At 48.3% G+C, this 57,671-nt stretch carries 52 protein-coding genes; 37 read left to right on the top strand and 15 right to left on the bottom strand.

The window, feature by feature from the left end; genetic code table 11:
* Window positions 1–3: 3 nt before the first annotated feature.
* The 7 genes from G8770_RS14315 (at window position 4) to G8770_RS14285 (ending at window position 9,447) form a co-directional block, all read left to right on the top strand.
* Window positions 4–1,149 carry an acyl-CoA dehydrogenase family protein gene (locus tag G8770_RS14315; RefSeq protein WP_167188032.1) on the top strand — a complete coding sequence of 382 codons (1,146 nt, stop codon included), beginning with the start codon at window positions 4–6 and terminating at the stop codon, window positions 1,147–1,149.
* A gap of 48 nt (window positions 1,150–1,197) precedes the next feature.
* Entirely contained in the window at window positions 1,198–2,238 is a 1,041-nt protein-coding gene (locus G8770_RS14310; protein WP_167188029.1) for an acyl-CoA dehydrogenase family protein, read from the top strand.
* The gene (locus G8770_RS14305) at window positions 2,235–3,035 is read left to right on the top strand and encodes a crotonase/enoyl-CoA hydratase family protein (RefSeq protein WP_167188027.1); all 801 of its coding nucleotides are present in this window, start codon (window positions 2,235–2,237) and stop codon (window positions 3,033–3,035) included. Before G8770_RS14310 ends, G8770_RS14305 begins: the two co-directional genes overlap by 4 nt.
* A gap of 33 nt (window positions 3,036–3,068) precedes the next feature.
* Window positions 3,069–4,193 (top strand): acyl-CoA dehydrogenase family protein, encoded by a 1,125-nt coding sequence (locus G8770_RS14300; RefSeq protein ID WP_167188024.1) that lies wholly within the window; start codon window positions 3,069–3,071, stop codon window positions 4,191–4,193.
* Between the two features lie 319 nt (window positions 4,194–4,512).
* A complete protein-coding gene (locus tag G8770_RS14295; RefSeq protein ID WP_167188021.1) occupies window positions 4,513–6,738 on the top strand; it encodes a TonB-dependent receptor in 2,226 nt (741 codons plus the stop codon).
* Window positions 6,739–7,148: 410 nt separating this feature from the next.
* Window positions 7,149–7,745 (top strand): TetR/AcrR family transcriptional regulator, encoded by a 597-nt coding sequence (locus tag G8770_RS14290; RefSeq protein ID WP_208022273.1) that lies wholly within the window; start codon window positions 7,149–7,151, stop codon window positions 7,743–7,745.
* A gap of 124 nt (window positions 7,746–7,869) precedes the next feature.
* Window positions 7,870–9,447 (top strand): phytoene desaturase family protein, encoded by a 1,578-nt coding sequence (locus G8770_RS14285; RefSeq protein ID WP_167188019.1) that lies wholly within the window; start codon window positions 7,870–7,872, stop codon window positions 9,445–9,447.
* On the opposite strand, the gene G8770_RS14280 is transcribed toward G8770_RS14285, so the two are convergent.
* Window positions 9,428–10,075, bottom strand: a complete 648-nt coding sequence (locus G8770_RS14280; protein ID WP_167188017.1) for a TetR/AcrR family transcriptional regulator — start codon at window positions 10,073–10,075, stop codon at window positions 9,428–9,430. The two genes, G8770_RS14285 and G8770_RS14280, sit on opposite strands and share 20 nt — an antisense overlap.
* A 285-nt stretch (window positions 10,076–10,360) precedes the next feature.
* Here G8770_RS14280 and G8770_RS14275 point away from each other — a divergent pair, with 285 nt between their 5' ends.
* From G8770_RS14275 to G8770_RS14250, 6 genes are all read left to right on the top strand, one after another.
* A complete protein-coding gene (locus G8770_RS14275; protein WP_167188015.1) occupies window positions 10,361–11,647 on the top strand; it encodes a cytochrome P450 in 1,287 nt (428 codons plus the stop codon).
* Window positions 11,648–11,750: 103 nt separating this feature from the next.
* The gene (locus G8770_RS14270; RefSeq protein ID WP_167188013.1) at window positions 11,751–12,782 is read left to right on the top strand and encodes a hypothetical protein; all 1,032 of its coding nucleotides are present in this window, start codon (window positions 11,751–11,753) and stop codon (window positions 12,780–12,782) included.
* Between the two features lie 46 nt (window positions 12,783–12,828).
* A complete protein-coding gene (locus G8770_RS14265; RefSeq protein WP_167188011.1) occupies window positions 12,829–13,197 on the top strand; it encodes a nuclear transport factor 2 family protein in 369 nt (122 codons plus the stop codon).
* A gap of 16 nt (window positions 13,198–13,213) precedes the next feature.
* A complete protein-coding gene (locus G8770_RS14260) occupies window positions 13,214–13,720 on the top strand; it encodes a carboxymuconolactone decarboxylase family protein (RefSeq protein ID WP_167188009.1) in 507 nt (168 codons plus the stop codon).
* Window positions 13,721–13,792: 72 nt separating this feature from the next.
* Window positions 13,793–15,001, top strand: a complete 1,209-nt coding sequence (locus G8770_RS14255; RefSeq protein ID WP_167188007.1) for an MFS transporter — start codon at window positions 13,793–13,795, stop codon at window positions 14,999–15,001.
* Between the two features lie 49 nt (window positions 15,002–15,050).
* A complete protein-coding gene (locus tag G8770_RS14250) occupies window positions 15,051–16,325 on the top strand; it encodes a cytochrome P450 (RefSeq protein WP_167188005.1) in 1,275 nt (424 codons plus the stop codon).
* A 68-nt stretch (window positions 16,326–16,393) separates the two neighbouring features.
* Here the strand turns inward: G8770_RS14250 and G8770_RS14245 are convergent, their stop codons facing one another.
* From G8770_RS14245 to G8770_RS14230, 4 genes are all read right to left on the bottom strand, one after another.
* Entirely contained in the window at window positions 16,394–17,323 is a 930-nt protein-coding gene (locus G8770_RS14245; RefSeq protein ID WP_167188003.1) for a LysR family transcriptional regulator, read from the bottom strand.
* A gap of 90 nt (window positions 17,324–17,413) precedes the next feature.
* Entirely contained in the window at window positions 17,414–18,349 is a 936-nt protein-coding gene (locus G8770_RS14240) for a VOC family protein (RefSeq protein WP_167188001.1), read from the bottom strand.
* Window positions 18,350–18,401: 52 nt separating this feature from the next.
* Window positions 18,402–19,157 carry an SDR family NAD(P)-dependent oxidoreductase gene (locus tag G8770_RS14235; protein WP_167187999.1) on the bottom strand — a complete coding sequence of 252 codons (756 nt, stop codon included), beginning with the start codon at window positions 19,155–19,157 and terminating at the stop codon, window positions 18,402–18,404.
* Window positions 19,158–19,239: 82 nt separating this feature from the next.
* On the bottom strand, window positions 19,240–19,473 hold the full coding sequence (locus G8770_RS14230) for a ferredoxin (RefSeq protein ID WP_243760512.1): 234 nt from the start codon (window positions 19,471–19,473) through the stop codon (window positions 19,240–19,242).
* Window positions 19,474–19,820: 347 nt separating this feature from the next.
* On the opposite strand from G8770_RS14230, the gene G8770_RS14225 reads away from it, so the two are divergent.
* Both G8770_RS14225 and G8770_RS14220 read left to right on the top strand, forming a co-directional pair.
* Window positions 19,821–20,108 carry a hypothetical protein gene (locus G8770_RS14225; RefSeq protein WP_167187997.1) on the top strand — a complete coding sequence of 96 codons (288 nt, stop codon included), beginning with the start codon at window positions 19,821–19,823 and terminating at the stop codon, window positions 20,106–20,108.
* A gap of 13 nt (window positions 20,109–20,121) precedes the next feature.
* Window positions 20,122–20,403 carry a TonB-dependent receptor gene (locus G8770_RS14220; protein ID WP_167187995.1) on the top strand — a complete coding sequence of 94 codons (282 nt, stop codon included), beginning with the start codon at window positions 20,122–20,124 and terminating at the stop codon, window positions 20,401–20,403.
* A 300-nt stretch (window positions 20,404–20,703) separates the two neighbouring features.
* Here G8770_RS14220 and G8770_RS14215 read toward each other — a convergent pair whose 3' ends face one another.
* Genes G8770_RS14215 through G8770_RS14205 form a run of 3 tightly spaced genes read right to left on the bottom strand, consistent with a single transcriptional unit; the run spans window position 20,704 to window position 23,167 of the window.
* Window positions 20,704–21,549 carry an SDR family NAD(P)-dependent oxidoreductase gene (locus G8770_RS14215; protein ID WP_208022272.1) on the bottom strand — a complete coding sequence of 282 codons (846 nt, stop codon included), beginning with the start codon at window positions 21,547–21,549 and terminating at the stop codon, window positions 20,704–20,706.
* A 30-nt stretch (window positions 21,550–21,579) separates the two neighbouring features.
* Window positions 21,580–22,770, bottom strand: a complete 1,191-nt coding sequence (locus G8770_RS14210) for a thiolase family protein (protein ID WP_167187993.1) — start codon at window positions 22,768–22,770, stop codon at window positions 21,580–21,582.
* A complete protein-coding gene (locus tag G8770_RS14205) occupies window positions 22,763–23,167 on the bottom strand; it encodes a Zn-ribbon domain-containing OB-fold protein (protein WP_167187991.1) in 405 nt (134 codons plus the stop codon). The genes G8770_RS14210 and G8770_RS14205 overlap by 8 nt, the downstream gene beginning before the upstream one ends.
* A 210-nt stretch (window positions 23,168–23,377) precedes the next feature.
* Between G8770_RS14205 and G8770_RS14200 the strand changes: the two genes are divergently transcribed.
* The 3 genes from G8770_RS14200 to G8770_RS14190 are packed head-to-tail and all read left to right on the top strand — an operon-like array spanning window position 23,378 to window position 26,472.
* Window positions 23,378–24,364: a fumarylacetoacetate hydrolase family protein gene (locus tag G8770_RS14200; protein ID WP_167187990.1), complete on the top strand. Its 987-nt coding sequence runs from the start codon at window positions 23,378–23,380 to the stop codon at window positions 24,362–24,364.
* A gap of 56 nt (window positions 24,365–24,420) precedes the next feature.
* On the top strand, window positions 24,421–25,875 hold the full coding sequence (locus tag G8770_RS14195; protein ID WP_243760510.1) for an aromatic ring-hydroxylating dioxygenase subunit alpha: 1,455 nt from the start codon (window positions 24,421–24,423) through the stop codon (window positions 25,873–25,875).
* A 39-nt stretch (window positions 25,876–25,914) separates the two neighbouring features.
* Window positions 25,915–26,472 carry a 3-phenylpropionate/cinnamic acid dioxygenase subunit beta gene (locus G8770_RS14190; RefSeq protein WP_167187987.1) on the top strand — a complete coding sequence of 186 codons (558 nt, stop codon included), beginning with the start codon at window positions 25,915–25,917 and terminating at the stop codon, window positions 26,470–26,472.
* A gap of 38 nt (window positions 26,473–26,510) precedes the next feature.
* Here G8770_RS14190 and G8770_RS14185 read toward each other — a convergent pair whose 3' ends face one another.
* Window positions 26,511–27,254 carry a DUF2889 domain-containing protein gene (locus G8770_RS14185; protein ID WP_167187984.1) on the bottom strand — a complete coding sequence of 248 codons (744 nt, stop codon included), beginning with the start codon at window positions 27,252–27,254 and terminating at the stop codon, window positions 26,511–26,513.
* A 79-nt stretch (window positions 27,255–27,333) separates the two neighbouring features.
* On the opposite strand from G8770_RS14185, the gene G8770_RS14180 reads away from it, so the two are divergent.
* The 8 genes from G8770_RS14180 (at window position 27,334) to G8770_RS14145 (ending at window position 35,220) form a co-directional block, all read left to right on the top strand.
* Window positions 27,334–28,131 (top strand): SDR family NAD(P)-dependent oxidoreductase, encoded by a 798-nt coding sequence (locus tag G8770_RS14180; protein WP_167187981.1) that lies wholly within the window; start codon window positions 27,334–27,336, stop codon window positions 28,129–28,131.
* A 267-nt stretch (window positions 28,132–28,398) separates the two neighbouring features.
* Entirely contained in the window at window positions 28,399–29,490 is a 1,092-nt protein-coding gene (locus G8770_RS14175) for an amidohydrolase family protein (RefSeq protein WP_167187978.1), read from the top strand.
* Window positions 29,491–29,492: 2 nt separating this feature from the next.
* On the top strand, window positions 29,493–30,368 hold the full coding sequence (locus G8770_RS14170) for a fumarylacetoacetate hydrolase family protein (RefSeq protein WP_167187975.1): 876 nt from the start codon (window positions 29,493–29,495) through the stop codon (window positions 30,366–30,368).
* Between the two features lie 17 nt (window positions 30,369–30,385).
* Window positions 30,386–31,291 (top strand): 3-hydroxyacyl-CoA dehydrogenase, encoded by a 906-nt coding sequence (locus G8770_RS14165; RefSeq protein WP_167187972.1) that lies wholly within the window; start codon window positions 30,386–30,388, stop codon window positions 31,289–31,291.
* Window positions 31,288–32,460 (top strand): acetyl-CoA C-acyltransferase, encoded by a 1,173-nt coding sequence (locus G8770_RS14160; RefSeq protein ID WP_167187969.1) that lies wholly within the window; start codon window positions 31,288–31,290, stop codon window positions 32,458–32,460. Before G8770_RS14165 ends, G8770_RS14160 begins: the two co-directional genes overlap by 4 nt.
* Window positions 32,461–32,525: 65 nt before the next feature.
* The gene (locus G8770_RS14155) at window positions 32,526–33,356 is read left to right on the top strand and encodes an SDR family oxidoreductase (protein ID WP_167187966.1); all 831 of its coding nucleotides are present in this window, start codon (window positions 32,526–32,528) and stop codon (window positions 33,354–33,356) included.
* 96 nt (window positions 33,357–33,452) lie between these two features.
* The gene (locus G8770_RS14150) at window positions 33,453–34,415 is read left to right on the top strand and encodes a VOC family protein (protein ID WP_167187964.1); all 963 of its coding nucleotides are present in this window, start codon (window positions 33,453–33,455) and stop codon (window positions 34,413–34,415) included.
* Window position 34,416: 1 nt separating this feature from the next.
* Window positions 34,417–35,220, top strand: coding sequence for an enoyl-CoA hydratase/isomerase family protein (locus G8770_RS14145; protein WP_341771152.1), 804 nt, complete (start codon window positions 34,417–34,419; stop codon window positions 35,218–35,220).
* Window positions 35,221–35,337: 117 nt separating this feature from the next.
* Here the strand turns inward: G8770_RS14145 and G8770_RS14140 are convergent, their stop codons facing one another.
* Both G8770_RS14140 and G8770_RS14135 read right to left on the bottom strand, forming a co-directional pair.
* Entirely contained in the window at window positions 35,338–36,168 is an 831-nt protein-coding gene (locus G8770_RS14140; RefSeq protein WP_167187961.1) for an SDR family NAD(P)-dependent oxidoreductase, read from the bottom strand.
* A 120-nt stretch (window positions 36,169–36,288) separates the two neighbouring features.
* On the bottom strand, window positions 36,289–36,606 hold the full coding sequence (locus G8770_RS14135) for a 2Fe-2S iron-sulfur cluster-binding protein (RefSeq protein WP_167187959.1): 318 nt from the start codon (window positions 36,604–36,606) through the stop codon (window positions 36,289–36,291).
* A gap of 298 nt (window positions 36,607–36,904) precedes the next feature.
* On the opposite strand from G8770_RS14135, the gene G8770_RS14130 reads away from it, so the two are divergent.
* The 8 genes from G8770_RS14130 (at window position 36,905) to G8770_RS14095 (ending at window position 48,384) form a co-directional block, all read left to right on the top strand.
* Window positions 36,905–38,572: an ATP-dependent acyl-CoA ligase gene (locus G8770_RS14130; RefSeq protein ID WP_167187957.1), complete on the top strand. Its 1,668-nt coding sequence runs from the start codon at window positions 36,905–36,907 to the stop codon at window positions 38,570–38,572.
* A gap of 79 nt (window positions 38,573–38,651) precedes the next feature.
* The gene (locus G8770_RS14125) at window positions 38,652–39,710 is read left to right on the top strand and encodes a Rieske 2Fe-2S domain-containing protein (RefSeq protein ID WP_167187955.1); all 1,059 of its coding nucleotides are present in this window, start codon (window positions 38,652–38,654) and stop codon (window positions 39,708–39,710) included.
* Window positions 39,707–40,756 carry an oxygenase gene (locus tag G8770_RS14120; protein WP_167187953.1) on the top strand — a complete coding sequence of 350 codons (1,050 nt, stop codon included), beginning with the start codon at window positions 39,707–39,709 and terminating at the stop codon, window positions 40,754–40,756. The genes G8770_RS14125 and G8770_RS14120 overlap by 4 nt, the downstream gene beginning before the upstream one ends.
* A gap of 370 nt (window positions 40,757–41,126) precedes the next feature.
* Complete coding sequence (locus tag G8770_RS14115) at window positions 41,127–42,497, top strand: spinster family MFS transporter (RefSeq protein ID WP_208022271.1); 1,371 nt, start codon at window positions 41,127–41,129, stop codon at window positions 42,495–42,497.
* Window positions 42,498–42,748: 251 nt separating this feature from the next.
* Complete coding sequence (locus tag G8770_RS14110) at window positions 42,749–46,309, top strand: indolepyruvate ferredoxin oxidoreductase family protein (RefSeq protein ID WP_167187951.1); 3,561 nt, start codon at window positions 42,749–42,751, stop codon at window positions 46,307–46,309.
* A gap of 116 nt (window positions 46,310–46,425) precedes the next feature.
* Window positions 46,426–46,971 carry a GTP cyclohydrolase I FolE gene (gene folE, locus G8770_RS14105; protein WP_208022270.1) on the top strand — a complete coding sequence of 182 codons (546 nt, stop codon included), beginning with the start codon at window positions 46,426–46,428 and terminating at the stop codon, window positions 46,969–46,971.
* Between the two features lie 65 nt (window positions 46,972–47,036).
* Complete coding sequence (locus G8770_RS14100; protein WP_167187949.1) at window positions 47,037–47,726, top strand: SDR family NAD(P)-dependent oxidoreductase; 690 nt, start codon at window positions 47,037–47,039, stop codon at window positions 47,724–47,726.
* Window positions 47,727–47,958: 232 nt separating this feature from the next.
* Window positions 47,959–48,384 carry a group II truncated hemoglobin gene (locus tag G8770_RS14095; RefSeq protein WP_167187947.1) on the top strand — a complete coding sequence of 142 codons (426 nt, stop codon included), beginning with the start codon at window positions 47,959–47,961 and terminating at the stop codon, window positions 48,382–48,384.
* A 76-nt stretch (window positions 48,385–48,460) separates the two neighbouring features.
* On the opposite strand, the gene G8770_RS14090 is transcribed toward G8770_RS14095, so the two are convergent.
* On the bottom strand, window positions 48,461–49,573 hold the full coding sequence (locus tag G8770_RS14090) for an NAD(P)H-dependent amine dehydrogenase family protein (protein WP_208022269.1): 1,113 nt from the start codon (window positions 49,571–49,573) through the stop codon (window positions 48,461–48,463).
* A 414-nt stretch (window positions 49,574–49,987) separates the two neighbouring features.
* Between G8770_RS14090 and G8770_RS14085 the strand changes: the two genes are divergently transcribed.
* Both G8770_RS14085 and G8770_RS14080 read left to right on the top strand, forming a co-directional pair.
* Complete coding sequence (locus G8770_RS14085; protein ID WP_167187945.1) at window positions 49,988–51,682, top strand: FAD-dependent oxidoreductase; 1,695 nt, start codon at window positions 49,988–49,990, stop codon at window positions 51,680–51,682.
* 104 nt (window positions 51,683–51,786) lie between these two features.
* Entirely contained in the window at window positions 51,787–53,076 is a 1,290-nt protein-coding gene (locus tag G8770_RS14080; RefSeq protein ID WP_167187943.1) for an MFS transporter, read from the top strand.
* Between the two features lie 51 nt (window positions 53,077–53,127).
* Here the strand turns inward: G8770_RS14080 and G8770_RS14075 are convergent, their stop codons facing one another.
* The 3 genes from G8770_RS14075 to G8770_RS14065 all read right to left on the bottom strand — a co-directional run bounded on the left by G8770_RS14075 (window position 53,128) and on the right by G8770_RS14065 (window position 55,581).
* On the bottom strand, window positions 53,128–53,478 hold the full coding sequence (locus G8770_RS14075) for a nuclear transport factor 2 family protein (protein ID WP_167187941.1): 351 nt from the start codon (window positions 53,476–53,478) through the stop codon (window positions 53,128–53,130).
* A 50-nt stretch (window positions 53,479–53,528) separates the two neighbouring features.
* On the bottom strand, window positions 53,529–54,221 hold the full coding sequence (locus G8770_RS14070) for a TetR/AcrR family transcriptional regulator (RefSeq protein ID WP_167187940.1): 693 nt from the start codon (window positions 54,219–54,221) through the stop codon (window positions 53,529–53,531).
* 94 nt (window positions 54,222–54,315) lie between these two features.
* Complete coding sequence (locus G8770_RS14065) at window positions 54,316–55,581, bottom strand: acyl-CoA dehydrogenase family protein (RefSeq protein WP_167187938.1); 1,266 nt, start codon at window positions 55,579–55,581, stop codon at window positions 54,316–54,318.
* Window positions 55,582–56,346: 765 nt separating this feature from the next.
* Here G8770_RS14065 and G8770_RS14060 point away from each other — a divergent pair.
* A complete protein-coding gene (locus G8770_RS14060; protein WP_167187936.1) occupies window positions 56,347–57,423 on the top strand; it encodes a lipocalin family protein in 1,077 nt (358 codons plus the stop codon).
* Window positions 57,424–57,671 lie beyond the last annotated feature (248 nt).

The following is a 57,671-nucleotide window of genomic DNA, read 5'->3' as shown; positions in this document are numbered from 1 at the left end:
TAAATGTCCATAAACGAATTTAGTTATTGTCGAGTTCCCCCTGCAGCCGAGAGGTTGCGGTCAGAGGTTCGAGCTTTTCTTAAAGAAGAATTAAAACACTGCTCAGCACTTGTGCGAGCGGATTCATGGATGGGCTTCGACGCTAAATTTAGCCAAAAGCTTGGTGCGCGAGGCTGGATTGGCATGGCTCTGCCGAAAAAGTACGGTGGTTCTGATGCCGATGCATTTTCTCGATATGTGGTTATTGAAGAGTTGCTTGCAGCGGGTGCTCCGGTGTCTGCGCACTGGTTTGCGGATCGCCAAAGTGGCCCTTTGATCTTGCGCTATGGAACAGAAGAGCAGAAAGAGTCCTATCTCCCTGCAATATGTCGCGGTGAAAGTTATTTTTGCATCGGCATGAGTGAACCAAATTCAGGGTCTGACTTGGCATCGATACGTTCCAACGCCAAAAAAGTTGGTGACAAGTGGGTGTTAAATGGACAAAAGGTTTGGACCACCAATGCGCACCATTCACATTATATGATTGCTTTGGTTAGAACCAGTGAGTCTGAAAGTCGCCATGGCGGAATGTCTCAGTTCATCATCGATCTTTCGTTACCTGGTGTTGAGGTTCGCCCTATTAAAGATCTAACCGGGGCGGAGCACTTTAATGAAGTATTCTTTGATAATGTTGAGTTGCCTGACGAGGCCCTAGCGGGATCTGAGGGTCAAGGTTGGCATCAGGTTACCGCTGAGCTGGCCTTTGAGCGCAGTGGCCCAGAACGTTTCCTGAGCTCAATGGCGTTATTGAAAGTCATGATTGATGAAGTCGGTCAATATCCCGACGCTTATCAAGCGAAGGAAATAGGCCGGCTGACTGCTCGTCTGCTTACATTACGAAATATGTCTTTGTCGGTAACGAGACAGCTCAATGCTGGAGCCAACCCTGCCTGGTCTGCATCGTGTGTTAAAGATTTTGGTGTGGGCTTTGAACAAGAAATACCAGAAATTGCTCAGTCGATACTGGAAACCTTACCCTCTACCCAGGGTGGTAACGACTACAGCAAAGTTCTGGCTTATTTGACACAACAAGCCCCCTCTTTTTCGTTACGCGGTGGAACCAGAGAGATTTTGCGCGGAATTATAGCTCGTGGTCTTGGCCTGCGCTGAGTGCTTGTAGCTTTATATGAAGAAAGATAAACAAGGCTGGTTTTACGCATGAAAGAAATCTTCGAATCGACGTTGGAAAAATTGCTTGCTGATCAGGTGACATTGGATTTGGTGAAAGCTAGCGAAGAGCAGGGCTGGATGGAGCCTCTGTGGGACTTATTGCAATCGTCAGGATTTAGTTTGGCGGCAGCTCCAGAAGAGTCTGGCGGTACAGGACTTGGGTGGGAGGAGCTGAATGGTGTCATTGAGTTGTGTGGCCGATTTTGCTTACCTTTACCCTTACCTGAGTCAATTCTTTCGAATTGGCTCCTGGGGGCCTGCGGGCTGCAAGGTTTGAATTGTGCAGTGTCTTTTGCTGCTGAGAATAGTTTACAGTGGGACGGCAAGCTCCTTTCAGGTAGCGTACGGCAGGTGCCTTGGGGACGTTATGTGGATAAGCTGGTCACCGTCGTAGGCTCCGAATCCCCTGTTGTTGTTGTTCTTGAGCCAAATTCCGCGGCATCCAGTTCATTATCTACTAACTTAGCTGGTGAATCCCGTGATGATTTTATCTTCGAGAATTATTTACCGATAGATAGCAGCGCACTGCCATCTAATCTTGACAGTCAAGTTCTTCTGAAAGGCGGAGCTATGCTCCGGTCGGCCCAGATAATCGGTGCTTTAGAAGAGCTGCTAAGAGTTTCGGCAGAATACGGAAATGAGCGGGTGCAATTCGGGAAGCCAATTACAAAATTTCAGGTTGTCCAACACCAACTGGCTGTAGTTGCTGAGAATGTGGCGGCCGCGAGAGTTTCAGTTCAGGCCGCTTTTGAAGAGTCTGGCTCTGCATTCCCGACATTACAGTTGATGGCGGCCAAGATATGTACATCCGATGCCGCCAGTGTTGGAGCTTCAACTGCTCATGCTGTGCATGGTGCTATTGGTTTTACCCAAGAATATAGCTTGCACCCATTGACCCGTAGGCTATGGTCCTGGCGCAGTGAATATGGTTCAGCGACATACTGGTCAAAGCTTCTCGGGAAATCAATATGCGAGATGGGCTCAGAAGCGCTTTGGCCCACAATTACTTCAGGGGACCTTAACGTATGAGTCCATTTCTAATGCAAGAGCGTGACGGCGCAATTCTAAAGGTTACGTTGAACGATCCTGATACTCGGAATGCGCTTACCGATACTGAACAATTTGAAGAACTTGTTGCACTTAGCAATGAATTACGAACGGATTACTCCGTTAAAGTTGTGATTCTCACCGGGGCCGGAGCATCTTTCTGTGCTGGGGGTAACATTAAGGATATGGCTTCTCGCAGCGGCATATTTGGTGGTAGTCCCTATGAATTGCGTGAGAGCTATCGCAATGGCATCCAGCGAATTCCCACGGCTCTTTACAATCTGGATGTGCCAATTATCGCGGCAATCAATGGTCACGCGATTGGAGCTGGTCTTGATCTTACGTGTATGTGTGATATCCGTATTGCGTCACAAAAGGCAAAATTTGCCGAGAGCTTTGTTAAGCTGGGTATCGTTCCTGGAGATGGTGGTGCCTGGTTACTACCTCGAGTTATTGGCATGCCGAAAGCGAGCATCATGGCATTGACCGGTGACATGATTGACGCAGAGAAAGCACTGGAATGGGGGCTGGTAACAGAAGTGGTTCCAGAAGTTGAGCTGCAACAAACCGCATATGATCTTGCTCAGCGAATAGCTTCAAACCCTGCCCACTCCTTACGCTTAACGAAACGTCTATTGCGAGAAGGCCAGCACATGCGTCTGGATTCATTGCTGGAAATGTCGGCCGCGTATCAGTCGATAGCACATCATACAGAAGATCACTCAGAGGCGGTGTCAGCTTTTCTGCAGAAACGCAAGCCGGCCTACAATAACAAATAAGTCAGATATCACTGAATTAGCATTGGAGGATTTATGAGAAAAGTTTTCCGAGATGACCACGAAATGTTTCGTGATCAAGCCCGTCGCTTCATAAGTCGAGAAATCACCCCATATCTTGATGAATGGGAAAAAAACGGCATAGTTCCAAAAGAAGTTTGGCTTAAAGCCGGATCTGCTGGGCTTCTCTGTAGCAGTATCTCTGAAGAATACGGTGGTCCGGGTGGAGATTATGGCCATTCCGCAGTCATGATTGAAGAGCTCGCCAGAGTCAATGCCACCGCGGTAGGTTTTACCACACATTCGGAAATTGTCGCCAACTACATTGTGGCGTACGGGAGTGAGGAGCAGAAAAAGAAATGGCTTCCAGGCATGGTGTCTGGCGAAATTATTGGCGTTCTCGGTTTGAGCGAGCCGAGTATCGGCAGCGATTTGCGATCCATGCGTACCCAGTTCCGCCGCGAGGGTGAAGAGTATATTATTTCTGGTCAGAAAACATTCATAACAAATGGTGGTAATGCCGATTTGGTTGTGACGGGTGGTAAGCTGGACCCATCCGATAAAAAGTTGACATTAATATGTGTGGAAACCGATAGGCCAGGATTTGCGAAAGGCAAATTACTGGACAAAATTGGTCTTAAAGGGCAGGACACGGCAGAACTATTCTTTGATGAAGTACGTGTGCCTGTCAATAACCGGCTGGGCGAGGAAGGTGAGGGTTTTGGTTATCTCGGTCACCAGCTAGCCTGGGAACGACTAATTATTGCGATACGTGCTGCGCAGTCGATTGAGTCCATGATGGAAGAAACCATAGATTATGTAAAAGAGCGTCAAATTTTTGGACAAACGGTATTCGATTTTCAAAATACCAAATTCAAATTGGCTGAAGCTAAATCCCAATTGGCCATGTTGCGTGCGTTTGTTGACTCATGCCTGGAGAAAGTGATGGCGGGGCAGTTAAGTTCTGACGAAGCGGCCATGGCTAAGCTGGTGGGGTCTGAAATGCAGGGTAAGTTGCTTGATGAATTTGTCCAACTTCATGGTGGTTATGGTTTTATGAGCGAGTATCGTGTCAGTCGTGCCTGGGTTGATGCGCGAGTTGCAAGGATATATGGCGGCACGTCTGAGATTATGAAACACATAATTTCTAAAACACTTTAATGATTATTTACCGATATTTTTGGAAATAACGGCAGTTTTTTATTGAAAAATAATGAAATAAATTCGAGATGACATGTGCAGTATAAGTACTAATTCAGGATTATTAATACTGTACATGTTTGTATATTGATAGATTAATATTTCTAACTTTTTTAAAAGTTAAGCGTGTAATTATAAAATAACCATTAATTTTACATCTATAAGTTGAATTTAAAATGACTACGATTTTCCATTTTAACTCGAGTAAAACAACTTAAAAGCGAAATGATAAATCATAGTGTAAATTCAATTTCCTAAATAATAATAGTTGGAGAGCCTAATGATGCAGCCTATCTCAAGATCAACAAAAAGCCGTGTTAAACCAATAGCTTCTGCCATTGCGGCAGTTACGTTGACTATGCCGATGTATTCAACAGCAGCTATACTCGAAGAAATTATCGTGACGGCACAAAAGCGTGAGCAAAGCTTACAAGATGTCCCTATTTCGGTAATGGCTGTATCAGGTGATCAATTAACTGCATTAAACCGAAATGAAGTTTCAGAATTGTCGAAATCAGTCGCAGGTTTTACAGTCCAAGCTGGCAGTGGCGATTCAGAAAGAGCTGTACAAATACGTGGCGTTGGAACATCAACATTTAGTAAAGGTGTTGAACAATCCGTTGGTACGGTTATAGATGGCGTGGTTGCCAGTGGTTTGGTGGCTAGTTTCTTGGACTTTAGTGACGTTGATCGTGTTGAAGTCTTGCGTGGTCCACAAGGCATGCTGTTTGGAAAAAATGCATCTGCAGGTTTGTTGAATGTTGTCACTTCAATGCCTTCAAATGAGTTAACTTATGGATTTTTGGCTAGCTTTGCAGAAGAAAATGAACAAAAATATTCAGCCTATGTATCAGGTAGTTTGGCTGATACTGTAAAAGGCCGAATTTCTCTATACGAAAACAAGCGTGATGGTATTGTTGAAAATGTAAATCCTGATGTGTCCGGTGATTACAATGATCGAAACGAATGGGGGGCAAATGCTAAATTACTTCTTGAACCAACCGATAAATTAAGTGTATTGCTGAATTACAGGCACAATGAGCGTGATTACAGCTGTTGTTATCGTCCTGCTATTGAAGTTGTGGGTCCGTTTGCTTCAGTGATTCCTTCAGGTAAAGAAAATACAAAGATTAATGAGACCGGTACAGGATCTCCGAACACTGCCGATGTTGATGTTTATATCGCCGAAGTCAATTATGACATTGGTGAAAACACATTGACATCCATTACCTCTTTTACAGATACACAGACTTATTCAAACATTACGGCAACTGGGCTGCCCGTAGCAGTGCTTGCTGATAATTCAGCCTATGATGATGTTAATCAAATAACACAGGAGCTTCGCTGGACTACATCGTCACAAGAAACGGTAAGCTATGTTGCTGGATTGTATTTTTATAAAAACAAGTTGGAAAGGTCTCAAAATCAACTCTTTACCCCTTTGGTTACCGGACTGAGTACCACTTCAGGTTTTAGTGCCGACTCTGCGGTTGAGAGTAAAAGCGTGGCACTATTTGGGCAGGCAACATGGAATATCAGTGATATTACGCGCTTATCACTTGGATTACGGTATAACGACGAAGAGGTTACCCTGAATCAATCGGTTACCAATCTAGTAGGCTCTGCAAGTTTCCCAAACCCAGAAAGATCTACAACGGTAGATGATCAGTCAGTCTCATGGCGCATCATCGGTGAGCATAATTTTACTCCGGATAGTATGGTGTATGCTTCCGTTGCCAGAGGTTATAAGGGGCCAGGTGCCAATACACTGCCTTCTGGTTATACTTCAGCAGAACCAATTGTTGCGCCTGAAATCCCAACTAACTACGAACTGGGTTTGAAGTCCGAGTGGATGGATGGTGCGTTACGTCTTAATGCCAACGTATTTTATACCGAGTTTGAAGACTTTCAGGCTTCATTAAGTGATAACCAACTACCGCCGCAGTTTTATTTGGCTAACGCAGGTAGTTTGGAAACACAGGGCTTGGAAATCGAGCTTGCATTTCAGGCCACGGATAATTTCTTTCTGAGTGCAAATTTGGCTACGATTGATGCTACCTTTAAGTCATTTGACGGGGCAGAATGTTACCCTGGCCAAACTGCTGCACAAGGCTGTGTAGGAGGACAACAAGATCTGTCTGGTAAAGACATGCCGTTCAGCCCAGACCTTGCCGTTAATTTGTTTGCTCGTTATGACATTGCCCTGCAGAGCTTGCCATTTAATGCATACCTACAGGGGGCATATCATTGGCAAGATGAAGTTCAATACAATACCAATAATGACCCCAAAACTATTCAGGACTCCTATGGTTTGGCTGACTTAGCTCTTGGTGTGGAGTCAAAAGATGGAATGTATTCATTGCAGCTATTTGTTAAAAACGCGTTTGATACGTTCTATGAGTCTGGGTACTCGACCCAGGGATCAGATTTCGGGGTGTTGTTAGCTCATAATGTTGAGTATGACTATAAGCGTCGTGTGGGTATCAAGCTTCAAATGGACTTCTAGAAAACTAAAATTTTAAGTTTTTGGGCCTCGGGAACTATTGGTTTTCGAGGCCTTTTTTATTTCAATACGAGGATAAAGTAATAAAAACCCTTTCCAAAATCCAAACAGACACAAGGTCTTTGTTATTTGTGCTATTCAGCTCAGAGTTGACGGAATTTGCAGCTTGTAAGACATTGACGCACAGATTAATTGGCGACAAAGCTTATTCCTGTAAGTATCAGTGTCTGGGCTGTGTGAGAAAAGGTGATTTAGGCGTCATAAAAACGCCTGTAATGGTCCAATTACAGTACTTATTTATACAATAATATGATACCTGTTCATAACCTTTTGATGAAAACTGAGGTTCTGGTATAGTGGGAATTCAATTTTGGCCATCATTTAGGAGCAAATTTGCGGTGACTGGAGCAACTTTGATCACTACACCTGTCAGACGTCGTAATAAACGCTCGGAACATACAATACAGACAATTTTGGCAGCTGCCGAGGTCGTGATTCTGGAGTCGGGAGTTGAGCGCGTCTCGATCTTGGATGTCTGTAATCAGGCTGGTATTTCTCGCGGTACATTCTATCGTTATTTCTCATCACAGGATGAGTTACTAGAGGCCTTCTCAAGGCATAAGCGCGATCGCTTTCATGAGTCTTTGTTTGAGGCGCTGGATCCCTACAAAGATCCAGATGATCGCTTTGATGCGTTGATTCGCTATATGGATAACTACCTCCAGGTTGGACAGGCTCGCAAGCTGTTAATGGTCGCACCTGATTACGCCATCGGATGGCTTCATCGTATTTTTCACGACTCGGTGTCTCGATTTCAAAATGAATTGGCTATTGTCTTTGATGCATGGGACGAACGTGCGAACATTAAAATTGACCGTGAACTGGTTTGTGAGCTGCTGATTCGCTATATCCTGAGCGAGCAGCTGGTGCCATCCACGAAACAGGCTCGGAAGGCTCTGCCCAGTCGAATCCGCCGACTGCTAATGGCGCTGGTTAAATCCAGAGATTAGGTCTTGTAAAAGTTCATAAATGGTCTGTTTTACCATAGGTAAAACCTCTCTGCAGCGACTGTTCTCCAAACGTGTTTAAATTCTGATTCACATTATCTTAATAATAATTATCAGGACCAGTAACATGTCATCAGTTTCTGAATACGATGTCGCTGTCGTTGGCGGCGGACATAATGGATTGACAGCTGCTTGTTATCTGGCGAAAGCCGGCAAGAAGGTCGTTGTTATCGAAGCACTTGATAGCGTAGGTGGTATGTGTGTTTCAGGCCCCTTGATTGAAGAAGCTCCCAACCACACAATCCACCCATGTTCACTTGATCTAATGTCGTTGCGAGTACACCCTCTGGTACCGGACGAGCTGGATCTCCACAGTCTTGGTTTTCGTCAGGAAGAACTTAGTCCAGGTTATGTTTATTGCCACCCCGATGGTAATTCGTTAGTGATTTTCCGCGACCCAGAAGATACCGCTCGTGAAATCGCTCGCTATTCACAGCATGACGCCGATGAGTTTCTTAAGCTGATGAAAGTTATTTATGCTTTCATCGATATGGCTGTGCCCATGATGAGGGTTGATCCTTCCCAGCTAAATTTTGGAGCGAAGCTCAACGCACTGAAAACACTGATAAAAAACTTCCGTATCAAACCAGAGATCATGGCGTTGATTGGTAGTCCAGCTTATACCTCTATCATGGAGCGGTTTGAGCACCCAATAGTACAGTCTGCACTTTGCTGTTTGTTAGGGGCCGCGGGCCCAATCACCAATGAAGCTACAGGTGTTTATTTTGCATTACTGGGCTTTCTGCATAAGTACGGGGTTGGTCGTGCCATTGGTGGCATGCAAACTATTTCTGATGCGCTTTCTGCCAGGCTTCAGCAGCTGGGTGGTGAAGTTATCCTCAATGCACCTGTTGCAGAAATCGTCTCCAGCAACAGACAAGTTTCAGCTGTTCGTTTAAAGGATGGCAGAGTTATTCAGGTTAAGGCCGTGGTGGCATCAATTCACCCCAAACAGGCATTGGAAATGGTCACTGAAGGTGAGCTGGATCGAACCACACTGACGCGGGTGGCGATGGCTCCTGCAAATGCTCATGGAGGTTCCCCCATTAAGGTGGACTTGGCTTTGAATGACCAGGTCAATTATCGTCGAATTGAATCAATGCGACCAGATGGTTTGAGTTTGCGTAAGTGTGTTTTGCTAATAGGGACTACTGAGGCGGTTCTGGATAACTTTAAATGCGCTGCGCGCGGTGAAGTATCCAAAATGCCTTATTTGTGGATGTGTGTGCCTTCTGCGGCAGACCCAGGGCAGGCTCCCATTGGTCAGGATGTAGCCTATCTTTACCCGGTTGCCATGCCTGTGGACCATAATGAAGGTTGGGATAATGTGCGTGACCAGGTGGGACAACAGGTTATTGACTGGGCTGCAGAGTACATGGGAGGGCTGAAGGATTTTGAAATTGGTCGTCAAATGGAAGTTGCCCGGGACTGGGAGGCTCGCCTGAATGTCCACAATGGTTGTGTCGTGCATATTGATACCAGCACTACTCGGTCATCGGGTATGCGGCCGGCTGCGGGTTTAGGCGGTGACACTTTACCAGTTGCGGGGCTGTTTTTGGGAGGGGCTGGAACACACCCTGGCGGTGGCGTGAATGGTATGCCAGGGCGTATAGCGGCGGGTAGGGTCAAGCGATATCTACGTTGACCTTGTTGGTAATGGCGGCAAGTATCATGTCTTCAGTATGCTTACGCCAGATATTCATATTGTTGGATTGGCGGGTATCTAACCCGCCTAATGTCTCGATAACGTAGCGGTTGGTGAATGCACCGGACACCATTAGCGAGGCTGTTGTGAATACCAAGTCGGGATTCAGGTCGGTGGTGAATTCGCCACTGGCTATACCTCGTTCAATAATACTGCGCATTTTTTTCGTTAAGACTGGCCCCAGGTCCACAAAACGGTTTCTTGGCGTTGTGTGACTATCGTGAAAACGAATACCTTCGGTGGCCAGCGAGGCCAACTCTGGATCGTCCTGATAAAGGTCAAACATGTGGGATAGCATTAAGCGTAATGCTTCGGTTGGACGGATATGATCCAGCTCTAATCCTGTTAGAGCTGTCATGGCATCATCAGACGATTCATCAAGTACACAAGCAAATAGTTGTTCCTTGCTTTGATAATAGTGGTAAACCAGCTGTTTGGTCACACCGGCACGTTCAGCAATTTTTTGCACGTTAGTTTTATCCAACCCGTGTTCGGAAAACTCTCGTCGGGCGGCTTTGATTATTTGGCGGATTGTGGCTGCTTTACCATTGTTACGCGATTTATTCATACTGATACAACTCATCATAGTTATTGTTTTAGGCTAATACTTACCAGCCCCGTGGTTAGACAGGAGGTCAAACTCTAAACCAGCACAAACCAGGGACTTTCTTTACACTGAGACCTATTCAGTGACTTTGAGTCAGCTCCGGAGTCGGTTCGGTCCGAACAAGAGCTGAGCAAAGTCCAGTCTAGTACTTGAACGATTTGTTCAACAGATAGCGACTGACCGGATATCTGTAAAGATTGTTCTCAAACTTTCAAAGTTCATAATATAAAAGTATAGGTAAAAAGCATGTCCGAATCCAACGTTAAAGATATGAAGCTGGAAACAGCTTATTCAGCAGTTTCAGACTTGTATAAAGGCACGGGCATTGATATCCATGAGGCTTGCCAAAAAATGCGTGAAAAATCACCAATTTTCGAGGGGGATTTCATACGCCAGTTTGGGGTTCCCACAAATGCGGACGTCTCTGACCAAAGCGCCACCAGGAACTTTGCGCTGTTTCGTTATCAGGATGTGATGACGGTATTGCGAGATGCAGGTACCTATACTAGCGGATTCATTGCCAAAGGTTTTGGTAAGGCGTTTGACGGTGGCCTGACTGTCTTAGCGATGGATGGAGAAGAACATAAAAGCGTACGCCAACTGCTGCAACCTGCCTTTATGCCAGCCACGGTTAATAAATGGTGCGATCGGATGGACGACATCATTCGCAATCATTATTTGGCACCTATGGTGCCGCAAAAAAAAGCCAACTTGATGGAGTTTGGCCTGAGCTTCCCAATCCGTATCATGTATGCGCTGATGGGCTTTCCGGAGGATGATCCAGAAAAATTCCGTAGCTACGCCGCATGGTCCCTGGCCATGGTTGGTGCTAACCAGCTTGATCCCAGTAAAGCCGATGACGCCATGAAAACTGGTATGGAAGCTGGCAAGGCACTTTATGATTCAATCATGGAGATTGTCGTGGCACGCCGTGAAGCAGGTAGCGAGGGCGAAGATCTGATCGGCCGTTTACTGCGCTGTGAACATGAAGGGCGCACCCTTAATGATCATGAAGTAGTGACGTTCTGTCGCATGTTGTTGCCAGCAGCCGGTGAAACAACTACTCGTACTCTGAGTGTGGTACTGACATTAATGTTTACTATTCCAGGCTTGTTGGACCGAGTGCGTAACGACCGTTCACTAGTGCCGAAAATGATTGATGAATCTATTCGTTTTGAGCCTATCGCTACTTTCAAAGTGCGTGAAGTGGCAAAAGATGTTGAGTTTTATGGCGTTAAAATACCCAAGGGTTCATTTATTCAATGCATGGTGACTTCAGCCAATCGCGATGAAGATGTTTTTGAGAATCCGGATGAATTCGACCTTGATCGTCGTCAGAAACCTTCTTTCGGATTTGGCTTCGGTCCGCACATGTGTATAGGTCAATTTGTCGCGAAGCTGGAACTCAATAATGCGATCAATGCGATTTTGGATCTGTTTCCTAACATTCGCCTCGACCCTGAAATGCCAGTACCACACATTCAGGGTGCTCAGTTGCGTGAAGCCCATGAAGTCCATGTAATCTGGGATTAATGTTACGTTAAGTACGGAAAACCGCTAGTGCCTGTTGCAGTAGCGGTTAATGCTTCAGTATTGAATTCATCTGTTCGTTAAAATAATAAATCAGGATATGGTTATGCCTACTTTTACAGAAATACCCAGTCGGGGAGACTTTAAGTTTCAAACATTGGTTGCTCCTCAAAAAGTCAGTGGTGAAAAAATTGCTGACATGCGTGATCACTACGGTCTGAAGTTTACCAAGCATATGCCCTTTGGGACTTTGCGAGACGATGAAGGGCACATGTATTCATTGGCGCGGGCGCTCAATTCTCCTGGAAGTACACCAAACCCTACCAAGTTTTTATTTCTCTCTACTCGTGTTGATGGTGAAACTTTACGCTTTGATTCTGACAATATGGAGCCCAGAGCGACGACCATGTTTCCCGAGAGCTGGATGGATGGTGATGCCGTACACTGGTCAAGCCTGGACGGCGAAGAAGGTCAGCCTTGGGACCTTTCTGCATCTGGAGACTCATTTACCTGGCGTGAAGAAGGCTTGTTGGACTTGACGGGTAGCTTGCTGGGCAACGGAACGCAATTCTATATCCCAGGCGAAGAGTGGGGAACTTTTTATGTGTCGCAGCTCTATGACGTTTGTGGGTCATTAAACGGGCGCCCTGTTAAAGGTGTCATATGTCTGGATCAGGTCTGGCTTCCAGAAGGTGGAGCTATTCACTATTCCAAAGACATCGTCGTCGAAAATAAGATGCATGTTCTTTGGTGGACTTTTGCCACTGTTTACAAAGACGGTAGCTGGGATATTGGCTCCTTTATGTTGGGCCATGACAATTTAGGGTACGGCATTTTCCAAAATAGTGAAGGTGAGCTTTATTGCACCACAGATATTGAAGGTGAAGCCGTCCACAAACCCGGTAGTTATTTTCTGGAAAAAGCCCACATTATTCTGGATGGTAAAGAGACTTGGGAATTTTTATCTGACCCCCGTGGAGATATGGTCGATTTTGTAGGAGGATTCCCCATCACTGCTCAACAAGAGGGGCGCTGGCGTAAAGTTGGCGACACTCGGGAGCCGGATCACTGGATTGCTTGGGGTGAGTCGGATCGCCGCAATGGCAGTGCTCGAAATGTTCGCGGAGCAGACCTTTAAGACTGCTTAAAGCAGATTATCATACTACTCAAAAGGGGTATGTCAGATGACCAACACTGACCAGACAAGCATAGAGCATTTTATGCATACACAGGTTCATTGCTGGAACAGCGGAGATAAAGATGGTTTTTTTGCCGCCTATAAAAGTATCGCGCCAGAAGTGTTGACGATTGAATATGTGGGAACACCTTCGGGCGATGGCTGGACAATATTGGACGGCATGTGGGCCCAACAACAACCTAAAATTACCATTGAAGAAGTAGCTTTGATTGTGGTGGGGAAAGAGGCTGTTGCGCACAATCGCAATAATATAAAAGGTACTAATATGGCAATTGAAACCATAGAGCATTATCGTTTTGACGCTGATGGTTCTGTGCATGTACGTTATTTTATTAAACAGCCTTCGCAATCCTGATTAATAGCATACAAATATGCCCAGAATTACTCCCGTTAATATCGAAGATTTACCTTTAGCTTTAGGAGCCGGGATTGCCCATGCCCGGAACTCTGGTGTATTGAGTACCCCGGTGCCTGTGCAGGTATGGGCACATCGCCCCCCCTTGGCTCAGGCGTGGCTGGCAACCCTACAAACATTTCATGACCACGCCTTGTTGTCGGAGCGTGAGCGGGAATTAATACGCCTCAAAATAGCCTCTGTGACCCAGTGTCAAGCGTGCCAACTGGCACGCAAGTCTGAGACTATAAGCGAGGAAGACATTGCCTGTCTGTCAACGGATGATGCACGATTTACAACACGAGAAAGCGCTGCGTTAGACTTTGCTGGCAAGTTTGCAGGGGATTATATGGCTATTGATGATGTGAGTTACATTCAGCTTCAGAATCATTTTTCTACGGCTGAAATTGTAGAGTTGAATATGTATTGTGCCTTGATGTTGGCTGGAGGGCGTATGACCTATGTTCAGGAGGCCTATGAATAAGAATCAGTGCAGGCGCAAGGGTTCGTGTCATTTCGTTAATTGTGATTTTTCGCAAACTGGTTATTCATAGTGATGTCTGATTCAAAGGTGTCACGCCATTTGGCTGTTACCATGTTGGCCTTGGTGAGTTGCCAGTTGGGGCTACATGCTTGTATGTCGGGAATGCGAGTAGGTATCCCACTGCTGGCGCTAAGCGAAAACTACTCCAAATTGAGCCTGGGTTTTGTCGTTGCCAGCTTCGCCATCCTACCTGCGATACTTGCACTCAAATTTGGTCGAATGACAGACCGCCTTGGTTATCATCTGCCTTCTTTTCTTTCCGCTACAATGGCTCTGACAGGGACTTTGTTATTGGTTTTATCCCAAGATTTATGGGCTATGATCATAGCCGCTTCTTTCTGTGGAGCCGGTTCCGGTTTCGGCATGATCGCGATTCAGCGTACGGCCAGTCGTCTGACATCTTCAAGTGCCGAGCGAGTCCGTGTTTTCAGTTGGGTGGCGTTGGCACCGGCTTTGGGAGGGTTGCTGGGTCCGCTATTAGCCGGGAGTATTATAGATCACTGGGGATTTAGGGCTGCATTTCTGTCGCTGGCTGCATTTCCCGTGATGTCGATCTTATGTGCAGCATTTGTCCCCCGTGAAGCAATAGCTCATCCCATCAAGGGCACAAAAACGGTACCTGAATCGTCGCTTGAATTACTGCGTGACTTACCGTTGCGACGAATATTGCTGATTAACTTGGTTGTTGTAGCAAGTTGGGATGCCCATGGCTTTGCTTTACCAATATTGGGGCACGAGCGCCACTTTAGTGCTACTGCTATTGGGGCTGTATTTGCAGCTTATTCCAGCGCGACATTACTGGTTCGGTTGATTTTACCCTTTGTTAGTCAATATTTGCCTAAACGTTATTTACTGATCGGATCATTAAGCATAGTGGGAGGGATATTTTCGTTATACCCGTTCTTGCCATCAGTGTGGATGTTGATGATTGGCGCGGCTATTTTTGGTTGTGTGCTGGGTGTGGTGACTCCTATTATCATGACATTTTTGCATGAAAGTGCGCCGCCACACCGACAGGGAGAAGTGCTGGCTTTGCGCTCGATGCTGAATCAAACATCCTTGACTGTGCTGCCTCTTTTGTACGGCGTCGTTGGCGGTCTCAGTGGGGCTGCTACGATGTTTTGGGTAATGTCAGCAGCTTTGTTTATGGCGGCATGGCAGTCTCGTTACTTTAGTTATCAAGTGGCTGAACCTCAACATAAAACGGCGTCGGTCAACTGAGTGGTTCGCTATTATATTGCGATAAAAAATAATCTTTGGAGCTATAATCATGAAAGAAGAAAGCAATAAGAACCTGGAATCAGCATTCGCTGATGTTGCAGGGCACTACAGTGGTAGTGATGTCGATTTGTATGATATTTATAAGACCATGCGTAAATCCTCTCCTATTATTGAAGAAGATTTTATGAGTAAGTTAGGCGTTCCTAATATTGCAGGGCATGATGCAAGCCGGAAAACATTTACCGTTTTCAATTATAAAGATGTCCTGACTGTCATGCGCGATGCGGAATGTTTTACCAGTGGTTTTATTGCTGAAGGATTGGGTGCGTTTTTTGATGGCTTAATTTTGACTGGGATGGATGGAGAGCAACATAAAAAAATGCGGGCCTTGTTGCAGCCGATTTTTATGCCCAAAGTCGTTAATTCCTGGCGTAATACCAAAATGGATCCGATTGTCAGGAAGGAGTTTTTGGAGCCATTGATCCGCAATAAAAAAGCAGACCTGATGGATTTTGGTTTGTATTTTCCTATTCGTTTGATATATGCGTTGATTGGATTTCCTGATAATGAGCCTGAAAAAATCAGACAGTATGCAGCCTGGGCATTGGCGATATTAGCTGGCCCACAGATAAATCCTGACAAGGCCCACGAAGCAAGAGTGGCAGCAATGAAAGCTGCAGAATCCTTGTACCACGCAGTAAAAGAGGGTGTTGTTAAAGTACGTTCTGAAGGTGGAAAAGGAAACGATCTGATTAGTCGGTTAATCCATGCCGAATTTGAAGGGCGGTCACTTGATGATCACGAAATTGCGACGTTTGTTCGCTCTTTATTACCTGCGGCTGCTGAGACAACAACTCGTACATTTGGCAGCTTAATGGTGCTATTACTGGAGCGGCCGGAATTGTTAAAACGGGTTCGTGATGACCGTTCCCTTGTGAGTGCGGCCATTGACGAAACTGTTCGTTACGAGCCAGTTGCGACCTTCAAAGTTCGCCAAGCCTCTCGTGACGTGGAATTGTCCGGAGTTAATATTCCCTGCGGGGCTATGGTTCAGTGTATTGTGTCTTCGGCCAACCGGGATGAAGCTGCTTTTGAAAATGCAGATCAGTTTGATATTGACCGAAAGTCCAAACCGTCTTTCGGATTTGGCTTTGGATCGCATATGTGTATTGGCCAGTTTATCGCCAAAACCGAACTCTCTGTTGCTTTGAATGCTGTGCTGGATCTATTCCCGAATATTCGTTTTGACCCTGAGCAACCCAAGCCAGTGATTAAAGGCGCGCAGTTGCGTGGGCCTCATACTTTACCTGTAGTGTGGGATTGATTTTTAATTGATGATAAGAACACATAAGTGTAATGGTTACATAGCTTGTGTGTTCAAGTCATTCAAGTTTATGCAGGATTACCATCTTGCTGGCTGCGACAGGCACTGATCAGAAATTCGCGAAATATATTAGAGGCATGGCTGTTTTTATCCTGGGACTGCCAGATGAGACCTACTTCCATTGGTGGTAGCGGATCCAGTACTGGTATAGCTTCAATGCGTTTGCCTTCCAAAGACCAGTGTCGATATACCATGTCCGATAAGATTGTGACACCAAATCCATGTGCAATCAGGCCTCGTAATGCCTCCATTGAACTGGTGCGAAAAGCAATGTCGGGCTGAAGATTGTTCGAGCGCCAGTAACGTTCGGTTGAATCCTCACCCTCATCAACCGTAATTTGAATATAAGGATACTGACTGATGTTGGCCAGAGTGGTGCTACCCTTTTCAAGTAATGGGTGAGCCGCTGATGTCCACAACTGACGGGTAGAGCGTACCAGCAATGCGTGATCAAATTCTTGGCGATTAGGCATGTTGGATAGTAGAACAACGCCTACATCAATGATTCCTGTACGGACACCGTTTTCGATATCTTCACGATTCATATCCAGTAGGTCGATAATCACATTGGGGTGACGGGCTCGAAATCGGCCTAGTAAGGAGGGTAAGAAATACCCTAAGAGTGTGTATGATGCAGCTATTCGAACAGTCCCCGTTAAGTCTTTGGATACAATATCGGGTTCACTGACGGCATCTTCAAGGCTATCCAAGACATGGCGTATGCGCTGATAAAAGCGGGATCCTTCGGCGGTGAGGCTAACACCATGAGGTTGGCGTTGAAACAAGGTGGTTTTTAATGTGGACTCAAGCTGTAGAATCGCGGTTGTAATAGTGGATTGTGATACGTGTACCTGGTTTGCTGCCAATGACAGGCGACCAGATTCTGCTGCTGCTGCAAAATAACGTAATTGTCTTAGGGAAATATTTTGCAGGCTCAAGTGGGCACCGTCAATTCGAGATCTATCTTCCTGTCAGGCAGACATATTTACAGTCTGCCTGACAGGAGGGTAATTATAAGAAATAAATTATCAAGTCGTCTTGAAAAATTCAGGGTAAAGAGAGCCTGGTGATTGTACGCTGGGGCCTACAATAGGTCCGACAATCTCATGTCCCCAAGTACTCATTTTTTCGGGGTTCAATTCAAAGGGATCGCCTTGCCAAGGCTCGAGCTCTGTGATGGTTTCAAAGGCAAAGCCCGATGGATTAAAATGGTAGAATGACATGTGAGGGTCTTGAGTGTGCTGTCCCAGTGTCATCATCAAGGGTAATTCTCTTTGACGTACAATGTCATAGGTTTCACCAACATCACGGACTGACTGGACAAATAGGCCCACATGCTGAATCCCCATTTTTCCCGGAGCGACTCCATAAGCGATGTCGTGGCTGGTTTGGTGGTTAAGCTTTGAGCGCCAGAATCCTGTTCGTCCTTTACCGGCACCCCAGCCATACCAAACAAAACCCATTATGTTGACGAGAAAGTTTTCAAGTTCGGGGGAGGGTTCTGGCATCATTAATACCACATGCCCTGTGCCTCTATCATCGCAAATAAACCCGCCGTGAGGGCGGCCCGGATAAAATGAACGCGGCGTCCATTTTTGGGCATAAAACAGCTCGTGCTGATAACCAACGGGGTCGCGAAAGCGGATGAGTTCTTTTACGCCGCGTTTTTCACACAATTCTTCATCACCAACGGTTATTTCGATATCATTCTTTTTAAAGGTTTCGACCGCCGCAATAAAATCCAGACGATTTCTGGCCTCCCAGCCAATGTAACTGATACGATCAATAGTGCCAGGGTGGATGGCAATTCGGTGACGGCGATCGTCCATCTTGAAGTAAAGAGATTCGGTGTCAGTGGCGGGGCTATCACCTAGCTGAAATCCCATGACTTTTGTGCCGTAATCTCTCCATTCCTCGATTTTACTGCTTTCAAACCCTAGATAGCCGATACCAATGATATTCATAAACCTAACTCCACTGTTATTTTTTACGCGCTTAGTTTGATAGGGGGTGAATTCAAGTGGCAAGCATGCCGCCATCAATCACAATATCCGAACCGGTAATAAATGAGCCTGCATCGGAGGCTAAAAATAAAGCCATTCCAATAATGTCTTCTGGTTCTCCAGGTCGATTGAGAAGTACACCGTCCAGCAGTTTTTGTTTTATTTGGGGGTTGTCAATAAAGCTGGCTGTGCCGGGAGTTTTAATAAATCCAGGACTGATACTGACGGCTCTTATTCCTACACCGGCACCTTCCGCAGCCAATTGTCGAGTGAGCGCTACCACAGCCCCTTTGGTGGCGGAGTGTGCGGTTTTTCCGGCGGTGGTAGAGCCACACCAGGCTGCTGTTGACCCCATGTTGATGACAACACCGTCGCCCTTAAGGTGAGGCCAGGCAAATTTGGTTGTAAAGAACACCAGGTCTAGTTCATTGCGTGTGGTGAAATACCAATCTTCGACACTGAGATCTTCGATGGGGGCAAAACGAGCTGCAGATGCGTTATTAAATAAAATATGAACTTGACCAAATTGAGAAGCGGCGGTTGTCACCCATGCTTTGGCTTGAGAAGGATCGCTAAGGTCGATATTTCCAGAGCCATGGAGCTCATATCCATGTGCTTCCATTAACTTTCGAGTTTGCTCTTGTGCTTCATTGTTAATATCGCAGCCAATCACGGTGGCGCCTTGCTCGGCAAAACGTAGTGCCGCTTCACGCCCCAAACCACCACCTGTACCAGTGATTAATGCAATTTTACCTTTAAGATTTATCATTCTTGAGTAATCCCTAATGAGATACCAAGTCTTAGTCGTTACTTACCGAGCCCAAGGCCTGTGATAGTCAATATTCTGACGATTAGGCTTCAATAGCGGTAACAGTGATTACTTGGGCTGGGCATGATTCTGCGCCCTCAATAGCTTCTTCAATAAGGTCGTCAGGAACGATATCGGACTCCAGAAAAACAATGCCGTTTGAATCCAACTTGTAAATTTGTGGACAAATAGCCGCACAAAGGCCATATCCGCAGCAGCTTGGAATATCAACTTCAACTTTATAGGTTTTTTTAGACATAACAGTGGTTGAACTCATGTGTTGAACCTCTAGCAAAAGGAGGTGAGTAATTTTTTACATTATTGTTGATTTAGTTTATTTATATTACACACATTTAAGAAAAGTGTCACTATAAATGGGTGTCAGCTACTCTTGGAGAGGTTGTTCAGGTCTAGTACTTTTCTCTTTCACTGAAGGGGCGGGATGGTCTCCGCGCTGACAACCGTGCTACCAAATTGTGAGGAGCAGTTTAACAGCATAGTTACTGATTTGAAGGTGCGGTGGATGGTTAGGGTTTTACCTGGGGTCAAGCGAGACACTAAAAAATAGACAGGCGAAATAACTCTTTGAGCTAAAACGTAACAACTGTAAATAGGGTAGTGCTCATGTCAAAATCAATGTTAACTGGCTCGTTTGCAAAGCGGTGGCTGGTGAGCAGTATCGCTGCTGTTACTACTATATCTGTAGCTGCTGACTCTTTAGCTTCTAATTCTTCAAACCCGGGAACATTTGTTCTTGAGGAAATTATCGTAAATGCCCGCCTTGTAGAAGAGAGTATTCAGTCGGTTCCTGTAACCGTCACTGCGTTTGATTCGGATGCGTTGCGTGAAGCCACCATCAGTAGTACGACCGAACTGCAACAGGCGGTTCCAGGTATTCTCCGCAGTGGTTAAGCAAGATAGTGTCGTGGAAGAGTTATCACTAAATGCTAATTATTGCGACACGGCAGATGCCGATAAGGGAGGTGCCTATATACCGGCATATTCTTTGACCAATTTACGCGCAAATTTATATAATGTTGCAAGAAGTGATTTTGATCTGGCTTTCTATGTCAATAACGTGTTTGACAAGGGATATGCTCTTTCATCTTGCATTAGTAGTCGCAGTTTGGGTTTCGACTCTCTAGTCTATGGAGCACCTCGCTTGTGGGGAAAAGAAGCACGGTACAACTTAAATATAGACCGTTGATCTTATTGAAAAAGCCGCCATCTGGTTTCAGAGGCGGTTTTATCGCAGTACTTTTCAGCTCAGCCGGAGCGCCGTATTCAGGCCTTCATTGACATTGGTTTTGGGGGCTTGGCAATGCATATTCATGCCGATGTTCTGGATTGAATGTTGGCAAGTGTGAGTATCTACTGCGGAGCTTCAATCGTGTTAAAAAACAACGGTGACCGCAGTCAGATACAACAGTACCCGGATATAACAAATGCCTGTGACATACCCCACGGGTATTTGTTCTGACAGGGTTCGTGTCAATAAGGTTAACGGTTAATCTTCTCCGACAAACGGGGCAGTATGTTCCCAGCGTTCTTTCACAGCAGAACCTCGGGCTTTGCCTGTGCCAGCTCCCTGTTCTTCGTCCTCCGGGTGAATAAAAGTCGGACCATTGGGCAGTTCACGCAGAGCCAGTTTGACAATAGCTTCGGCAGGGTAAACACCGGGAATAGTGTCACTGTCACAACCTTCAATCCCTGCGCGCTGCATTTCTTTACGAAGGGTTGGGGTGTCTACCACTTGTATTAGAAAGTTCAGTACGTCTATGCCCTGATCTTTTAACTCCATCCAGAGAGACTCGCCGAAATTCAGCATAAAGCCTTTAGTTGCGGTATACATGGCAAACTTTTTATTACCGCCGAGCCCTGCGTGTGAACCCATTAATAAAATACCACCTTTACCGCGTTCACGAAGTTGTTGACCGATGCTGTAAGTCAGCGTCATTAGTGCATTGGCGCCCAAATTCAGCAAGTCTTGCCAGGTTTGCAAAGGGGCGTTCAAAAACTTACTGGGATAAGCCGGAGCGCCGGCATTAAAGACCATCAGTCCCAAGTCGAGATCGACCAGGCTGTCTTGCACGTGATGGACTCCCGCCTCTGTAGATAAGTCAGCGGTGATAACCCGCGCTTCAACCCGATACCGGGTTTTCAGTTCTTTTTTTAGGGCCAGCAGCGCGGGCGCGCTGCGGGCCACCAGTGCACAATTAAGGCCCTGAGCCGCCAGCTGGCGTGCACTTTCAGCGCCGGTGCCATGAGATGCGCCGATAATAACAGCCCATGGGCCGTACTTGTCCTGAAAATCAGCCATTCGTACAGGGGAGGAAGCAGAATCTGACATCATATTATTCTCTTGTTGATGGGGGATTGCCGATTAATCTTTAACCAAGAGCAGGCTGCCGGCCAAGGGGCCCCCACCAGAGGCCGCAACGGCGACTTGGTGGGGGTTGATCTGGCGTTCACCAGCGCGTCCCCACAGCTGTGTACAGGCCTCGTGAACATAGCCCAGTCCGTGGGTGCGGCCACCGGATAATTGCCCGCCATTGGTGTTGATGGGGAGTTCGCCGTCCCGGGCTATGCGCTGGCCGCCTTCAATAAAATTACCCGCCTCGCCAGGCGGGCATAGACCTAAAGCTTCAAGCCAAATCAAGGTGAAAATCGAAAAACCGTCGTAGAGCTGAGCGTTGCCAACATCAGACGGTTTGTAATCGGTACGCGCCCACATCATTTTGGCCGCATCTATCGCGGCCATACCGGTGAGGTTGATCTGATCCCAGCTCCAGGGTTGGTGAAGAGCTGAGCCTATAGCCTCAATGCGGATAGGCTGATTGGGCCCATCTTTTGCCAGATCACTGCGGGACAGAATAATCGCGGTTGACGCGTCACAGTGTACATCGCAGTCAAATAATCGCAGTGGCGAGGAAATCATGCGTGATGACATGTATTCATCCATGCTCAGCGGCGTGCGAAATACAGCATTGGGATTAACTTGAGCGTTCGCTCGGCAGGTAAGTGCAATCTGCGCCAGTTGTTCTTCTTTGGTGCCATACTCAAACATATGCCGTTGGGCGTACATGGCTGCGAGGTTAATAGCGGACATAACATCGAAGGGTGTATACCACTGCCAGAAAAAGCTGGTATCGCGGCCAATGGTCTTGTTGTTTAACGCCGAGGCGGTTTTATCGGTCTGGCGCTTGGTGGATTCGGTAATAGTCCTGAACACCAATACGTGGTTGCAAAAGCCGGCTGCAATGGCCATTGCGCCGTTGATAATGCCAGCCAGTGGTCCAGGGCCTTCGTAACCACCGCCAAACCAGTTGACTTTAAGTCCCAGTGTCGAAATCAGGGCATTGGGCCCAACCGGAGAAAAGGCATCGCCATTGTTGTTGTCTCCGGGCCAGCAGGCGACACCGTCAATATCGTCTTTGCTCAAGCCTGCGTCGGCAATTGCCTGCAGGCAAGCGTCCGTAGTGAGTTTCATCGCCGACAAAGGTGATGGGCGGCCTACCTCGGACATGCCAATACCGCTTATAGCGACGTCTTTTTCGAGAATGCGATCAAACATCTTGGCGTACCTCAAATAATGGAATCCATACATCTTCGATGGCTTCAAAACGCACTTGAACACTTTGTCCGATACGAATGTCGCTGGGTGCTGTGCCGGTAATGTTGCTGACAAGCCGCAGCCCTAGCTGCTCTTCCAGCTCAATCATGGCAACAATGTAAGGAACCTTGAGGTTTGGGTTCCATTGTTGATGGTTAATCGTAAACGTCGCAATTGTGCCGCGTCCGGAAACTGCCTTTGGGCCGACGCCGTCATTACCGCAAGTAGGGCAAATTGGGCCAGGAGGATGAAAATAGCGCTGACACTGGGTGCAAAAATGGATCAGAAGCTGACCTTTGGCTCCCCCTTGCCAGAAGGAGCGGCTATCTTGGGTCAGTGCAGGTAGTTTACGGCTCATAGCAAATTCTTATTGTTTAGGAGTGTATTTGACTGGGGGTAAATAATCTTCCTAGCCATTTTGTAGACAGAATACCCAATTCTGTTTACGATTTTCCACTAATAAAAGTATAAATAGATGGACTCGAAGTAAAGTCACTAGGCGTATTTAAGTGTATTCATAGGTTCTGGTGACAGACCCAAAAAAATGAGTCCGTGAAGGAGAGTTGTCGTGCGATTAGTCAGTTATCAGAATCAACAGGGTGAGTGCCGGTCAGGTGCTTTTATTGAGCAAGATGAAGCCATCGTTGATTTTCAGCTGGCCAGCCGGGAGGTTTTTCATACCGAAAAACCTGCCTTTCAGAGTGTTCAATCTTTGCTGGAATCTGGCCTTGACGGGTTGACTGCTGCCCGTGAGTTGATCGCTGTCGCCCCTGCGGCTGCTGTCGTTAGACGCGATCAGGTGCGCCTGTTGGCACCAATTCAACCACCTCCGCAAATGCGTGATTGTTCCTGTTTCGAGTTGCATCTTCAGCAGTGTTACGCTGCCGCAAGGCGAGCCCGAGTTGCTCGCGAGCCGAATCCGGAAGAGGCGCTGAAAAACATCGATACCACTGATGATGATCTTGTCATCGAAACATTCAGGCGCCAACCTATTTATTACAAATGCAATCGGTTTGCGGTTATTGGTACCGATGAGGATGTGATTTGGCCGTCTTTCAGCAAAGCAATGGATTTTGAGTTGGAATTTGCCTGCTACATCGGCAGGCGAGGGAAAAATATTTCTCGCGAGAATGCTCGTGATTATATCGCCGGATTTACTATTTTTAATGATATGACGGCTCGTGACGAGCAGGGCAGGGAAATGCCGGGTCGACTCGGGCCGGCTAAAGGTAAGGATTTTGATACCGGTAATGTCATGGGACCCTGTCTGGTGACCCTGGATGAAATTGAAGATCCTTACAATCTGACCATGATTGCCAGAGTTAATGGCGAAGAGTGGGGAAGAGGTAATACACGCGATATGTTCTGGAAGTTTGAAGATGTTATCGCGCACATCTCTCGTGAGGAAACCCTACACGTCGGTGAAGTTTTGGGATCGGGCACGGTTGGCAACGGCTGTGGTCTGGAACAATTACGTTACCTGAAACCTAACGATGTCGTTGAACTTGAAATTGAACAGATTGGAGTTTTGAAAACTCGAATTGTGAAGCCGTAATTTTGGCCCTTATAAAAAGTAGTGAATTATTGTTGTGTGATTGATGTTTCTTCTGTTTGATCAATTGGCAGATTGATTACAGAGCAATTTTCACTAGCCACACTAGGAGTAAAGGTATGAAACCTAAGTCACATAATCTATTAGCTGATGGTACTTCCATCAGTGATCTGATTGATATCGAGATGCGGGAAGTAAAATTGCGTACTTTATCAGATCAGCAGCTCTATGATCTGGAGCAACAACGAATTTTTGGTAAGACCTGGTTGATGCTTGGCCATGAATCAGAGATTCCAAATGAGGGTGATTTTGTACAGCGCTTCATGGGAGAAGATTCTGTTATCGTCTCGCGCCATAAAGGGGAGATATATGTATCGCTGAACGTATGTCCGCACCGGGGTATGAAAATTACTACTCACGATGCAGGTAATGCCAAAGTTCACAAGTGTATTTATCATGGCTGGGCATTCCGTCCTAATGGCCAGTTCTTAGCATCACCCGTTGCTGATCAGTGCATGCATGGAACCATTCGTGATAAGGAAGACCTGGGATTGCAGCAGGCTCGTGTCACTCTTTACGGCGGCTTAATTTTCGCTACCTGGAATATTGACGGACCATCCTTTGATGAATTTTTAGGCGATGCCAAGTGGTACTATGACATGCTTTTTTGCCGTTCCGACAAGGGTATGGAAGTTGCGGGCCCACCGCAGCGTTTTATCATTCGCGCCAACTGGAAAGCTGCTGGTGAGCAATCGGCAGCTGACGGTTTCCATACTTTGACTTTACACCGCTGGCTGGGAGAAGTGGGAAACTACAAGAAAGGTGAAGAAGAAGGTGAAGGCGGTGATCTGACTCCGGAAATGTTTGGTGCCGAAGTGAGCTCTCCTCACGGTCACGCCTTGCGCTGTATTGATTTGGGGCGAAAAATTCGTCGCCTTACCGGCAAAAACCCTGACGAGTTGAGCACTGAAGAAAAACTGAAGGTATTGCCGCCTCCTGGCATGAACCCAGAAATGGTGGAGCAGCTTAAGAAAAATTTGTCGCCAGAGCAGCTGCAAGTTATGGCGTGGATGCCTCCACAAGTCGGTGGTATGTTCCCTAACGTGCTGTTTGGTTTTGTGTATATTCCTCAGGCGGATGGCTCAGTGGTGGGTTCAATGACCTTACACACCTATGTTCCAAAAGGGCCGGATAAACTGGAATTTACCAACTGGATTTTTGTAGAGAAAGATACCCCGCCTGAACTGCGGGAAAAAATGGTGATGCAAACGATACAGCTGTTTGGTACCTCGGGCATGGTTGAGCAGGATGACTCTGACACTTGGCCGCATATGACGTTGACTGCCAAGGGGGCGCAGGGTCGCCACAGTACCTTGAAGTATCAGGCGATTTACGAAACAGACAAGCCTGATGGCTGGCCCGGTCCGGGCATTGTCAACGAAGGCTTTACCAAAGATGACACTCAGTGGCACTGGTGGTTGTATTGGTATGAATTGATGACGGCTGAACAGTAACACATCCGCTTAGCCGAATAAAAATCACAGGAGTTAATCATGACCTCGTCAGAGAACGTAAATTTTTTTGATCAATGTAGTTCCCCAGTGGGGATAGGAAGCGAGCTGTACAACCTGGTATTGGGGTTTTATTACAGCGAAGCGCAGTTACTGGATAACCTGCGCTTTAAAGAGTGGGGCGATACCCTGGCTGAAGATCTGAAATATTCAGTACCTTTGCGTCAAACTCGCCTGGTAAAGGAGCAAGAGTCTTCCGTTATTCACAGTATGCGGCACATGTACGATGATTATCGTTCAATAATGGGTCGAGTAATGCGCTTAAGCGGTGAGAGTGCCTGGGCTGAAGATCCAGCATCCAGGGTGCGTCGCTTTGTGAGTAACGTTCAGGTATACGCTACCACGAAGCCTGATGAGCTTTGCGTAGTCAGCTATCTGTTGATCACTCGTAATCGTTTCGATGACGATCATTTTGATCTGATACCGTGTGAGCGCCGAGATTTGCTGCGTGTGAGTGGCGATAGTTTTAAGCTGGCGAATCGGGAAGTCATTCTCGATCAGGTTTTGCTGGGCACACCTAATCTGGCCATTTTTCTTTGATCGTATAGCACTGCCACTATGTGGCAGTGCTTTTTATACTAGATTGTGGATTGGTGTAACCATTCTTGGTCGGTGGCGCAAAGGTCTGTTTCGCGTTCGCTAAAATCCAGTGTCGAGCCGATCACTCGTTTGGCGTCAAAAGCTCGTTCTGGCTGTTGAACATAACAGCGTCCCCAGTCATGAGCGTGGGTTTCAAGATCGAGATTGCGAAGTCTGCCGAGAGAAATCAAGGTACAACGACGTAAAACCATTGCCGCTTCGGCCGTTTCACTGTCCAGATTGGCAATAGCCCAGGAGGACATGCCTTGGCCCAAAGGTCTTTCACAAAAGGGGGCGGGACTCTTAATAATATTGTCCTGAACATCCCAGTGTAAAATCTCTGTGCCATTGCGCCAGAGTCGAGGCTGAGTAAACCCCAACTTGTGTCTGGGCACTTCTGCAGCGTAGTGTTGGGATTTAAGGCCGCGGGCGGCCGTCGCGAGAGCCAGACCTGCGAGGTCTAATTGATGGGTGCATTGCAATCGGGCATCGGTAGCCCGAGTAATGTCATGAGCCGTTTGTAAGATGGGCGTCTGGCAAATTTTAGTAATCTCAGCAACTGAGTCCTTGCACAGCGTATAAGGTGTACGCAAGGCTTCGGCGTGTGCTTCAGTGATTCGCTGGTTGTGCAGGTTCAAGCGTACCCGGAAGTGGTGGTAGTCATCTTCAAGTGCGGCTCTTACCTCACCTGAATCCGTGTCACCATGGACCATAATATTGATTACGCGTCTGAAAAAGGGCATGTAGGTTATCCGTCTATTGTCTATCTAATAAATACAGTAATACAAAAAATGTCCAATAAATACAAGAAGTGAGGTTGGTATGGGGCTTTTAAGCAATAAGGTCGCACTGATTACCGGTGGCGGTGGCGGCATTGGTCGTGGTGTTGCTCGCCGATTTGCCCGCGAAGGCGCTTGCGTTGTCATTGCCGAGATTGATGTGGCTTCTGGTCAGCAGACCGCCAGTGAGTTGGAGGCTCTGGGGGGTAAAGGCTTATTTGTCCACACAGACATCCTCCAAAAAAACTCTGTACTGGCTGCCATCGATGCAGCGGTTAGCCATTTTGGCGGTTTGGACATTCTTGTGAATAACGCTTTCGTGCCGACACCTAATGTACGGCTAGAAGACAAAACTGACGACATGCTCGACCAGACTTTGACCTCGACAATCCGTGCCAGTTGGTGGGCCATGCGTGCTGCGCTGCCGCACATGCGCCAGCGGGGGGGCGGTAAAATTATCAATTTCTTCTCAATCGATGTGGATATAGGTGCTTGGCTGCATGCTGATTACAACACGGCCAAGGCCGGTATTGTTGGATTGACCCGCAGTGCAGCGTCGGAGTGGGGGCGTTTCAATATCACTGTCAATGCTATTGCGCCAACCGCTATGGGAGCCACGTTTCACAAGTTGGCAGCTGAAAATCCGGGGTTCGCGGAGCGCTCTGCGGCGATGCGACCACTTGGGCGTTGCGGTGATCCGGAAGAAGACATCGGTCCCGCTGTTGTGTTTTTGGCCAGCGAGTTATCGCGGTATGTGACCGGTGAAACCCTGCATGTGGACGGCGGCTTGCATTTACCAGGCTATAACTCGAGGCCGGCGGACGTCCCGGTTAGAGAGTAATAAAGTCTAAACAAATGCGTTGTCTAAACCGAATTTGATTTCTTTACAAGAGCTTTAGCTAATTGTGTTTGACACGGGGTTTACTGCTACCTCAAAAACAAGTTAGACACAAATTGTAAAACTGTTTATATTAAGGCCTGTGGTTCATTAACGTTGATGGGCAATTGCTGGCCTGTCAAAACAAAATAACAAATGTTGTGTTGCGCTTTCGGTCAGTAGTTATCAATAGTGATTACAGGTCGGCCTACTCTACTAGAGGAATTTCTAATGCTTATCGATCTCCATGCTCATGCCCCTCATCCGGATTATTACAATCAGCATCCCTACTGGGGGCCTGCCTTTGAATTACAGAATGACGGCGATATCAAATTGCGTGTTGGTGACTGGGTATTGACACTTGGTGCGCCTGAACGTAAAGCCGCTCTGCGTAAAGCCCATGCTGAAGGGAAAACCCTGGATGTGCAGGAATACATGGAGAAGTGGCGTGACCCCATGACTCGTGTAGCGGGTATGGACGCCGCTGGCCAGAACCTGCAGGTCGTGTCGGTTCCAAGTCACTGCTATATGTACTGGGCCGAGCCGGAATTTGGCGTGCCATTTGCGAGAAAAGTGAATGACGTACTCGCTGAGTACTGTGCGGGTGCACCTGACCGCCTGATGTTTTGGGCTCATGCCCCCCTGAATGTGCCTGAGGAAGCTGCCAAAGAGATTCGTCGTGCCTGTACTCAGTTGGGCGCTAAAGGGCTGGTTGCGGGTGGTTCCAATTTTGGCGGGTTGGAATTTGATTCGCCAGAGATGGACCCGGTTTGGGCGGCGCTGTGCGATCTGGATTTGCCGATGTTTGTGCACGGTTATAACCAGTCAGTGACCTGGGGTGATAAAGCCAACACAGATCGTTATGAAACAACGGCTATCGTTGGCATGAATTACGATGAAACTAAATGCCTGTGGTACATGATCAACGGGGGGGTATTTGACCGCTTCCCGAAACTAAAAGTGTATATCACTCATGGCGGTGGTTTTGTGCCGTACCAGTTGGGTCGCTTGGCCCAAACCAATCCAAACCTGGATACCTTTCACAATAAGAAGCCTTTCCTTGAGTACCTGCCAAACTTTTACTTTGATGTTGAGTTACATGAAGTTCCGATGCGTCAGGCTATGGTTGATATCATCGGTGCTGATCGGGTTCTTTATGGTTCCAACTTTGGTGGTAGTGATGCGGTTCGTCACGACTTGACAGAAGGCTTGCGTTTATCTGCTGAAGACCTTGACAAGATTCGTTGGAAAAATGCCTGTGATCTTCTGAAAATCGATCCAAGTAAAATTGGTGGACCGGGTACGGAAAAGAAGGGCGCGTAATTATGAAACTGGCCAGATGTGAATACGCCCAAAATAGTTTCTGGGCGTTACTAGACATTTCGGCTCAGACTGTGGCTCCTATTGCTGGTGATTTTAGTCAGTGGGGGCCGGCTCTGACCTGTGCGATCAATTCGGGTAACGCAGCGTCTGGACAGGCTGAGTTGCCGTTAACAGGTGAAACTTTGACACTGTCTGAAGTGAGATTGTTACCTCCGGTAGAGGCAATCAACCGGGTTGTTGTGGCTGGTGCAAACTATGCCAAGCATTTGGCCGCAGATTTTGGGCTTGCGGCACCATCACAGCCTATCGCTTTTCTGAAAGCTTATGGAGCTCTAATCGGTGCCAATGACCCTATTCGCTACCCACCTCTTACCGATGAACTGGATCATGAGGTAGAGCTGGTGGTAGCGCTGGGTTTAACCCCTGTTGACCCCTCGAATCCTTTGGATAGTGTTCTCGGCTATACCGTTGGCAACGATGTCAGCGCCCGTGATTTACAGCGCAGCGGCCCAAAAGGGGTTGGCATGGATCTGTTTGCCGCTAAAAGCCAGGACAAAACCACTGGTGTTGGCCCCTGGATTGTGACGCGTGACGAGTTTCCCGAGGGCAGCCCGAAGTTACAACTAAAGCTCAGCGTTGACGGCGATATTCGCCAGAATGGAACCACAGCGGATATGACTTGGGATGTTGGCCAATTGTTGAATTTTGTTGAGGCACGTTCCAGTTTCAGCGCTGGTGACATTATGTTTACCGGCTCACCAGACGGAGTGGGACAGGGAACCGGAAAATTTTTAAATCCTGGTGAAATCGTGGTAGCCAGTATCGAAGGTATTGGTAGTTTGTCTAATCGTGTCGGTGAAAAAATAGTCACAGGTTAACCAAAGGATTAATAATAATGATTAGTAAAAGTAGTCATGTGGTGGTTGTTGGTTCAGGATTAATGGGGACGGGCATTGCTCATGCCTTTGCCAGTAGTGGCTTTGTTACAACCGTTGTAGACACAAATTCCCAGGCTTTAGAAAAAGCTATTGCAAATATCCATGCGATTTTTGATGGTGGTGTCAAACTTGGTAAAATCACCGAGGGGGATGCAAGTGCTGCTAAGTCTCGTCTTCATACTGAAACCTCAGTTGAAGAAATTCCTGACAATACTTGTTTATTGGTTGAAACCGTTTCAGAAAACTTATCGGTTAAACAAGCGGTTGTAAAAGTAGCAGAATCTGTGCTGAGTACAGACGCGATTATCGCGACAAACACCTCGGCTCTGAGTGTGACTGAAATAGCCAGTGTTTTGGAGAACCCTGAGCGTGTAATTGGTATGCACTTCTTTAATCCCGTCCATAAAATGAAGCTGGTAGAACTGGTTTTGGGGCTGGCGACAGATGAAGACACGATTGCAATTACCCGTGAATGGTGTAAAGCGCTTAATAAGACCTCGATTCTGGTTAATGAATCTCCGGGGCTAACCACGAGTCGCATGTCGGCGATGCTGGGTAACGAAGCCATGTGGATGCTTCAGGAAGGAACTGCCAGCGCCGAAGATATCGATACCGCTTTGCGTATGGGCTTTAATCATCCTATGGGTCCGTTGGAACTCGGTGATTTGACGGGCTGGGATACCCGCTTGTCAGTATTAAAATACTTGCACTCAACTCTGGGTGAAAAGTTCCGTCCATGCCCATTAATCATCAAAATGGTGGCGGCAGGTCGTTATGGTCGTAAAACCGGCCACGGTGTTTATAAGTACGATGAAGACGGGCAAAAAGTGCCAGGGTCAGGGCTTAAAGGTAGCAACCTGTGAGTGATGTTTATATCGTAGATGCAGTGCGGACACCGGTTGGGCGCTACCGGGGCAGCCTCGCTAATGTGCGAGCAGATCATTTGGGAGCTTATGTTCTGAATGCGTTGCTGGACCGGACCGGTGTCTCTGCTGAACACATTGATGATGTGATTTTTGGTTGTGTAACTCAGGTGGGTGAGCAATCGGCGAATATTGCCCGAACGGCGCTGCTGAGTGCCGGTTGGCCAGAATCGATACCCGGTTTGACCATCGACCGCAAATGCGGATCTGGAGAAGTGGCTGTACACGTCGGTGCCGGTTTAATTGCTGCCGGATCTGCTGATTTGGTGGTTGCCGGTGGCGCAGAGAATATGAGCCGTGTGCGCATGGGAGGGAATCGCGATATACATGGTGAAGCCTTTGGTTGGATGATTGAAGACCGCTTTGAGTTGACTAGCCAAGGGGAAGCTGCAGAACGGTTGGTGGACAAATGGCAGTTGACCCGGACCGAGCTGGATGAGTTTGCAGTGAAAAGTCATCAGCGTGCTGCACGAGCTGCAGCAGAAGGGTATTTCAAGAGCGAAATTGTTCCGATTCCAGTCTGGGACTTACAAGAGAAAAATAATCTCGACGACGTACCGGAACAGTTGTCAGAAGACGAAACCATTCGCGCAGGCAGTAATGTAGAAAAGCTTGCCACATTGCAAAGCAGTTTTCGGGAGGACGGCCGTTTGACGGCTGGAAATTCTTCTCAGATTTCCGACGGGGCGGCGGTGCTATTACTGGCTTCTGAAGAGGCCTGTATAAAGTATCAGCTTAAGCCGCGTGCACGTCTGGTGCAGTTTTTAACGGTAGGCTCGGATCCGACTTTAATGTTGACCGGGCCTATTGCAGCCACTCGCAAGGTGTTGGAAAAAACCGGTTTATCGGTTGACGATATTGACCTGTTTGAAGTCAACGAAGCCTTTGCACCTGTGCCAATGGGCTGGGCCAAAGAGCTAGAGGTTGGTGACGACAAGCTCAATGTGAACGGTGGTGCTATCGCTTTGGGCCATCCTCTTGGCGCCAGTGGCGCGCGTATCATGACTTCGCTACTCAATGAACTGGAGCGACGCGAAGGGCGTTACGCCCTGCAGGCAATATGCTGTGCAGGCGGCATGGGAACGGCAACCTTAATCGAACGTCTTTGAGGCAAGTTTAACATCGAGTACAGATTTTGACAGATTCCCTTACGAACCATAATAAAAGGTGAAATATGCATATTGATTTGAGTAACAAACGCGTCATCGTAACCGGTGCCTCACGTGGTATTGGTAAAGCCATTGCAATGGCTTTTGCTGCCGAAGGTGCACGCGTGGCCATTTGTGCCCGCACTCAATCGGCAGTTTCCGAGGCAGGTGAAGAGCTCGCTCTTAAGGCCAGTGAGGTTATCGCTCGACCTGTCGATGTCACCGATACTGAAGCCGTTAATGCGTTTGTTGCAGAAGTTGCAGAGCGCTGGGGTGGTGTTGATGTACTGGTGAATAATGCCGGTCAAGGTAAGGGCGGCAATCTGGATACGCTTTCACCTGAAGATATTCTGGAACACGCCAATATTTTACAAATGGGCCATTTCCGTTTTACCAAGGCAGTTGTGCCGCATATGCGTGCGCAGCGCTGGGGGCGCATTATTGAGATTAATGCGTTAGCTGGAGTATTCCCAACCCCGGAAGGAATTCCTTCAGTCGTTAACCGGGCTTCCTGCCATGCTCTAAGCAAATCGTTGGGAATGAACCTGGCAAAAGACAATATTCTAGTGAACAGTCTGAATATGGGCTGGGTTGATACCGGCCAGTGGGATCGTCATTACAAAGAAATGGGGCCTGGTGTTACGCGTGAAGAATTTGACGCAATGGCGTTAAAGCCGGTGCCTATCGGCCGCTTTGGAAAACCCGAAGATGTTGCTGGCATGGCGTTATTTTTAGCGAGTGAATACGCCAGCTTTATCAGTGCAGCTTCTATTGATATTGCTGGAGGTATGCAGGGTCAGATCGCTTATTATCCAACTTTAAAACGAGACTTTTCGGAGAGCGTGAAATCTCGGTAAGCCTGCCGAGGTGTCAAACGATAGCTTAGGCTCGTATCGATAAAATATTACATGATGGCTTTGTCGTGAAGCCACATAGCATGAGTGGAGAAAGAGATGTTCGACTTGTTGATGAGCGCCGATATGATGATGGAAGATCCTGACGGTATGGCAGAATTGCTGCACCAGAAATTGGGTATCCACAAGCATGAAAAATGGCGCCAGGCCTTTGATAATCACCCGTATATTGCCCACTTTTTGCGGGTTCATAAATCTTTAGCCGTATCGCCAACCCGAATTGAGCCTCAGTGGCACCTGGACGCACCTAATCCGGGTGACCCCATGTTTCATGACTTTCTCGAAAGTCTGAAAGACTATCAAGGACATCATCGTCCTATGATGACTCACGCGGTAGTGATTACATTGCCACAGGAAAAGTTAAGTGCTTTCATTGATACATTGATGCGCCGCAAACTGCCGTTCCGTATGGCTCAGCGTACTCCGGAAATGCCTTTTGATCGCTTGTGGCTAGGCACCTTGCCTGAGGACCCCAGTTATACACCTGAAGTAGATGGTGGTCTGTGTATAGAAGTGATGGGTACCGAGCCGCTGCAAATGCCGCCAGAAGTTTTTGCTGCTGAACCCACCTTGCCTCGTGATCCCCAGCCTGAAGATATGGTGCGGGTAACTGCTCGGGGCTTTCTGGTGCGGGATTTGGATGATGTGCTATGGCGTCTGTCCACTAATCTGGACTGGGAGCCGGAAAGTGTTGAGCAGCTCAACGGAGAGGGTTACCGTAGGGCACGTATGCCATTTCGGGCAGTGTCCAGCGCCAATCTTGATCTTATTCAGCCGACACGCTGGGATAGCGACGCGGGTTTGTATCTCAATAACTGGGGACCCGGTCTCTATTACATTCGTATTTCTGTGAATAGCCTCTCAGCAAAAGCCGCTGATTTGGAAACTCGTGGCGTCAAGTACACTTGGGTAGACTCTTCTGAGGCCGTTGATGGCCGCGCTCTAATCCGGGTTGATCCTGCAGAGTTGCGTGGTCAGTTGTTCGAGTTTGAGGAGGCCTGAAGTGGATAAGGACGTTCAGGTTTTAAATGCCGCCGTCACTGTGGAAAAAGACCAGCAAGTGGGTTGGGTGGTCTTGACCCGGGCTGAGCAAATTAACGCCATTAATGACGACATTCGCGTTGGCGTGCCACAAGCTTTGCGCTTGCTGGACAGTGATCCGGTCATTCGGACCATTGTGATTCGCGGTGACGGTCCGCGTGGTTTTTGTGCCGGAGCGGATATTAAAGAACAGCGGCCTCAGGAAACCGCCATTGAAATTCGTCAGCGTATGGATGCCAATCGCTGGATTGAAACACTGGATACGATCAACAAGCCGGTAATCGCAGCCATTCACGGCTATTGCATGGGCGGGGGGATGGAGCTGGCCCTGGCCTGTGATATTCGCTTCGCTGCTCCGGATATTGTCATGAGTCTTCCGGAAACTGCTCTGGGCCTGATTCCCGGTGGCGGTGGTACCCAGCGCCTGCCAAGAGTGGTTGGTTATGCCAAAGCAATGGATATGATGTTAACCGGTGAGCGCATCAAGGTAGAAGAGGGAAAAGCTCTGGGACTGGTCACTCGGGTAGCTGAATCTGCTGCAAGTCATCTGGATGAGGTTGCGGCTTTAGCTCAGTTGATTGGCAAGCGTCCGCCTGTAGCCACCCGATATGTTAAACGGGCTGTGCGTGCCAGTGCTGATCTGGAATTGAAGAAAGGCATGGAGCTGGAGCTGGACTTGTTTGCGCTTCTGAAAATCTCTGAAGACGCTAAGGAAGCTGCTTCGGCTTTTAAAGAAAAACGCGAACCGAGTTTTCGTGGCTGCTAGTCTTCAGAGCTTTACGGCAGCTAATTAAGCGAGCTTTAATTATTTTGTAAATAAAAACGGCGCATTTAGAGCCGTTTTTTTTGATTATTTGAGTGGTCCAGAACAAACTTTTACCAATTACATTTTGTTGGAACCCAGTTCAGCAAAAAGCTCACGAGTTGCGGCCAATGAAGGCGTATGGCTACAGAAGCCGCCGTCTACACTCAATGTTGATCCCGTGACAAAGGAGGATTCATCGCTGGCTAAAAACGCCACGGCGTCGGCAATCTGGCGTGGTGTGCCCAATTCCGGTGTCAGGTGGTTTTCACGAATAATATCGAGCAGGCGAGCAGGCATAGAGCCGTGAGCATTTTCGGCGGGCGCCAGACCAATCAAAAGCGCATTGGCACGTACTCCCTGTTTTCCGTATTGAGCCGCGATGGATTTGGCCAACATGATCAGGGCAGCTTTAGACGCTGCATAAGCAGACAGAGTCAAATCACCCATGGTTCCTAGACCTGATGTCGCATTGATCACTGAGCCACGCTGTAATTTGATCATCTCGGGTATGCAGTGTTTGCTGCAGAGCATGGCGCCGCGCAGGTTCACCGCCATCGCTCTATCCCAGGCATCTACGTCCATATTAATAACGTCGAGGTCTCCTTGACGTTGTTCAGCACTCAAAATCGCGGCATTATTATGCAGCACATCAATACGACCAAAGTGCTCGACCACACTGGCAACCATCTGTTTCACAGAGTCCTCTGAAGAAACGTCGGTTTCGATGGCAAAGGCTTTCTGGCCCTGCTCAACAATAGATGCGGCAACGCTTTCGGCTGCGGCCTTATTAATGTCTGCAATCACAACACTGGCGCCATGGGATGCCATAACGCGTGCCGATTCGGCGCCTAATCCGCCTCCTGCACCAGTAACTACAGCGACTTTTCCGGTTAATTTTCCCGTCATCATAGGGCAATTCCTTAATTCTTATTGTCTGTGAATTGAGTATTAAAGTGATTTAATATGCTTTATAAAAATATTCGATCTACATTATAAATTATTAAGTTCATATGGCTTTTAAGTATGAAATTATTGAGACGCTGGAAGGTGTACCACCAACCCGTCCAGCTCTTCTGTCAGATGCAACTGGCATGACAAACGGCTGCTGGAAGTCACCTCCAGGGCACACTCTAAAAGGTCTTGTTCCAGAACTTCGGGAGGGCTGAATTTTGAAGCCCAAGGGGCATCGATATACGTGTGGCAAGTGGCACAAGCACAAGCACCACCGCAGTCGGCATCAATACCGGGGATATTGGCACTTAATGCTGCCTGCATAACAGATTGTTCGGTCTCGGCGCTAATTGTATGCTCAGTACCGTTATGCTCAATAAATTTAATGGTCACCATTGTTTATTCCTCAGCTTTATAAATTGTCGATGTCTAATTGAGGGCCGCGGGTCTTCAAGTTCGCCGGTCCGAAAGTGCCCTGCATACAGCCGCTAAAGTACGGTAATTGACGTTAGATACCAATACGGGTCGTTTGACAGGGGGTAAAGCAGTTGGCAGCTTGCTTTTTACTCATACGAACTCAATTGTTTGACACATATATAAATAGTGTTTAAATTTGAGGCTGATTGTACGGCGTCGACCTGAATATTTTGCGGCCCGCCGTTCTTTTTTCTCCAAGAATAATGAGAATCCTGACATGACCGCTTTGGCAAACCAATTACAGCAACAGCAATTCAAAGGTCAGGGGAACCCGCAAAGCTGGTCCCTTGGTGAACGAGATACCGTTATCGCGGCTTTGGATCGTGCAGTTGCAGCCCACCCACAACGTGTTTTACTGGATTTTGGCGGGGAGCTTTATACCTACGCTCAAGTAGACCACCTGTCGACGTCTATGGCCCATGAGTTGGCTAAGCAGGGAGTCTGTACCGGTCACACTGTCGTCAGCATGCTCGATAATAATATTGATGCAATTGTGGTCTGGCTGGCAGTCAATAAATTGTGTGCAGTGAGTGTTCCAATTAATACGGCCCTGAGGGGAAAGTTTTTGGAGCACCAGATTGTTGATGCTGCTGCGAAAATTGTAATTTGCGAGGCCGAGTATTTAGAGCGAATTAACCAAATTTCCGAAGAATTAAAAGATGTACAGCTGGTGTTGCACCGTGGGGACGCGTCTGCTGGTCTGAATTCAACACTATCTGTTGAGCCACTGGAAGCTTACCGCGGCAATGACGTGACACCTATTACCACGAAGCCAGATCCGGCTGACCTCGCCTGTATTATTTATACTTCTGGAACCACTGGCCCCTCAAAAGGCTGCATGCTCAGTTATAACTTTATGTGCAGTCTTGCCCGGCAGCAGTTGCGTGCGGGTCCTGCTACCGCTCATGACGTTACCATCACGCCACTACCTTTGTTCCATATGAATGCTATTTGTGTCGGTGTAATCTCTAATATTTTGGTGGGTGCCCGAGTGGCAATTATTCCTCGTTTTTCTGTTTCTAATTTCTGGCCGGAAGTCGAACGCTCCGGGGCAACTATTGCTTCTATTCTAGGTGGTATGGGATGGTTGTTGGCGCAGGCTGAAGATAACCCAGCTATGAAAAAGTGTTTTGGTCAGATTCACACCGTGCGCGGGAATCCGTTTACAGAAGAGGCTAAAAAAGTCTGGCGCGAGCGTTTTGGTTCCAAGCAGGTGGGCGGTAATGGTTACGGGTTAACAGAAGCCTGTGTGGTGACATCTTTACCAGGCGGTGAATACGCTGCTCCGGGTTCTTCGGGTAAACGCATTCCGGAGTACGATGTACGCATCGTTGATGATCTTGATCGTGAACTGCCGGCAAATACCCCGGGCGAAGTGGTCGTACGACCCTCTCACCCGGATGTCATGTTTATGGGTTACTGGCGGCGTCCGGAGGAAACTCTCAAGTTAATGCGCAATATGTGGTTTCATACCGGTGATATTGGAAAATTTGACGAAGATGGGTTTTTCTATTTTGTCGACCGTAAGAAAGATTATCTGCGTCGCCGAGGAGAAAATATCTCCAGTTTTGAAATGGAATCAGCTTTTACTCAGCACGAGGCGATTGCTGAGGTTGCTGTTCATGCGGTGCCCTCCGATAAAGGTGAGGATGATGTGAAAGTTACCGCTATCCTGCACCCCGGCAGTACTCTAAGCGCAGAGGAATTATTTCATTGGGCCACGGATGTAGTGCCTTACTACGCATTACCACGTTATATTGAATTCCGACAGGAATTCCCCAAGAATCCGCAAGGCCGGATTCTTAAATATTTATTGCGTGACGAAGGTAAGACAGCCAACACTTGGGATTTGGAAGATACCGATATTCAGGTGAAAAAACGCTGATTTCAGATTAAATCAGAATATTTCATGTTTGGGTTGTTTGAAAAGTCGGAAATTACTCGGACATTCGTCAGTATCGTGAATGTCCGCTCTTCTTCATAAGAATAAAGATAAAAGGGATATCCTTATGTGGGTTCCTGTTGCGATCAGTGATCATGTAACTGCTGATAAGCCCTTAGGGGTTTCAGTGGGAGATCAGGGGCTGGTTTTATTTCGCGATAAATCTTCCCGTATTTGTGTACTGGAAGATCGCTGTCCCCACCGTCGAGTGCCATTATCCTTGGGTAAGATTATCGACGGTAATTTGCGTTGTGCCTATCATGGCTGGACCTTTGAGGGACACGGCGGACAGTGTGTTAAAATCCCCAATTTGGCCGCCAGCGAAAGGCTTTCTCCGAAGCTGCGTGCCGATGCTTTTATCCCGTATGAAAAGAATGGTTTTGTCTATCTTTTAACAGCATCGTCGAGCACTGAGCGGGATGTGTCAGTAAAATTAACACCTCCTGATCTACTCATTATGAATCCTGATTTGGCTGGTGCTCAGCAGCAGAGCGGTCGCGCAGTGATCAGCTGCAGTGTGGATACTTATTTGCGTGCTCTGCTGGATGGGCCACACCTATTGTTATCGCTGGGCGGGGTCTGTATCACGGATTTTTTTCTGGGCGATGTGATGCGTAAAACGCATGAATTGCAACTGGATCGCACAGCCATTTGGAGTCATAAAGCCAAGCCCCATGAACGCAAATGGGGGGTGTCTACCTTAGTGATGCGCACAGAAGTTTACCAAGATCAATCTTCCGCACGAGTACAATTGCTGGATGTTGGTGAGCGGCCTCTGGTAAATATTCTGCTTGCCGTGGTTGCTGGTAAACGCAACACTGTGCAAATTAACTGGCGTTGCTCTTGGTTGAAGAATTATGCTGCCATTGCTCCCTGGTTTGTTCGTTGGCGGATTTCTGGAGGTCATTGTCCATTGCAGTTAAATGATAAAATTGATGGCTCTGCACTTGCCGATTTGTTGCCGGGACCCTCGGTCCATTTGTTGAAAAACGATTCGCTAAAAGTCGACGTGCATAAGAAAAAAGAGCCTAAAAGAGTCTGTTCCACTCCCCCTACTGCTACGGAAGAGAGTCGAATATGAGTGAAGTAGTCAGTCTGGCCAAAGCCGGAAATATTGCAAGAACTCAACGCCAAAAAGACAATTGGACGCCTATGGTTTTTGACTTGCACGATACATGGTTTCCCATTGCCCACTCTACCCATGTGGGCGCCAAACCCGTTCGTCGGGCACTGCATGCGCAGCCCGTTTACGTCTGGCGTGAAGGCGCTAAAGCCTTGGCGGCTGAGTGTCTTCCGGAAGCCCTGAAGTCAGCCGCAACACCTAAGAGTGCGTTTACCTGTGGCACTGGAATTTACCCAACCGTCGAACAATACGGGTATGTGTGGGTCTGGTATGGAAACCCTGACAATAAAGACGTAACTCTGTTACCGCACATACCCTTCTTGCCGAAAGATGGGGTTGGTATTCCTAATTACATGCGCACCTCAGTGCGTTTTGATGGCAATTCATCTCTGTCCGTAGAAAACTTGCTGGATTTAACCCACGCAGACTTTTTGCATGGTGAAGTGATCGGCGGTGAAGGTGAGGCTGAGTCTGACGAGATCAGTTTTGAATATACCTCTGAAACCCTGACTCGGGTTCGTCATGTGGTCGGTAAGCCTGTATCACCCGTTATGCGCTGGTTAGGCGGGGTCAGAGCGAAATATCAGGAATTTCGATCAACGTTGCACGTACATCTGCGCAGTAATGTTTGTATTTCCTACCCACGCTTTCGTCCCGGCTTTGATATTCCCAATATGCAAACCTTTGTACCAAGCGGTCCATTTCGTTCACGGGTTGATCAAACTTTCAGTCTTGGGGCTGCCCCAACACCTTTTCGCCAATTAATGCCACGCATGGCTTATGTGGTAGGTCCGCAGGATAATTTTGTAGTTCGTCCACAAAACCCCTGTTATATGAATTCTGATGATCGGGCAGATCAAAACTCCCGGTTTGATGCGCCAGGTGTACGTTACCGATTTTTAATGAGAAAGCTGTGGGAACGTCAACAAGCCGGAGATTACAGTTATTTGGCTGATGCAGATCCTGGGCAAGATATCAGTGCTTTGTTGGGGATGGATAAATAACGAAACCCTGTATTTTCTTCAGACTGACTGTTCGATAACAGGAACGTTAGCCACCACGACATAGCGTGCTTTCTGTAAAACCTGAAAGTGAACCATCTACATCGGCGGGGATTGGGGTCATCGCTGCAACTGTTTGTAAAAACGGGATTTAATTCAGTATTGTCGGCGTCATTGCTCCGTTCTTCTGGGGTGAGGCTCTGGGATTGGCCTCAATATTGGCTCTGTGGTTGGCTCGTCGCGATTTTGTTGTAACTTAGATGGACAAACGACGAGCCCTCTTTGATCAAATGTCGGGCAATCAAGTTTTGTGTGTGGAACACGTATTTGTAGATGTTTAGTATTTTATAAAAATTGAATGATTTTGAAGGTTATGAGTATATCCATATCTGATATGTCACTGTCGACTGAGACTAAGTTAATTCAGCCGAATTACCCCAATGAACGCTATGCCTGGTATGTGGTGTTCATACTGTTTTTGGTCACCATATTGTCTCAACTGGATCGTCAGTTGCCGACCTTGTTGGTGGAGCCCATTCGGGCTGAATTTGCTATCAGTGATACCCAGTTCAGTTTTCTGCAGGGCTATGCGTTTGCTTTTGTTTATACCCTGGCAGGATTACCGCTTGGGCGACTGGTGGATCGCAAGAGTCGACGCAATTTAATTTTTTACGGGCTAATTTTTTGGAGCTTGATGACGTTTTTGGCTGGGCTGGCGACGAACTACTGGTTGTTGTTTGCGGCTCGTATGGGTGTTGGTGTCGGTGAAGCGGTATTGGCACCAGCAGCTTACTCCTTGATTGCAGATTATGTGGCTCCGGCGCGACGAGGCCGGGCTTTGGGTGTGTATTATATTTCCATTGCGATTGGCTCCGGTGCCTCATTGGTGATTGGGGGCTGGCTATTATCCATAATCCCGGCAGGGGGCATGTTGTTGCCGGGTGTGGGGCATCTGGATGCCTGGCGTTGGATGTTTCTTGTTGCCGGGGCGCCGGGCTTGTTGATGTCGGTGGTACTATTCACTGTTCGAGAGCCCGTCAGACAGGAACAAGCTGATATCAGCCGCACGGAGGCGCAACCCAGTATCCACGATGTGTACCAGTTTATATGCACACAGACGGCGACTTTCTCACGATTATTAGTGTATCCGGCCATACTGGCTATTATTGGTTATGGCAGTCTGGCCTGGGCGCCGGTCCTGTTTACTCGCAAGTTTGAATTGCATATCTCGCATTCGGGCATTCTATTGGGGAGCCTGATCGCCGTTGCTGGAGTTTTGGCTGGGCTGATTAGTGGTTTTCTCAGTGACCGCTGGGTGGCGAAAGGGTATCCGTCCGCGCGTTTTCGAGTCACTTTACTGGGACAGCTATTACTGTTTCCGACGGTTTCCCTTTGGGCTCTTATGCCGACTCCGACCTTGTCGCTGGCGTTCTTGTTTGTGGCCATTCTGGGTTTGTCGATTGCTCAAACTGCGGCACCAGCTGCGATTCAGGAGGTGACGCCTAACCGTATGCGTGGGCAGGTTATCGCTGTTTATCTATTGCTGGGTGGTCTGCTCGGTATTGGCCTGGGGCCGACACTGGTAGCCTTGGTGACCGATTATGTTTTTCATGATGACAATGCCTTGCCGTGGTCTATTGCACTGACCGCGCTACCTGTGTCGCTGTTGGGTGTGTGGTTAACCTGGAGCGGACAAAAACCCTATGCGCTGACGCGACAAGCGTTGGTGTCGACGGAGTCGTAAATAAAGTGAGTGTTGAGTTGATCTCTTGGGGGCACATGCCTCTGGATTGTTTGAGTTTCACTTGAGGTATTTGTTTTTTGAATATCACCAATATAAATATTTGAATTTACGATATGTGAATACTTTTCTAATATCTGTTCAATATTTTAATAATCTACGCTGTTTTAACCCTCATATCTATAAAAGCAGAGCCGCTTTTAATCGCCGATGGTCAATATCACCGTGCGATGGTGGCCGGGAAAAGTTGCACTATGAATTCAGTTGTTAGCTCTCCAGATCAAACAAGTTTGCGCGACGTCACTCTTGAAGACAAATTCAGTTTAGACTCAGGTCAAATCTACACCAGTGGTACCCAGGCGCTTGTACGATTGCCAATGATGCAGAAAACCCGCGATTTGCGTGCCGGGTTTAATACTGCCGGTTATGTGTCGGGTTATCGCGGCTCACCCTTGGGCGGTGTTGATATGGCCCTGTGGGCGGCCAAAAAAGAATTGGCTGCCAAGAATGTGATGTTTCAGCCAGGTATGAACGAGGACTTGGCCGCGACAGCTGTATGGGGGACGCAACAAACTAATCTTTATAACAACGCCCGTTACGATGGCGTGTTTGGTATGTGGTATGGCAAGGGACCTGGAGTGGATCGTTCTGCCGATGTCCTCAAACATGCCAACTCTGCTGGAACCTCGCCTCTGGGCGGTGTCTTAATGTTGGCTGGTGATGACCACGCGGCCAAGTCATCGTCTATTGCGCATCAGTCTGAGCACATTATGATCGCCTGTGGCATCCCCGTGCTCTATCCCTCTAATGTGCAGGAGTATCTGGATTACGGCCTGCATGGCTGGGCGATGAGTCGCTACTCGGGTTTGTGGGCGGGGATGAAATGTGTCACCGATGTGGTGGAATCTTCAGCATCGGTAGAGGTCGACCCGGATCGGGTGCGGATAGTATTACCGGACGAATTTGAGATGCCAGAGGGTGGCCTGAATATCCGCTGGCCCGACACTCCACTGGAGCAAGAACAACGCATGCTCAATTACAAGTGGTATGCGGCACTGGAATACATTCGAGCCAATAAACTGAACCAAGTGGTACTGGACTCACCCAAAGCCCGCTTTGGGATTATGGCCGCAGGTAAGGCATACCTGGATGTGCGTCAGGCGTTGGTGGACTTGGGACTGGATGACGAAACCTGTCGCAACCTGGGTATTCGTATCATGAAAGTGGGCTGTGTGTGGCCATTGGATGCTCGTGATTCCCGCGCTTTTGCTGAAGGTCTGGAAGAGATCCTGGTGGTGGAAGAGAAACGTCAGATTCTTGAATACGCACTGAAGGAAGAGCTTTATAACTGGCGTGATGACGTCCGCCCACGGGTGTACGGTAAATTCGATGAGCGCGATAACGCCGGTGGAGAATGGTCTCAGCCGCGCGGTAACTGGTTGTTGCCAGCCCGCTACGAACTGTCGCCTGCCATCATTGCCAAGGCCATTGCTTCGCGATTGACACGCATGGACCTGGAAGACAGTGTGCGTCGTCGTATTTTGGCGCGCATTGAAGTGATTGAGAGTAAGGAGCAGGCTGCGACTCAAGCGGGCATGCCCATTGAACGCAAGCCCTGGTTCTGTTCAGGCTGTCCTCACAACACTTCCACCAAGGTGCCGGAAGGCTCGCGGGCATTGGCCGGTATTGGCTGTCACTACATGGCCATGTGGATGGATCGCAGCACCGAAACCTTTACTCAAATGGGTGGCGAGGGTGTGAGTTGGCTCGGCCAAATGCACTTTACTGACGACAAGCACGTATTTGTTAACCTCGGTGACGGTACTTATTTCCATTCGGGTATTTTGGCTATTCGCGCAGCCATTGCCGCCAGCGCGAATATCACTTACAAGGTTCTTTTTAACGACGCCGTCGCCATGACGGGAGGACAGCCGGTGGATGGCGTTTTGACGGTCCCCCAGATTGTCGATCAGGTGCGCGCTGAAGGGGCTGCCGAGGTACTGGTGGTTACTGATGAGCCGGAAAAATACGAAACGGATATTCGTGTCAATGCCAAGGTTTATCATAGAGATGAGCTGGAAGCTATCCAATTGCGCTTGCGTGAACAGGATGGCGTGTCGGTGATTGTTTATGATCAAACCTGCGCCACGGAGAAGCGTCGCCGTCGCAAACGTGGTCTCATGGTTGACCCTGACAAGCGCGCTATTATCAACCCAGCCGTGTGTGAAGGCTGTGGTGATTGCTCACAGGCCTCTGGCTGTGTGTCGGTGGAACCGCTGGAAACCGAGCTGGGCACCAAGCGTCAAATCAATCAAAACAGCTGCAATAAGGATTTCTCCTGCGTTAAAGGTTTTTGCCCGAGTTTTGTGACTGTGGAAGGGGGCGAATTGCGCAAGCCGGAGAAAGCGACGGCTGCCACCGATCTGTTTGTATCTCTGCCACAGCCACAAGTGCCGGCTTTGGAAAATTACGGTATTAATGCCACCTGCGGTATTGTGGTTGCGGGCATTGGCGGCACCGGCGTTGTTACGATAGGTGCATTACTGGGCATGGCGGCGCACCTGGAAGGTAAAGGCATTACTGTGCTGGATCAGACCGGTTTGGCACAAAAGGGTGGGGCCGTCATGAGCCACGTGCAGATTGCAGCAACGCCTTGTCAGATTCACGCCACGCGCATTGCCACTGCCGAGGCCAGTGTGCTGATTGGCTGTGACGAAATAGTAACAGCTTCTGCCGATGCCCTGTCCCGGGTGCAGGTGGGACTGACCAAAGGGGTTGTGAATACGGCATTGACGCCAGCGGCGGAATTTCTGTCCGATCCGGATTGGAAGTTTCCCAAAGATGCTGCCGAGACTAACATTGAGCGCGCGTTGAGTGATGCGTGCGATTATATCGACGCCACCGCGATTGCCAGTAAGGTCATGGGGGATAGTATTTTTGCGAACCCTCTGCTGTTGGGGTATGCCTGGCAAAAAGGCTGGATTCCATTGAGTTATGCCGCGCTGATCCGCGCAATTGAACTTAATGGGGTGGCCGTGCCTAAGAATATCCAGGCTTTCGAATGGGGTCGGGTTGCCGCTCACGATAGCAAGTTACTGCCTATCATCGATAAAGACACCCGTGCGGTAACAATTATTGAGCCGGATACGGTCACTTCGGTGACTCAGCGTGGTGTGTCTCTGCTGAGCGCTTATCAGGATGCTGCCTATGCTCAACGTTTCAGCCAGGCCGTAGAAAAAATAGCGACGGTCGAGCAGGGGCTGGGTGTAAAGCGTGGTATGGAATTGACGCTGGCCGTGGCTAAAAACCTGCAAAAACTGATGGCCTACAAGGATGAGTACGAAGTGGCTCGTCTACATGCTTCCAGTGAATTCAAGGATTTACTCAAGCAACAATTTGCCGGTGAGTTGGGGAAAGATTACACCCTCAATTTCCATATGGCACCGCCTCTGTTGTCGAAGAAAGATGCTCAAGGGCATCTGATCAAGCGTCAATTCGGCGCCTGGATGTTGCCGGTATTCTCGGTGTTGGCACGTTTTAAATTCTTACGGGGCACGGCTTTCGATATCTTTGGGAAAACCGATGAGCGTCGTCAGGAGCGAGCCCTGATTGAAGATTACCTGGCTATGGTTGAAGAGTTTAGTGCAACGCTGTCAGTGGATAATTACCCGTCAGCTCTGGCATTGGCGCAGTTGCCTCAAACAATTCGTGGTTACGGGCATGTGAAAGAAGGCAATATGCTGGTTGCGGCTGAAAAACGTGAGCAATTATGGACGTCCTATCGGAAATCTGATTCACGAGATAGAGCATCTTGACGACCGCTGTGGAACTGTGCGATTTATATCGTGAATCAACTACCCACGTGTATATTACCGGCGGCATGACGCAGGTGCTGGTGGTTGAATAAATATAAATTGGGAGAGGAAATGTAATGACTACGCTGAAACAAGCATATGCCGAAATTATTGGCAGCCGTGATGATTTAAGCCGCCCGGGTTTGCTGGATACCCCAAAACGCGCTGCCAAGGCATTTGATTTTATTACGCGAGGTTATGACCAGTCCCTTGAGGAAGTGGTTAATGGCGCGCTGTTCCCTTCAGATAGCAACGAGATGGTTATTGTCAAAGACATTGAGCTTTATTCATTGTGTGAGCACCATGTATTGCCGTTTGTGGGAAAGTGCCACGTAGCGTATTTGCCTTCTGGTCAGGTAATTGGTCTTTCAAAAATTGCACGCATTGTGGATATGTTTGCGCGGCGTCTGCAAATTCAGGAAAATCTCACGACGGAAGTTGCCGAGGCTATCATGAAACTCACCAATGCTCATGGTGTGGGTGTCATCATTGAAGCTCGCCATTTCTGCATGATGATGCGAGGCGTGGAAAAGCAGAACTCTTCTATGAAGACTTCTGCCATGCTTGGGGAGTTTCGTTCTAATCAGGCTACTCGTAGTGAATTTTTAACGTTACTAGGATAATGTTTTAAGCAGAATTCAATTTTTTGTTTTTATATTCAGTAACACACATATAAGAGAGATAATATATGAGTATGAATGGGCGTCGTATCGTTATTACCGGGGCTTTTGGTGCGCTGGGCCGCGGAGTAGTAAGCAGTGCTCTGGAACAGGGTGCCAAAGTGATCGCCATGGATTATGCTCCGGCTGACAGCGCTTTTGATCAGGAAAATCTGGTGCAGCTGGGCGGTGTGGATCTGACCCAGCCTGATGCCGCTCAACAAGCCTTTCAAAAGGCTGCTGACAGTTTCGGCGGATTTGATGGATTGATTAATATTGTTGGTGGTTTTGTCTGGGAAATGTTTGACGGCAGTAATATCGACAGTTGGGAAAAAATGTTCAGCATCAACGTTCGCACTGCGGTGATCTCCTGTCAGTCGGCATTGCCATTCCTGAGCGCTGGCAATCAGGCCAGTATTGTAAACATCAGTGCGAATAGTATTTACAAGTGCGAAACTGGTGTGGCAGCCTACACAGCCTCTAAGGCGGGTGTTGCAAAACTGACGGAATCGCTGGCGGACGAATACAAGGGTAAAGTTCGCGTCAATGCCGTTTTGCCGAGCATTATTGATACCCCGATCAACCGTAAAGATATGCCTGATGCCGATTACAGTACGTGGGTTACCCCCGCGGAACTGGCCAATGTCATCCTGTTCTTAAGCTCTGTTCAAGCCAGTGCTGTAACGGGGGCGCTGGTGCCCGTAGTTGGCAGAGTGTAGTTGGCAATGTAGTCCAGCAGAGCGGTAGGAGCTTGGGCATATGGCCGGGAGGAGGCCGTAGGACTGGTAGCTGGGAGAGTACATCAAGTAGAACGTGTATGGTAAAGTAATGAGCCTGATATCAGCGTATTGCTGAAATCGCTGATGTGCCCTCTGTTTGAAACTATGGCTATTTGGCCAATATGGGGTTCGATGTTAAACATACAGTGTAAACCGATGAGGTATCCTGGTCATGAATTTTGAAACTCCTTATCAACTTCTGGGCGAAGAAGGCATTCGTCAACTGGCGGAAACGTTTTATGATGTGATGGATGAACTGCCAGAAGCGGCGCATATCCGCGCCATGCATTCACGCAGCCTGGTAGATGTTAAGGGGAAGCTAACCGACTACCTGACCGGCTGGATGGGTGGCCCGCCGCGCTATCATGACAAAACCGGCACTGTTTGTTTGACTGAGCCGCACGCCCCGTTTCCTATTGGCCCTGCTGAGCGTGATCAGTGGTTGTTATGTTTTAATGAAGCGCTGGAACGTATAAACGCCAGCGATGAATTGAAAGCCATGCTCAAAGAGCCAGTGTACCGGCTGGCCGATACGGTGCGTAATCGCGATGAGTCCCTGCGTGAGAATACAGACCCCAATATTATTGCCATCAGTTAAATCGACAGCCTGTTGATTTAAATCTGTTGGGCTGTGCATTCGCATGGCACAGCCCACGTCAGTAGTTTCTATCTGTTCAGTTTTTCACGCTATCGCGCAGGTCCTGTTTCCAGTTAAGGCTCGGATCGAAGGACGGCAACAGCCCTGGCTTGGCATTCACCACGTGGGGAATTGCCTGCACACAGGGAATAATCGTGGCGACATAACTGGGCTCCACCTCCATATTACCCATTTTGAAAAACTGCTCATCCGAATGATTGGACACTGAGAAATCCAGGGTCATTTTCAGCGATGGGCGCCCTTCAATAGTGGCCACATAGTACTGTCCGGGATGTACTCCTTCCGGCAGCATGGTGTCACCAACTAGCCAGTGATATTCAATGGTAAACAGAGGTTCTGGGCCTATGCTGTCCACAAAGCCTTGCATGCGGTGAGTGATTCTGCCAACGGTTCCGGCTTTAATTAAAAAGGGCTTGTGGATATCTTCTTTGGCGACAATATAATCGTGACTTTCTACGACCCGATCATAAGTAACACCGAGTACTTTGGCCGCGGTATGGACAATGGATTTGGTGAAGTTGGCCGCCATGGTTTTGGAGACCTCTATTTTCTCCGCGTCCTCGGGCTTTTGGCCAAAACCGATATATTGCAGCGGGCCAGGAGCGGCTTCGCTGCAATCCCAGTTCTCTTGCAGGCGGATGGATTTGACATCAGCACAACCGCCGGTCAGCGCCAACAACACTCGATTGGGAATCAGATCCGGATCAATGCCGCCAGCATAAAAAACGGATTGGCCTTGTTCGCAGGCCGCTTCCAGTTTGGCGATAAATTCAGGTTCCCGGAACAGATGCGCATTCTGGTAGGGTAGAGGGGTCACAATATTTTTTCCGGCGGCCAAAATCTGCAAGATCTCGTCATCGGTGTGATAGGTGCCTTCATCGTGAGCGGTGTACACCACACAGTCACACTCGATCGCCAACAGTTCTTCGATATTGGTACTGACCTTAACGCCTAATGGCTCAATACCAATTAACTCACCGGCATCCATGCCGTGTTTTTTCTTGCTATAGGCTCGTACACCCACCAGTTCAAAGGCGTCTGATTGCGCCATCTCCCAAATGCAAATTGACCCCATTCGGCCGGGACCCCAGACAATGATTTTGTATGGCTTTTTCATAGATGTTTGCATAGACAGATCCTTACTGAGGTTATTATTGATGTTATGGGTGTTGATGGTTTTGTTGCGGCCAAGCACTTATTTTATGGCTTTTTACTGGAGGCGACTGAGTCACCAGTCGAGTGCGTTACCATTATTTTTTGTTTGCTCGGAAAAGTTTTTCCCATGGTGAAAGGTGAGGTAGCCTATCACAAGGTAATTTGTTTGACAGAGGGACAAATAGTCTTGCTTATCGAACCCCGTGTTAAGCGCACAGACGTGGTAAGGTCCTGTAGTAATATATCTATAGCTATATATCTGTAGTGATATAAAAACAGTTATACACGAAAAGTTATCTACACAAGTGACTGACAACTCTGCAACTCTGCAACGTTGCAAAGGCACTCTTCAGACCGCCAACAATAAAAAGCCAATAGCAGGTTTTACATGACAATAGCGACCTCTCCCATAACGGAAACACTAGAAACAGACGTAGTTGTTATTGGCTCTGGCGGGGCAGGTATGACAGCAGCTTGCGTTGCAGCATTGCACGGTATGGACGTCTTGTTGACTGAAAAGACAGAGTACTTTGGCGGCACTACCGCCTGGTCTGGAGGGGGGATCTGGGTACCCGGCAATAGTTTGGCTAAGGCTCAGGGAATAGCAGACGACAAGGCGCTGGCCCGTCAATATATTTGCGATAGTATTGGTGATTCGGTGCGTACTGATCTGGTGGACGCTTTTCTGGAGCAGGCGCCAGCCATGGTGGATTTTTTACGGGCCAATACGGCGGTGGACTTCACCTTGCAGGAAGGTTTCGCTGACTGGCATCCAGAGGTTGCGGGCTTCACGCCCAGCGGTCGGTTGTTGTCGCCGCAGGAATTTAATGGTTTGGTGCTCGGCGAGCACTTTGCCCGTTTGCGGCCACCGCTGCAGGAATTTAACGCGCCCGGTGGTTTTATGGTGGGGCTGGGTGATATGCCTCACATCGCCAATGCCCGTAAGTCGCTCAAATCTTTCTGGTATTTACTCAAACTGTTGCTGCGCTTTGGTGTCGACAAACTGCGTTATGGTCGCAGTACCCGCCTGACGATGGGCAATGCGCTGGCTGCACGCTTGTGTAAAAGTTGTGTTGATGCCGGTGTGAACCTCTGGAATAACGCCCCTATGCGGCAGTTACTCATAGAGGGCGGTGTTGTTCGTGGCGTGATTATTGATCATGGAGGTGAGTTACTGACGGTACGTGCTCGTCGCGGAGTCATCATGGCCACTGGAGGCTTTTCGGCCAACGAAGAAATGCGTCGCGACTATATTCCGTTTGCGGATCAACATGTCTCGCTGGTGCCTGAGGGTAATACCGGCGATGGCATTCAGGCGGGGCTTGACCAGGGTGGTCGCTTTGATGGCGATAATATCAGTAATGCCGGTTGGGTCGTGGTTTCTTTACTGCCGCAGCCCGATGGCAGTTTGCGCAAGTTTCCGCATTTATTTCTCGATCGAGGCAAACCCGGTTGTATTGCTGTCAACCAGCAGGGCCAGCGCTTTGGTAACGAATCTGCCACTAATCTGGTGGAGCCTATGCATCGCACGGGTTCAGTTCCGGCCTATTTGCTATGTGATCATAACTTTATTAAGAAGTATGGGCTGGGACTGGTGCGCCCCGGCGGCATTGGTCTCAACAACATGCTCGAACAGGGTTATCTCGCTCATGCGGAAACACTGGATGATCTGGCCCGGCAATTAGGCATAGATCCCGATGCTTTGGTGTGTACGATTGGGCAGTTCAATACCATGGCGGCCCGGGGTGAGGACACCGATTTTGGTCGTGGCAGTTTTCCTGCGGATGTGTCCATGGGCGATGTCAGTCATACCCCCAATCCTTGCCTGGGACCCATACTGACGCCACCCTTTTATGCCGTTACCATCTTTCCAGGTGACTCCACCACTACCGTAGGGCTGCGTGTTGATGCCAAGGCCCGGGTGCTGGATGCCAATGACAACCCCATTCCTGGTTTACAGGCCATTGGTCTGGATATGAATTCCCTTTGGCGAGGTAAGGCACCAGGCAATGGTGCTAACAACACCTTGAGTTTGACCTTTGGCTATGTGGCGGCGCGAGCACTAGCCGACAGCGAAACCTAGCAGCTTATTTCTGTGTGCATTTCAACGTACGTATAGTGAATGCAGACGCACAGTTAGCAAGTAAAGAAACATAAAAGCAAAACTCGAAAAGAAGTGAGAGACCGATGCGGTGGACAGAATTTATCGAAGGTTGGCAGGTATTGTTGTTGTCGTTGCTGGGCGTGGCCATCAGTATTAATGCCGTGCTGCTTTACGGGTTTGGCGCGTTCATTATTCCGCTGGAGACGGCTTTTGGCTGGGATCGTGGCAGTCAGCAGGTCGCCATCTCATTTCTGTATGGTGGTGCGGTGATAGGTCTACAGGCGGTAGGCTGGCTAAATCTCAGTTTTGGTATCAAAAAGGTCACTATAGCTTCGTTACTGTTGATGGCGTTGGGGTACCTCGCTTGTGCCCATTGGCTTGGGGGTTCGGTATGGAGTCTGTATATCGCTTTTGGTCTGTTGCCCATTATTGGTATGGGAGCGCTGGCCATTACCTGGACCCAGTTGGTGAATTTATGGTTTGTCGAACACCGCGGCTTGGCGCTGGCTATTGCGTTATCGGGTACCGGTATTACCGCGGCGATAGTACCGGGCCTGATGGCTATGGTGATGGAGCACTATCACTGGCAGGCAGCATTTGTATTGCTGGCGGCAATGAATCTGTTGATTATTCCCTTGGTATGGCTCTGGTTTAAATTACCGCAAGCACACGTTAATTCAAGTCACCATTCAGTGTCACAATCACCTGTGCAGCGGGATACTCGCAGTCAGTTGGCCTTGTTGGGTTTGCCATTCAGAGAGGGCTTCGTTACCCGGCGCTTCTGGACGTGTAATCTGGCCATGTGCCTGGTGGTATCGGCGGTGATTGGGATGGTCACCAATACCATGCCAATCCTGCGTGATCGGGGATTAAGTGCTGCCGAAGCCGGATTTATTTTCAGCTTTTTCGGCATGGCATTAATTATTGGACGATTGCTGGTTGGCTTTTTTTTGGATCAGGTTTGGCCTCCGGCGGTGGCGGCAGTCAGTCTGATATTGCCATCCATTGGGTGTGTGTTGTTTTTAAGTGGTACCAACGATGTGGTGATTATGGCTGTGGCTGTCGCGATGGTGGGGGTGGGTACCGGGGCCGAATTTGATATTGCCGCTTACTTGATCGCTCGCTATTTCGGCATGAAGGACTACGGCCGCCTGATGGGTTTTCACCAGGGATTGATTACGGTGGCCTCGGCGGTGGCACCTTTACTGTTTGCTATCCTGTATCAGCGCAGTGGCAGTTACGATTCCATGTTGATCTATTGTGTCGCAGGTACTTTATTGGGGGCGCTATTATTACTGACGCTGGGTAAACCGCCGGAATACCGTGCGGTGCAGTCTGAGTCATTACAGTTGCAGCCTGAACAAGCGACCTGATCGCAGACATTTGTTCAGGGGCAATGGTTATTAACGCTGAAAGGCGCCCATTTAAGCAGGCTTGATAAAAATTCGAGAGCTGAGTTTGCCATCTTGTAAACTGTAAAATTCGATGGTTTCCGTGCTGATACCTCCCGCCACCAAATGATTAATGTGGTGGGCAGCACCTTCATTGCCGATAATAATAGACTCTTTTACTTCGATGCGAATATGGGGCTGTTGTTGCCACATACCTTCCAGCATCAGCCAGGGATCGTGTTTATCCATGCCCACATATTCAATATCCAGACCGGTACTGGCGATGTCTCGGTAGCACTGTAGGAAACCTTGCTTGTCGCCTGCATTCCAGCATTCAATCTGGCGGTGCATAAAATGTTCGATGGAATTATCGGTTGTGCTCATTGCGGCGCTCCTTGTTGTGGGTTTTATGAAAAATTGGACAGGTCTTATGATTAATTGGGTTGCCACCAATGCAGCTGGTGGGTGTTTACCTCTAATTCTTGACGGGCGAGAGTGATGGCGGAGTGAGAACTCTCAGCTGTAAGTCCGCAGCCTAACAGTATTAGTCGCACCAGTTCATCAATGTACGACTCATCAAAGTTCTTTGTGTGCATAAGGCGACGACCGCCTTCCAGCGTGCTGCCAATTACCATGTCGGTAATGGCGGTAAGCGACGTAAAATGTACCAGTCCAGCCTGACGGGCATCGTCAAGGCTGTCTGTAATAATTTCGCGGGCACGGGTGCCCCGCGATAGGTAATCGATATAATCGACCCGGATGGTAAATTCTACCCGACGTGGTTGCATGGCGGCATGGGTTAACGATAACAGTGGACCTGCTGCCAATCGTGCCGCAGGATCGGTCAGCTTGATAAAGACACGTTCATAGGTCTTGATCATGTCTTCGGCCATGGTCTGTCCAAGCTCGCGCAGTACCTCTTCCAGTGATGTGAAGTACTTGTAGAAAGTGCCGCGAGAGACACCTGCTTTGCGGATGACGTCATCTATGACTGGCGGGCGTGTGATTTCGCTCATCAGAAAGACATCCAGTGCGGCAAACAGCAGGCGTTGGCGCATTTTTTCGCGACGTCTTTGGGCTGAACGCTGCCGAGCATCGTCAGTAACCTGAGGTTTTGTATCTGGCATGGTTGAGTGACCTATATTGTATGCTTGAAATACTAAACTGTGTGTTTGAAATACTCATGCCGATGCGTGGCTTGCCAGCAAGAAGTGAAGTGTTTCATTCTGCTGTGCCGCTGATCTCTGCCAGCAATTCCAGGTTGGATTCGAGTCCGAGGATAGCGCGGCCATAAAGCTCCTGCGACAAGCTGCTATTCAGGGCATTGTGGCGGCTGCCGACACTCACATCACGCCACAGGCGTTGCATGGGATTGCTGGTGGCAAAGCTGGAAGGCCCGGCAATATCCATCAGGGTTTCGGTGGCTTTACGTACCAGTTGCATGGCATAGCCGCAGTCGGCTTGCATACGAGCTTTTTCAAAACCGCTCAGGGCGCGAGTGGGGGAGACGTCGTCGACCATACTGGCTGCGCGGCGAATGTGCAGCCACGCCGATTCCAGCTCCATACTGGCGCTGCCAAACTGCTGTACCAACACATTGGCATCAGCTTGGCTGCTGTACTTCCAGCCGATGACTTTGCGCTTGGCCATGGTGTCTTTAACTCTCTCCTGCAATCCACAAGCGGCGCCGATCATGGGCGCCAGTACCGTCAGAGGAAACAATGGTTCCACCGGCCATAGATCGCGGGGTTCCAGCGCCGCCAGCAGTGCCGGGTCATCCGTCTTGCCGCTGCGCAATTTGGAAAACTGAAGGATCATTGTAGCGGGTAACTCCACTTTTTCCGCGATCACGGTGTTGCTGCCGGAGCCACAGACGCCAGCTACTTGCCAAGTATTCTTGATGGTCACCGCCGGATCGCCTTGCAGCGGCATTATCGCAAAGCCAGCGTCGACTACGTTGCCATCGGCATCCAGTACATTAACGCCATTCATGGCCCAGTTCGCGTGCATACAGCCCGAGGCATAACCCCAGCTCCCCGTTACTTCGTAATTGCCCTCTTCATTGGGGGTGGCCGTACCGGTGCGAGCTGCCACACTGCAAACCAGTTCTTTGCCTGTGTTGAAAATCTGACTTGATGTAGCCGGTGGCAGTGACGCCGCAGATGCGGAGACGCTGGACAGCAGGCCAAAGGCCCAGGCTGTACCGGGGCAGGCTTTGGCTAATTCGGCCACGGTCTCTATGTGGGTGATTAACTGGCGTCCGACGCCTCCGGCTCGTTTAGGAAACATCATCTGCAGCAGCCCCGTAGCTTGTAGCGCCTCAAATACGGCAGGCGCTATCTTGCCCTCCGCTTCGGCGGTATCGGCATGCTCCAGTAGCAGAGGACGTAGAGAGGCGGCAACGGCGAGCGGCGTTGCATGGTCGAGCGTCAGTACAGAAGAAAGAACGGTTTTGGGGGATTGAGACGGTGCAGCCTGACCAGTCATAGAAACCTCGTTATTAGTGTGTTGTTTTTTCGGTTTGGGTGTTCTTGGCATGACTTCATAATAGTGACGATAGTGTCACTATTGAAAGGTCTTTGTAGTAATAGCGTTTTACTCCAGTTAAAAAAAGGTAACGAAAAATATTCCATTTAGTATGTTCCCCCGTGAATTTAGTGGGGCGAGCAGGCTTTCAATCAGAACGGTAGGCAGAGCAGAATCCTTACCCACAATGAAATTCTGCCAATAACCAGATATCTGATAACCTCAATGGCTTGCCAATAGTGGGTCGTTTTTCCTCAAAATATACTCTGGCGACGTTTGGGGTTTAAGGTCGCCAACGAATTGTCAGAGGTGGTTCCTGGGTGGTGGGAAATATTTACAATCTCGCCGGCGGCTATGGATTGGTTATCTATCATTGAGTGGTGATATAGAACGGGAGCGCAGTATCTTGTTGCAAAGCTGATTCTGCAGATGAAAGTGAATGTAAGCAGATAATCGAAGTAAGCCTCTGTATTTTATCCGCGATAATTTAATATTGACGCATATGGTAACTGCGCTAAAAGTAAAGTTATTTTCTTTTTATTTCTAATCTATCTAAAGCCAAGCGCTATTATCGTATACTCAGCTTTTACCAATATTTACCTTTCTCGGGTGGTGTTTTATTTTAATAGCTGATAATGTGTCATTTATTGGGTGGACTGGTGTGCACAATGTTTTATCCCAATCCAATAACCTCTGAAAACAATAATACGATGGAGCACTCACAGGATGATTGAAAAAATCGCGCAAACTAATGTGAACCTTGAAGACCAGCTGAGTTATAAAGATCTGTTGCCGCAAGGCATGCCTTACCTGGAAAATAACGGTTTCATGATCATGGGTGAAACTGACGAAGGTGATGAAGTGTCCTTTGTGTCGTGTATTTTTCGAGTAGGTGGTGGCAAGGAGGGGCCTTGGCAGGTCGATGATGAATTTAAGGGGCAGACGACCTTTATGGTGACGCCCAAAGACCATCATGGGAAGGGTATGCAAGATACCAAGTTCGTGGGTAATCGGAGCTGGGCTACGGACGACTGGTCGCGTGCTACTATTGAAAAAACGGACGATGCCGTTATCTGGACGTTAGGCAATCGCAAGCATATTTGTCGCCCGCCTTACTGGGAAATTAAAGGTGAGCACATGGGGGTCGAGTTTGATCTTCTGCTGACCGGCATTGGTGATGCAGCCTATCACAAGGGGCCATATCCCGACCTGGCTAAAAATAATATCGCCGGTTTTGAGCATCCTCTATGCGCTGAAGGTACTCTAAAGTATGAAGGTAAAACGTATACTCTTCGAAAAGACAAGTCCTTTGGTTGCCAGGAAAAGTTCACCCAGCCTGCTTTTGATCTGGCGCAGGTTTTGCGTGGTGAAACATACTATTGGAACTGGTGGGCCAGCGATCGAGTCCGCATCTTTATCTACTCTTACCCACAAATGAACAAGAGTTATAGCCACGTTACCGTTGATGGTGAAGATATCAGCTTTATGGAAAATGGACAAAGCGATATCACAATGGAGGAGCTGGAATACTGGGTCGATCCTCAAACCCGTCTGCGTGTTCCTGTGAAATGGCATTTTAGTATGAAGCATCCCAATGGTAATATTGAGATGGATATAGAAGCGTCTTCCCGTACCTACTACAGCTACCTGACCAAGTCAGGCGCTACCATGCACTATGGTTTGCATTCACACAGTGAAGGGGAAATGAAACTGGCGGATGGTCGCACAATACCACTGACCGATATGCGTACTTATGTTGAGCATGGCTGGACCGCGATACCGCTGATTGCGGATGCCTGTTAAAGCTTCTGTCCCAGATCTTCGGAATTGAAGAAAGGAAAAACGGTGTCGTGATAATTTTCTGCACCGTTTTTTTTGATCAAAAAAATGCTGACTGGCAGTCATTATGTATGACAAAGTTAATTCATGTGCACCCGCGTGTTGTAGTAGCAGACCGTCGACTATAGCACCGCTGTGCATGACGCGCACAATATAGAAAATTAGTTTTTTTTAGCAGGTTTGCCTGTGAAGTCAAGTGAATTTCTCTGATG

Origin of the sequence: Pseudomaricurvus hydrocarbonicus, from assembly GCF_011602365.1 — a bacterium.
Lineage (GTDB): Bacteria > Pseudomonadota > Gammaproteobacteria > Pseudomonadales > Cellvibrionaceae > Pseudomaricurvus > Pseudomaricurvus hydrocarbonicus.
This window is presented reverse-complemented; position numbering and strand designations above follow the sequence as displayed.

What these genes read in the sequence shown, in the direction of transcription:
- G8770_RS14300 (WP_167188024.1), top strand. Translation starts at nt 3,069, where the DNA reads ATGAGAAAAGTTTTCCGAGATGACCACGAAATGTTTCGTGATCAAGCC.
- G8770_RS14150 (WP_167187964.1), top strand. Translation starts at nt 33,453, where the DNA reads ATGTTCGACTTGTTGATGAGCGCCGATATGATGATGGAAGATCCTGAC.
- G8770_RS14275 (WP_167188015.1), top strand. Translation starts at nt 10,361, where the DNA reads ATGTCCGAATCCAACGTTAAAGATATGAAGCTGGAAACAGCTTATTCA.
- G8770_RS14225 (WP_167187997.1), top strand. Translation starts at nt 19,821, where the DNA reads ATGTCAAAATCAATGTTAACTGGCTCGTTTGCAAAGCGGTGGCTGGTG.
- G8770_RS14085 (WP_167187945.1), top strand. Translation starts at nt 49,988, where the DNA reads ATGACAATAGCGACCTCTCCCATAACGGAAACACTAGAAACAGACGTA.
- G8770_RS14080 (WP_167187943.1), top strand. Translation starts at nt 51,787, where the DNA reads ATGCGGTGGACAGAATTTATCGAAGGTTGGCAGGTATTGTTGTTGTCG.
- G8770_RS14130 (WP_167187957.1), top strand. Translation starts at nt 36,905, where the DNA reads ATGACCGCTTTGGCAAACCAATTACAGCAACAGCAATTCAAAGGTCAG.
- G8770_RS14235 (WP_167187999.1), bottom strand. Translation starts at nt 19,157, where the DNA reads ATGATAAATCTTAAAGGTAAAATTGCATTAATCACTGGTACAGGTGGT.
- G8770_RS14135 (WP_167187959.1), bottom strand. Translation starts at nt 36,606, where the DNA reads ATGGTGACCATTAAATTTATTGAGCATAACGGTACTGAGCATACAATT.
- G8770_RS14215 (WP_208022272.1), bottom strand. Translation starts at nt 21,549, where the DNA reads ATGATGTCAGATTCTGCTTCCTCCCCTGTACGAATGGCTGATTTTCAG.
- G8770_RS14075 (WP_167187941.1), bottom strand. Translation starts at nt 53,478, where the DNA reads ATGAGCACAACCGATAATTCCATCGAACATTTTATGCACCGCCAGATT.
- G8770_RS14070 (WP_167187940.1), bottom strand. Translation starts at nt 54,221, where the DNA reads ATGCCAGATACAAAACCTCAGGTTACTGACGATGCTCGGCAGCGTTCA.
- G8770_RS14250 (WP_167188005.1), top strand. Translation starts at nt 15,051, where the DNA reads ATGAAAGAAGAAAGCAATAAGAACCTGGAATCAGCATTCGCTGATGTT.
- G8770_RS14210 (WP_167187993.1), bottom strand. Translation starts at nt 22,770, where the DNA reads ATGTTTGATCGCATTCTCGAAAAAGACGTCGCTATAAGCGGTATTGGC.
- G8770_RS14060 (WP_167187936.1), top strand. Translation starts at nt 56,347, where the DNA reads ATGATTGAAAAAATCGCGCAAACTAATGTGAACCTTGAAGACCAGCTG.
- G8770_RS14205 (WP_167187991.1), bottom strand. Translation starts at nt 23,167, where the DNA reads ATGAGCCGTAAACTACCTGCACTGACCCAAGATAGCCGCTCCTTCTGG.
- G8770_RS14090 (WP_208022269.1), bottom strand. Translation starts at nt 49,573, where the DNA reads ATGCAAACATCTATGAAAAAGCCATACAAAATCATTGTCTGGGGTCCC.
- G8770_RS14120 (WP_167187953.1), top strand. Translation starts at nt 39,707, where the DNA reads ATGAGTGAAGTAGTCAGTCTGGCCAAAGCCGGAAATATTGCAAGAACT.
- G8770_RS14125 (WP_167187955.1), top strand. Translation starts at nt 38,652, where the DNA reads ATGTCCGCTCTTCTTCATAAGAATAAAGATAAAAGGGATATCCTTATG.
- G8770_RS14265 (WP_167188011.1), top strand. Translation starts at nt 12,829, where the DNA reads ATGACCAACACTGACCAGACAAGCATAGAGCATTTTATGCATACACAG.
- G8770_RS14140 (WP_167187961.1), bottom strand. Translation starts at nt 36,168, where the DNA reads ATGATGACGGGAAAATTAACCGGAAAAGTCGCTGTAGTTACTGGTGCA.
- G8770_RS14295 (WP_167188021.1), top strand. Translation starts at nt 4,513, where the DNA reads ATGATGCAGCCTATCTCAAGATCAACAAAAAGCCGTGTTAAACCAATA.
- G8770_RS14260 (WP_167188009.1), top strand. Translation starts at nt 13,214, where the DNA reads ATGCCCAGAATTACTCCCGTTAATATCGAAGATTTACCTTTAGCTTTA.
- G8770_RS14285 (WP_167188019.1), top strand. Translation starts at nt 7,870, where the DNA reads ATGTCATCAGTTTCTGAATACGATGTCGCTGTCGTTGGCGGCGGACAT.
- G8770_RS14165 (WP_167187972.1), top strand. Translation starts at nt 30,386, where the DNA reads ATGATTAGTAAAAGTAGTCATGTGGTGGTTGTTGGTTCAGGATTAATG.
- G8770_RS14110 (WP_167187951.1), top strand. Translation starts at nt 42,749, where the DNA reads ATGAATTCAGTTGTTAGCTCTCCAGATCAAACAAGTTTGCGCGACGTC.
- G8770_RS14065 (WP_167187938.1), bottom strand. Translation starts at nt 55,581, where the DNA reads ATGACTGGTCAGGCTGCACCGTCTCAATCCCCCAAAACCGTTCTTTCT.
- G8770_RS14190 (WP_167187987.1), top strand. Translation starts at nt 25,915, where the DNA reads ATGACCTCGTCAGAGAACGTAAATTTTTTTGATCAATGTAGTTCCCCA.
- G8770_RS14170 (WP_167187975.1), top strand. Translation starts at nt 29,493, where the DNA reads ATGAAACTGGCCAGATGTGAATACGCCCAAAATAGTTTCTGGGCGTTA.
- G8770_RS14155 (WP_167187966.1), top strand. Translation starts at nt 32,526, where the DNA reads ATGCATATTGATTTGAGTAACAAACGCGTCATCGTAACCGGTGCCTCA.
- G8770_RS14270 (WP_167188013.1), top strand. Translation starts at nt 11,751, where the DNA reads ATGCCTACTTTTACAGAAATACCCAGTCGGGGAGACTTTAAGTTTCAA.
- G8770_RS14240 (WP_167188001.1), bottom strand. Translation starts at nt 18,349, where the DNA reads ATGAATATCATTGGTATCGGCTATCTAGGGTTTGAAAGCAGTAAAATC.
- G8770_RS14230 (WP_243760512.1), bottom strand. Translation starts at nt 19,473, where the DNA reads ATGAGTTCAACCACTGTTATGTCTAAAAAAACCTATAAAGTTGAAGTT.
- G8770_RS14180 (WP_167187981.1), top strand. Translation starts at nt 27,334, where the DNA reads ATGGGGCTTTTAAGCAATAAGGTCGCACTGATTACCGGTGGCGGTGGC.
- G8770_RS14315 (WP_167188032.1), top strand. Translation starts at nt 4, where the DNA reads ATGTCCATAAACGAATTTAGTTATTGTCGAGTTCCCCCTGCAGCCGAG.
- G8770_RS14305 (WP_167188027.1), top strand. Translation starts at nt 2,235, where the DNA reads ATGAGTCCATTTCTAATGCAAGAGCGTGACGGCGCAATTCTAAAGGTT.
- G8770_RS14115 (WP_208022271.1), top strand. Translation starts at nt 41,127, where the DNA reads ATGAGTATATCCATATCTGATATGTCACTGTCGACTGAGACTAAGTTA.
- G8770_RS14280 (WP_167188017.1), bottom strand. Translation starts at nt 10,075, where the DNA reads ATGAATAAATCGCGTAACAATGGTAAAGCAGCCACAATCCGCCAAATA.
- G8770_RS14095 (WP_167187947.1), top strand. Translation starts at nt 47,959, where the DNA reads ATGAATTTTGAAACTCCTTATCAACTTCTGGGCGAAGAAGGCATTCGT.
- G8770_RS14185 (WP_167187984.1), bottom strand. Translation starts at nt 27,254, where the DNA reads ATGCCCTTTTTCAGACGCGTAATCAATATTATGGTCCATGGTGACACG.
- folE (WP_208022270.1), top strand. Translation starts at nt 46,426, where the DNA reads ATGACTACGCTGAAACAAGCATATGCCGAAATTATTGGCAGCCGTGAT.
- G8770_RS14310 (WP_167188029.1), top strand. Translation starts at nt 1,198, where the DNA reads ATGAAAGAAATCTTCGAATCGACGTTGGAAAAATTGCTTGCTGATCAG.
- G8770_RS14175 (WP_167187978.1), top strand. Translation starts at nt 28,399, where the DNA reads ATGCTTATCGATCTCCATGCTCATGCCCCTCATCCGGATTATTACAAT.
- G8770_RS14100 (WP_167187949.1), top strand. Translation starts at nt 47,037, where the DNA reads ATGAGTATGAATGGGCGTCGTATCGTTATTACCGGGGCTTTTGGTGCG.
- G8770_RS14255 (WP_167188007.1), top strand. Translation starts at nt 13,793, where the DNA reads ATGTCTGATTCAAAGGTGTCACGCCATTTGGCTGTTACCATGTTGGCC.